The organism is Staphylococcus sp. OJ82, assembly GCF_000294465.1.
GTDB lineage: Bacteria > Bacillota > Bacilli > Staphylococcales > Staphylococcaceae > Staphylococcus > Staphylococcus equorum.
In genome coordinates this window covers 461,372-519,042 of sequence record NZ_ALPU01000003.1, presented here as the reverse complement: position 1 = coordinate 519,042, position 57,671 = coordinate 461,372, and the positions used below count along the sequence as shown (strand labels likewise).

The window sequence follows — 57,671 nt, the reverse complement described above, 5'->3', positions numbered from 1 at the left end:
CGGTATTGCTACAGGAATTACTACAACGGCAACAGGCACCATCGCTGCTTATGTCACGCCTAATGATAGAAAAAGTGAAGGCATTAGTTTATTTTCTTTAAGCCTTGTTATTGGTGCAGCTATTGGCCCTTTCCTTGGTTTACTATTAATTAATACTTTTCCAATTAAGATGTTATTCTTAATTTGTCTTGTTTGTGGTGTAGTAAGCTTATTAATTTCTTTCTTTGTAAATCTACAATTTAAGCTCGATACAACTGATACAACTACTCAAAAAACAACAAGTAAAAAATTCAACATTAATAATTACATTGCAAAAGAAGCCATACCTGTAGCAATAATTATGTTGATTTCAGGTTTAACTTATTCTTCAATACTTACATTTTTGCAATTCTTTGCTCAAGAGATAAATTTAGTAACGATTTCTAGTTACTTCTTTATATTTTATGCCATTGCATCATTGATCACTCGACCAATTGCAGGTCGTCTCATGGATCAAAAAAATGAGAACGTCATTGCATATCCTGCCTTTGTATTCTTAATCCTTACATTCGTTACTTTAAGTATTACAAATAATGGTTGGTTACTCATTCTTGCTGGCTTGTTCTTAGGTGCAGGTTATGGAAATATTTCATCCTGTATGCAAGCTATTGCCATTAAAGTATCACCACCTGCTAAATATGGTATAGCAACTTCAACCTATTTTATCGGATTAGATTTAGGAGTTGGGTTTGGACCATATGTTTTAGGCTTTATGACATCCTCCGTATCTTATGCACAATTATATGCTATTATGGCCGTCATCGTACTTATAGCAGCTATTATTTATTTCTTCTTACATGGCAGAAAAGTTAAAACAACTTAACTCATTGTAATAAAAAGAGAACGGAAAGGAATCAAATTTTGATTTCTTAGTCCCGTTCTCTTTTTTATGTATGCTTTTATGTAGACTTGATTATTGTGCTACTTTAATCGTTTCTATTTCTTGTATAATATCATCAAAAATCTTAGTTTGAATATCATTGAAATAATAATAAACTTGTCTTTCATCTGTCTCAGAGCGAACTTTAGACATGAGTTCTTTTTTATAAATTTTTCGTATAATCACGTCAATCTTGCTCGTGTCCCATAACATTTCGAAATGAAGTGTATCTCTCAATTCCTTTCCGCTGATTTTTTTAGCTTCATACACTTTATACAACACAACAAATTCTTCAATTGATAAATGATGTACGGTCTTCAACCAATGTTTTAATTGACTTAACGCTCTTTCAGAAGTTATAAAATAAGATACTTTACTTTCCATAATAATGGCCTCCTCATCGTTTTTTCTTGTTGTTTTAATGGCTCTATAATGAATAAGCTTCGAAAATATTATATAACATTTTCTTCATTAAATCTATTATTTTAAAAGTAATAGATAAATATTTTTTACTATTGTCTTTCATTTATATAGCTTCTTATACATACCAAGCATTTTTTTGTTTTAATTAAATCCCTAAAGTAAATATAAACATTTTTTTTAATAGAATATCTTAAAAAATCTTTATTTTAAAATTTGAAAATGTCTATTATTAACCTTTATTTTGTTAAATAAATAGAATGATTTTTTATCTTGTGATTTAACACAAAAAACGCTGAGAGCATATTTATTTAAGCTGCTCCAGCGTTTTATGATTTTAGATATTATGTCAGCGTCAAAACTATAACAAGTCTAATAGATAGATTGACAACTATCTAGTGATACTAACCACCAATATAATTCATATTAATTTTTTTGCGCTTTCTATTTGCTACGGTTTGTTCCGTACGTTCATCTGAATATCTATCATCTCTAACGTTCCATAGTACTTTAAATTGTTCAAATAGCTCGTCATCAGTTGCTCCAGCACGCATAAATGATTTCACATTAAAGCCATCTACTGTACTAAATAGACAACTATAGAACTTACCGTCTGATGACAATCGACCGCGTGTACAAGTAGAGCAGAAAGATTGAGATACACTAGTGATAAGACCAAACTGCGCACCATTATCTTTATGACGATAATATTTAGCGACTTCGCCAAAATATTTTGGCTCAACAGATTCAATATCAAACTCTTTTTCTATCATATTTAACATTTCATCTTTTGTTACCACTTTACTAAAATCCCATCCATTATCGTTTCCAACATCCATAAATTCTATAAATCTAATCTCAATATCTTTCTCTTTGAAATACTGAATCATAGGTAGAATTTGGTTATCATTTACACCTTTTTGTATAACCACATTTACTTTCACATGGAATCCTATGGAAATTGCATAATCAATCTGTTGCAATATTGTAGAAGCTTTTATATTTCTATTATTAATCGCTTGAAACACTTTGTCTTCAATTGCATCTAAACTTACATTAATACGTCTTAAACCCGCATCATATAATTTTTGACCATGTTTTTTTAACAATAAGCCATTTGTCGTTAGACCAATATCTTCTACGCCATCAATCTGATTCAATTCATAAATCAATTTATATAAATCACGTCTGAGTAATGGTTCACCGCCTGTAATACGTATTTTTTTCACACCTAATTGTGTGTATACTTTCGAAATACGTACCATTTCATCAAATGTAAGAAGCTCGTCTTTAGGTAAGAAAACAAAATCATCGCCAAAGATTTCTTTAGGCATGCAATAATCACAACGGAAATTGCATCGATCTGTAACTGATAATCTTAAGTCACGTATCGGCCGCCCGAGTTTATCAGTGATTTGTTCTACCATATCGTTAGCCCCCCTTTATCTATTTATAATTTCATGTTGTAAAGCGTCCAAATCATACTGGAAATTAATATTTTTATACCAATAATCAGGTGATTCAATTGTATTAACATCTAACCAATCGCTTGCAACTTTAGTATAAACATTCTTTAAACTATAATCCTCTGAATTCAGTGCCTTATCAATGTAAGTTAAAGTATGTGGACTGTAAAAGGCAAGTGTAGGTATCGGTCTACCCGCTTCTTGAAAACCTGCAATATCTAACTGGTCTTCAATAAGGTGTTCCACCATAAATTGATATAATTTACTTATCGCTTTTTGAGTAATCATAGGTGTGTCAACGGAAATAACAAAGAAAAGTTCTTCCTCTAGGTGTTGGCTCATGACTGATCTAATACCTGCCAAAGGCCCTTTATCTTTATTCTGGTGTTCATCTATAATTATATTTGGGTAATCAAATTGTGTCGCAAGATTTTCATTGGTACTTATAATAATTTGATTAAACATGTTCGTTGCTTCTAACACATCTATAATTCGCTCATAAAATGTTTGCGATTCAATTTGTGCAAAAGCCTTAGGTTCACCGAATCTCTCTGACTGTCCTCCGGCAAGTATAATTGCTTTCATCTCTTCTTTACCCTCCGCTAACTGGTGGAATCAATGCGACAGTGTCATTAGGTTGGACAATGTCATCATTTTTCACAAATTCTTCATTTACTGCTATTTGAAATTTTTTATCACTAATACTAGGATAACGTTTAAATAAATCTGTAATAAATTCATCTACAGTAATATCATAACTTAAATCGATGTCTTCTGATTGTTTTGCTAATATTTCTTTTATCTCTGCAAAATAAAGTACTTTCATGATTGGCCTCCTTCAATCGCATCCTCATAGCTTCCATGTTGATGCCCTTGCCATTGTGCACCATCTTCCCATATTTCCTTTTTCCAAATAGGGACGATTTCTTTGATACGCTCAATTGCATATTCATTTGCTCTGTATGCATCTTTTCGATGTGGCGAAGATACACTAATGAGTACTGCAATATCTGAAATAGCTAACGGGCCAATTCTATGAACGATTGTCGTTTGTGTACCAGGCCATTGTTCTGAAATTTCATCACCTATTTGAGCTAACTTTTTTTCTGCCATAGGAATATAGGCTTCATACTCTAAATACTCTGTTTTAATTCCTTTTGTCCATTCCCTTACATGACCTGTAAAAACAACAACTGCACCTTGATGTTCATTCAGTACATAAGATCTATATTGCTCTGTCTGTATCGGCTCGCTTGTCACTTCAAATTGCTTCATTTAATTCATTCCTTTGATATTAAAAAAGATAATAACCATTGGTCATACTGACGTAAAGCCTCTGGTTTTGATATATTAATGGCATACTTAATATGTGTTAAATGATTTAGTGCATTTCGGTCGTTTTCATCACGATAAACTAACACTTTATCGTAACTTGCTTCTTTAAAACCCTCTACCAATATTACGTTACTGTCTATTGTAACAGATTCTTCTATGATTTCATCAAGCGTTTTGTTTTGTGTTCTGGTGACACTTTGTTGGTAAGCATTACCTTGAACAATACTTTGATCTGCACCTGCATAAAAGTGTTTCATATGGTCAACATGATTATTTTGTAATGTGATATCAGGGTGGTCCTCAGAGTTATGATGTCCATGATGTTTCACCGTTGCTACTGTGTGGTGATGTTCTTTTAATACCTGAATTGTATGTTCCATTAATGTGGTTTTCCCAGAGCTTTTCAATCCAACAATTTGTAAAATCATATAAAGCATTCCGTTTCATAAGCTTGTGATTCAGTTAATATTACATTTACCGTATAACCTTTTTTATATCCTCTTGTTCCACCTGGTAACATAATCATGGCATTACTATGTGCAATCGCTACAACTGCACCTGATTTGTTAAATCCTGAAGGAACTGCTGTCATTTCTTTGCCGTTAAAAGTGACCGTAGCACGAATAAATCTCGTAAATGGGTTTGCTTTTGTAAAATCTTCCATCAATGTAGCTTGCACGACTTGAGGATAAAGTGCATTTGCATGCATCATATGTTGAACTACTGGCTTAACGTATAACTCAAAGCCTGTAAAGCATGCTGATGGATTTCCAGATAAACCAAATAGATACTTACCTTCTGCTACTGCTACTGTCGTCACACTTCCTGGACGCATAGCAATTTTATTAAAAAGGACTTCAGCATTTAATGCTTCGTATATTTGTGGTAAATAATCAAAATCCCCAACTGATACACCGCCAGTAGTAATGACGATATCATGCTGTTGCATCGCTTCTGTAACCACTTGAATACTACTTTCTAAATCATCTTGTTGTATTTGATAACGTTTTACTTGTAAGTCTAATTTACTAGCCAATGCAGTAATCATTGGCCCATTAGAATTCCTTATTTTCCCAGGTTCTAAATCATCACTCACATCTAATAACTCACTTCCTGTAGCAATTACGGCTACGCTTGGTTTTTTAAAAACAGGAACTTGTGCATAGCCATATGTAGCTAATACTGCAATGGCACCAGGATTAATTTGTTGTCCTTTTTGTAAAATAACGTCACCTATTTGAGTTTCTTCACCTTTTAAAGAGACGTTCTCATTTGGTTTAAATGCTTTACGTAATGTGAAACTTTGTCCTTGTTCTACAGTTTGTTCTAACATGACGACTGCATCTGCACCTTCAGGCATCGCGGCACCTGTCATAATTCGAACTGCTTCAAACGCACCAACTTTTTTATCCGAAACAGCACCGGCACCAATATGGTCAATTACATTGAAAGTTAGACGGTGCGCACCACTTGCATTTGTTGTATCTTTACTTCTAATGGCAAAACCATCATAGGGTGATTTGTTAAAACGTGGAATTTCGTATGTAGCAATAATATCTTCAGCCAATATATGGTTTAAACTAGCATCTAGGGGCACTGTAGCCTCATCCATATAAATATTTTGACTCACAACGCGTTCAATGGCTTCACCTACTGGAATTGGATTTCTTTTCTCAACTGGCATCTAAATCTACTCCTTATATTAATTAATTTCGTGATATACTAGAAAACGATTAGGAGGGATATGTTTGTCTGAATTTACACATATTAATGAACAGGGCAATGCTAAAATGGTAGATGTTTCTGAAAAAAATATTACGAAACGTACTGCAATCGCACATTCAAGCATTACCGTAAACCCAGAAATCCATCAACAAATTGTTGATCATACAAATAAAAAAGGAAATGTTCTTAATACTGCACAAATTGCAGGTATTATGGCAGCTAAAAACACTGCTGATATTATTCCAATGTGTCATCCTTTACCACTAACAGGTATTGATGTTGAATTTCAGTGGCAGAAGAATACGCAATCTTTCACTTTGAATATCCAAGCAACTGTGTCTACTACTGGAAAAACAGGTGTCGAAATGGAAGCATTAACTGCTGCAACTGCTGTAGCACTTACTGTTTATGATATGACAAAAGCTTTAGACAAAGGTATGGTTATTGGCGAAACTTATTTACTATCTAAATCAGGTGGTAAATCTGGTGATTTTGAACGAAAAGCATAATTAATACTTACGCTCAACTCGAATAAAGTCTCTAAGACATAAATACGTGTCTCAGCCTCAATAATTATTTTGGCAGTAGCTATGTCATATATAAATACACGAGTGTGAAGCTCTTGTATTCTTTTTTCTAGTAAACCTTGTGAGAGGGCGGGAAAGATATCAAATTTCGTATTTTGATTCTTCTCACCCTCTTTATTTAGTTATTTCTTTAACCAAATGATTTAATTCTGGTTTTATTAACTTCTCCAATGCTAATTTAACAGCTCCAGTAGATCCTGGAATACTAAAGATTAACTTGTCATTTACTGTCCCCGCGATTGCTCGAGACAATAATGCTCTCGTACCTACATCCTCAGCATAACTAAGATATCTAAACAGCTCTCCAAATCCTTCAATTTCTTTAGTGAAAAATGAAGATACTGCTTCTATAGTTACATCTCTTTGTGCAATACCAGTGCCACCTGTAGTAACAATCACATCGATGTCTTCACTTAACCATTGCTCAACTTGCATTTGAATAGCTTCTTGTTCATCTTTTACTATTTTATAATGTGACTTATCGATTGAAACATTTAATTCCGATAACAGCTCTATTACTAATTTACCACCCTTGTCTGTCTTATAATCTCTTGTATCAGAAACTGTCAATACTGCACATTTTATATCTTGATTTAACTTAACATTTGTATGCATTGTTACACTCCTTTAGCCAAATAGTTGGTTTATTAAAGTAATCGCTTGTTGAGGATTCGTCATACCATGTATCAGTAATCTGCCACCTTTAAAGCTAACAATACGATAGCCATTATATTCAAAGTGAATCATATAAGGATTACGTCGATAGGCAATATTTTGCTGAGTTAAAAATGTTTCTAATATTTCCTGGGAAATATTAGGGTTTTCGTATTGCACTGTATCCCTACCACACAAACTAGCAAACTGTCGTTTCGTTTCATTTAAATGTGGATACGTAGGCGCGCAACCACAAGTCTTGCAATCGCTCCGTTGTAGTTTACTAAATCCAAATGTAAAGTGTGTGCCTTCCCATAAATCTCCATAAGTTACTTTAGTCGGAACGTGTTGTTCAGTTAAAATCTTTAGCGCATCCCTCATCTGCAAACTTGTAGTCATCGTCACTGCAGGTTGAATTACACCTACCGTATCACATGTCATATTTATAGCTGGTAACTGTGGCACTAAGCAATTAAAACATGGCGTGTGTCCTGGAATAAAAGCAGCTTCTACATAAGTACTTTGGACTACCCCACCATAAATCCACGGTATGCCTTTTTGAAAAGCAAAATCATTAATTAACTGTCTCGTTTCAAAGTTATCTGTTGCATCTAATATAAGTTGAGCTGAACCAGCATTGTCATCTAAAAACTGACGATTTACATGTGCAATATAACTATGAATCTTCAAATCTTGTCTAATATCCAATAATTTTTGTTTAGCAGCAACAACTTTTGGCAAACCTTCCAACGCATCCGATTCACTAAATAACGTTTGTCTTTGAAGATTACTATATTCGATATAATCTCTGTCTACAATAGTTAATGTACCAACCCCTGCTCTAACTAAACTTTCAGCAAGATGCGTACCAAGTGCCCCCACGCCTACAATGAGCACGTGTGATTGCATGATTTTATCTTGTCCTTTAGGACCTATATGTTTAAATAACGTTTGTCTTGAATAGCGGTCTTTTGTCACTACAATAACCCTCTCTATACATCATTGTATCCATTATAAATCTTGCATGCGAGAGTAACAACGGTTTGCCATTAATATTACAAAAAGTAGTGAATTCCCTATGTATTTTTGATTCTGAGCACTAGCAATGATTAGTATAACTAGAAATGTTAAAGGTTTTATTAATACACTTAATATGCTCTAAATCATGCCGCACGTTACTTATAAAGCATATCCTTTAATTATATGTTCGTGTTACAATAAGTTAACTATTATATGGAGGTGAATCAATGGCACGTTCAAAAGACTATGAACAACTATTGGAGCAAGCAAAAGATATCGTCATCAATTCAATTGGAGAAACGATGGATCTTTATGGAGTCAATCGTAGTGTAGGTAATCTATATGGCACGATGGTTTTTGAACAAAGTAATATGACACTAGATGAAATGCGTTATGAATTACAAATGAGTAAGCCCAGTATGAGTGCAGGTGTTAAAAGACTGCAAGAATTTGATGGCGTAAAACAAGAGTTTGTTCGAGGAAGTAGAAAACAACACTTTACTGCTGAAAAAGACTTTTTTACGTTTTTTGGAAACTTCTTTTCACAAAAATGGAAACGTGAAATCAAATTGAATTCAGAAGCAATATACAAAGCTGAATCTTTATTGAAGCCCATTATTCATTCTGAAACTGCTACGCCTGAAATCATAGAAGAAGCACAAGAAATTTTAGAGCAAATAGAACATTCTAAACTCTATTATGCTTGGCTATCTACTCTAACAGATGCGCTCAATTCAGGAGAAATATTTGACTATTTTCCAATTCCGGAAAATAAATTATAATCGACATGTCCAAATAATAAGACCCATCCATAAATACTAATAATGGATGGGTCTTATTTTTAATATCTTATAATTTCACAAGTACCTAATCACCTAGAATATATCTTGTGATTGTGGCATCTTATCGGCAATCACTCATTCAATATTAATCACTTCATGAGCCAGTGCTTCTGCTTCGTAATTAGAATGTGTTACAAAAATAATTGGTATTTGCCACTCTTCAAATATGCGCTTTACTAACTGAATACTTTCATCTTTAGTCGTATCATCCAAGCTTGAAAATGGTTCGTCCAATAATATGAGATCTGGTCTAGTACTTAATGTTCTTGCTAATGCCACACGCTGGGATTCTCCACCCGACAGTCTCATTGGAAACTGTGGCTTTAAATGCGCAATGTTTAATTGATGCATCAAAGTCTCTATATGTTCAGAAGGTTGCGCCATAAAAGTTATATTCTGATACACATCCATATTAGGAAACAATTGATAATCTTGAAATAAGTAGCCAATATTACGCTGTTGAATTTTCACATCTATATTGTTAGGCGTATCAGTTAAAATACGTTCATTAACTTCTATATGTGCCTTATTTGCACTTTTCAATCCTGCTATAATATTTAAAATTGTTGTTTTACCAATACCGGAAGGACCTTTAACTGCATAAATTTTAGGTTCAGTATCTTGTAGGTTCATATGCAATTGCGTGTTTTTGAGCGCATGCTCTAAATGTAATTTCAACAATTAATCTACCTCCCGATAACGGTCTTTATTCAACACATTGATTGTGCCAATTACTGTAATCGCAAATGCGACAAGGACAATCACCCACAACCACGCTTGATTTTCTTTACCTTGTTCTACTAAAAAGTATATTTCTAAAGGTAACGTATTCGTTTTATTAGGTATGTAACCAGCAACCATCAGTGTCGCACCAAATTCCCCTATTGCTCGGGCAAAGCTCATCATAATTCCTGATAATATCGGACGCTTGGACAATGGTAAAATTAATTTGAAAAATATCTTGTTTTCACTTGCACCCATCGTTCGTGCAGTATTGAGCATTTTATTATCTATACTACGAAACCCTTGAACAGTATGTTGATACATCAATGGAAAACTCACAATCACAGATGCAATAACTGCTCCAGTCAGCGTAAAAACTACTGGTAAATGTAATACATCCGTAAAAAACGCGCCAATAAAACTTCTAGGTGAAAACACAATTAATAAAATAAATCCCATAACAGTTGGTGGTAATACAATAGGTAAAATAATTATACTTTCTAAGATTCTAGCAATAAAACCATGTCGTTTATACAACCATCTTGAAACAACGATACCAATAAAAGTAACGATGATTGTACTAATAACAGCTACTTTGAGTGATATCCAAAATGGTGTAACATCTACCATTGCTAAAACCTCCTATGCTTCAAATTGATATTTTTCTAATATTTCTTTAGCTTGATCTGTCTTAAGAAAGTCAATCCATGCTTTAGCTAACTGCTTATCTGATGTTGTCGCTGCTTTATAAACAATGGGTTCCTTTAAATCAGCTGCATCGATTTCTTTAACATGACTCTCGCCATTTTGCTGGCTTTGATATAAGTCAGTTTTATACACATACCCTAATTGCGCATTACCTTTTTCAACATAGTTTAGTACTTGTCGCACATCTTTAGCAAATACTAAATTAGGTTTTATTTGTTCGTATAAATCGTTATCTTTTAAATATTGCTGAGCGTATTTTCCCGCTGGCACAGAATTAACCTCACCAATTGCTAATTTATCGCCTTCTTGTAGAGATTCAACCGATTTATAATTACTGTCCTTGGCACCAATAAGTACGAGTTTATTTTTAGCGTATTCATATGTATTTTGTGCTTTATCTTTATCTTGTAATGCATCAACGTCTTTCTTGTTTGCTGACATAAATACATCTACAGGTGCACCTTTTTCAATCTGTTGTCTTAATGAACCAGACCCACCATAATTAAATGTAACATTTGCATCTTTATGATCTGCTTCAAATGCTCGTTTCAATTCTTTAGTTGCGTCAGTCAGACTTGCTGCTGCTGAAATATGTAGTTCTTGTTTTTTTTCATTTCCATCAGAATTGCTATCGTTTTTGCTCTTACCGTTTCCATTTGAACACCCTGCTAATACTAGACATAGCGTCATAAACATTACGATTAAATATTTTATTTTCATATAAAACAACTCCTATCACTTATAATTATATTCTTATTCATAAAAAAACAAAAGACCTAAATGATAGTACTTAGGCCTTTTGTAAGCGTATATTTTTTATAATTGTGATGCGCTGTTTTATAGTTGTTCAATAAAGCGTTTAAACGCGTGATGACCTTGTTCTGTATTCTTAAATACGCCAGCATCTTCTAATACACGTTTGAATTTAAATCCTACTTCTTTATCTACAACTTCATCGACATTATTTACATTAACATCATATGATTGTTTCATTTCTTCAGCCCATTGTTGATGTATTCCTAAATCTATTTGAGTTTTATCTAATAAATAATCTTTAACTTGTTGTAATTCTTGTTTTAGTCGCCCTGGTAATATAGCAGTTCCCATTACTTCAATTAGACCTATATTTTCTTTCTTAATATGTTGCACGTCTTTATGTGGATGGAAGATGCCATCAGGGAATTGTTCTGAAGTTTGATTGTCTCTTAAGACAATGTCTAATTCATATTGTTGTTCCCTATATCTTGCGATTGGTGTAATCGTATGATGACGTTCACCATTAATGCTAAATGCTTTAATATCCATACTATCATCCGAATATTGATTCCATTGAGTCATGACATAAGTAGCTGCTTCAATCAGTTGCGCTCTATTGTCGCCTTTCAAACGAATAACACTCATTGGCCAATTTAAAGTGCTAGCTTGAACTGATGGATAATTAGCAATAGTAAATTGATTTATTTCAGCAGCGTTATCCATCGGAAATACATGTCTTCCAGTTTGATAATGATTGTGCGATAAAATTGATCCACCCACAAGAGGTATATCCGCGTTAGACCCAATAAAATAATGAGGAAATTGATCTATAAAATCTAACAAATTAATGAAAGTATTTTTATTGATTTCCATAGGGACATGTTGTTCAGATAAAACAATACTATGTTCAGCAAAATAGGCATATGGCGAAAATTGGAAGCCCCACTTTGCACCATTTAAATTTAAGCGAATGACGCGGTGATTTGTTCTTGCAGCTTGTAGCACTGAGCCTTTAAATCCTTCATTTTCTATGCATAATGCACATTTCGGATAAGCGGTAGCTGGTGCTTCTTTCGCTTTTGCAATTTGTTTTGCATCTTTTTCAGGTTTTGATAGATTAATCGTGACTTCAATATCTCCGTATTCAGTAGCAACATCATAATTAATATTATTCGCAATTGCATCTTCTTTGACATAGTGATTACGTTTAGCTATGTCATAAAAATAATCTGTAGCCGCTTCTGGTGACTCTTTATATGCTTCGTTAAACTTGCGATTAATTACCGATGGGCGTGGTGTAATTAAGTCTAGAATTTGAGCTTCAACAATTTCTTTACTATATAATGCATCTTCAATACAATTTTCACTAACAGCTTGGCGAATCCAATATTGTGTAATTTCATTTGCTGTCGCATCTTTATTTAATTCAGACACTGCTGAATCATCAATACCTTTTGCATTTAAATTACGCAATAGTTGGTTTTGAATATAAATGCTATCTTCTTCTTCATAATCACCATACGAAATTGCTTGTGATACAAATTGTTGTACTAATTGTTGATTTAATAACATGCATTAACCCTCCACATTTTCTTGATATCCATTTGGATGTTGATGATGCCATTGCCACGCTGAATTAATAATATCGTTAATGTTATCGTGCTGTGGTTTCCAGCCAAGCACTTGTTGCGCCTTATCACTTGATGCGATTAATTTACTTGGATCACCTGCTCTTCTTTCTCCTACTACTGCTTCAATAGGTTCATTTGTTACTGTTCTTGCAGCTTCTAGAATTTCAAATACCGAATAACCTTGACTGCTTCCTAAATTAAATGCACCAGATGCTCCGCCGTTTTGTAAATGTTGATACGCCAAAATATGCGCATCTATTAAATCAACGACGTGAAGATAATCACGAATACATGACCCATCTTCTGTATCATAATTATCACCGAATATTGTTAAGTGTTCTCTTTGTCCAAGTGCGACTTCTAATACAATTGGTATAAGATGTGTCTCTGGACGGTGGTCTTCACCAATAGCGCCATTTTCTTTAGCACCTGCAACATTAAAATAACGCAGTGCTGCATAATTAACCCCGTATGCTTCATGACTCCAGTGCATCATTTTCTCCATCATCAATTTACTTTCACCATATGGACTTGTAGGTGCTTTAGAATCTTCCTCAGTAATAGGTACTGAATCTGGCTCACCATAAACTGCAGCTGTCGAAGAAAAAATAATATGTCCTACCTGATGGTCATACATGACTTCTAATAACACTTGTAATCCGTGCACATTATTATTGAAATAGGCTAACGGTTTTTCTACAGATTCCCCAACTAATGAATAAGCACAAAAATGGAATACACCTTCGATGCTTTCGTTATTAAAGACATCATCTAAAAATGCTTTGTCTCGAATGTCTCCTTCATAAAACGTAGCTTCGTTATGCACAGCTGCTCTATGTCCTGTACCTAGATTATCTACTACAATAACGTTGTATCCTCTTGCAATTAACTGATCTACCGCATGACTTCCTATATAACCAGCGCCACCTAAAACTAAAACAGACATATACAAAATCCTTTCTCTATTCATTGATTAATAACTTATAATGATTTAACGCCATCACTTATACCCACATGATAAAATGACGGAGCGTAACCTATGCGATCTATATATTGTTTAGAAACTTCATTTTCCAATTGTTTTACACTATCTTTATACACTAAAGCAATTGCGCAACCTGCGAAGCCAGCCCCAGTCATTCTAGCTCCCAACACGCCATCAACTTGCTGAGCTGTTTCTGCTAATGTATCTAATTCTATCCCTGTAACTTCATAATCTTCTTTTAATGATGTGTGAGATTCATTTAATAACTTTCCAAATTGATTAAAGTTATTTTCTGCTAACGCTCGATGTGCTTTTTTCGTGCGTTCATTCTCCGAAACTGCGTGTCTTGCACGACCACGCTTCACTTCATCCTCAATAAGATCTTGATGCTGTTCAAATTGTTCTAATGACAGCTCCCCTAATGATGCAATATCAAGTGCTTGTTGCAACGAAGCTAATGCCGACTCACATTGTGCTCTACGTTCATTATATTTACTTTCTGTAAGAGAACGTCGCTTGTTCGTATTCATAATTGATATGACATAATCTCCAAATTTCGCAGGTACATAATCAAATTCTAAAGTTGCGGTATCTAGTAATATTGCTTGTTCAGCTTTACCCATACCAATAATAAATTGATCCATAATACCCGAATTGACACCAATAAATTTATTTTCAACACGCTGCCCTATTTTTATAAGTGCTAAGCGTTCTAAATCTAAAGTAAACAACTGCTTAATGAGCCAGCCAGTTAATAATTCAATAGACGCTGACGATGACAAACTTGCCCCATTTGGAATATTTCCTTCAACTAAAATATTGAAACCATGATCTATGTCAGAGAATTGTTCACTTAAATATTTAACTACACCTTTAGGATAATTTGCCCAATCATGTGCCGCTTCGAATTCTAATTCATCTAACGTAAATGTAATCATACCAACCTCTTCAAAATTATTTGAATAAAGTTGAATAAGTTTATCATTTCGCTTTGTAGCTAGGCCATATGTACCCAACTCAATCGCAGCTGGAAAAACATACCCACCGTTGTAATCCGTATGTTCGCCTATTAAATTAATGCGTCCCGGAGCAAAAGCACTGACTTCAGCCTTAACGCCAAACAAAGTTTCAAACTTATCATGCATGGTTTGTAACATAATAACCCACTCCTCCTATATAAATCATTTTATCTATAATGATATCCTTCTAGTAAACACAATTAAAGTTTACTTGTTTACTAAATGTTTTGTCAATTAAGATTGTCTTTTTGTTTTAAAAGTATTCCGCTCTTTAAGCTGTGCTTCTACTACGACATGTATGGCAACGTGTCTCGTTTTATTAATGCGCTCTTCTGCCATTCGCACTGCAGTTCTACCAAATTCATCTACTGGTATGTGCACACTACTTATAGAAGGCACAGCATATTGTATGACTTCTAAATCATTAAAACTTATCAATTTAACATCTTTTGGAATTGCTATTTTTTCATATTGAATTTGTTGTAATATACCTATAGCAATCATATCGTTCCCTGCTATAAAAACTTCAGGTAACCGATGCGCATTTAACAACGTTTTTACAGCTTCTTCACCATTTTCTTTTTTCCAGCCATTAATCATAGTTATTTCGTTAATTTGATGTTCAGAACACCATTCTCTATATGCTTTATATCTAACATCTGTATGATTAGAAAACGGTGTACCGGCTAAATCTCTAATCATATGACTACCACCGATATACGCAATTTGAGTCATTCCTAATGACTTGATTTCATCCAATAAGTTGGTCATAGAATAGTGTAAATCTGAATAGACAGCATCTATTGATTTCGGTGTATTAGGATTGTTAATGACAACTATATTTTCATTATATTCACGTAGTGTGTTCAATGCTTCTATAGAAAAATTACCTACTACGATAATTGCCCCTGCCTTGTCGACTTTATATAAATCTAGATTTTTATCGTTTCCATCGATTCTAATTGTGCGCTTCAAAGACAAATTCAAACGTTTAACTTCAGCTTCTATTGCTAAGCGTATCTCTCTATAATAAGGGTCTGACATTTCTTTAGCTCGAGATGCATAGGTAATGATTTGAATGCTTTTATTTTTTCTAGCTGATTTTTGATATTGTAGTTCGTTTGCAACACGATGAATCCTTTCTCTCGTATCTTTTGAAACTGACAATGTTGGATCATTATTTAATACGCGTGAAACAGTGCCAGGACTTACCTCTGCATCACGTGCAATATCTCGTATACTTGCCATATCGAAATTCACCTCTTTAATTGTTTACCATAAGTTTACTTGTATATATCCTTTTAATCAATCTTGACCATTTTAAAAATCATTATAAATATTACAATGTGTAAATTAAAAATCCTTTGTTATATTCATAAACTGAATCTTTTTTTTACATTGAAAAATGCGCTAAAATGGAAGAGTGAATATGAAACGGGGTGTACTCATGCATGAAGATATAATGACCAATCAACCCATAGTACGGTTTGAGAACGGTAAGTTAGTAGAAACAAAGGATCATTACGTTACTGAGTTTCCATTAACAATTATGGTAAATGGCGAAGAATTTGCGACTATAATTTGCAGCCCGAACCACTTAGAAGAGCTTGTCTTAGGTTTCCTAGCATCTGAAGGAGCTATTTTAAAAAATGATGACTTAAAATCTATCCAAATAGATGATAGCAAAGGGTTTGCTCATGTTGAATTGACCAAATCTCTCGGTGAACGTTTCGAATATTCAACAAAGCGCATGATTGCGTCTTGTTGTGGTAAAAGTCGAGAGTTTTATTTTCAAAATGACGCGGCAGTCGCAAAGACTTCTATGTCTAAAATTGTGTTAAATCCAACTCAAGTACTCAATATGATGACCCGTTTGCAAAGCGCCAGTAAAATTTTCAAACAAACTGGTGGCCTTCATAATGCTGCGATTAGTGATGGCGATACCTTCTTTGAGCATCGTCAAGATATTGGTCGTCATAATGCACTAGACAAATTATATGGTTATTGCATACAACGACATATACCTGTACGTAATAAAGTGTTGATATTTAGCGGTCGTATTTCATCAGAAATATTAATCAAAGCTGCGAAAATCGGTGTTGGCGTCATCTTATCGAAATCTGCTCCGACAACATTAGCAGTGACACTTGCACAAGATTTAAACATTACTGCCATAGGATTTATTAGAGATGGTAATTTCAACATTTACAGTCATCCGGAACGCATAACACCTGTTGAAACTTCCGAGTATTAATTTATAATCTAGACCTTTACAGAAATAAGATTTTAAATATAAAAAGGACGCATCCATTTGATACGAATGCGTCCTTTTTTTGAGCATGAGTATTTATGTCTCAGTCTCTATAATTATATTATTTAAATGTGTTTAGCATTTTCTTTTAAAATTTGATAACAGTAACTTATATATATGTAACCTTGTCGGATATACATTTCCTTAGCACTGTCTTCACCGTCAGCTATTAATATAATCGGTTTCGTATCAGCTACTTCCGCCACAAAAGTTTGCATCGTACTGCCAATGCCTTGTTTCTGATAACTTTCATCTACACCAAAACCATCAATTTCCACAGTACATTGTGAAATGATTAAATCCAAAATCCCTACTGGCACATCTGCTTTATATGCGATTACACGAGATTTACTATCTTTATTGAATTGATTGCGTATTACTTCAATACTTTCGTCTGCATACGCTTTGCCAAACGGTTCAGCAAATTGACGATAAATTGTAATATAATCTTCTAATGTTTGTTCAGTAACAAACATGACTTTAATTTGATCATTTTTATGTTTTTTTATATTCTGGGACTCAATTGCATAGAGTTCCATTAGTCCTAGTTCAAAATCATATGTTTGAATTTTATCTAACCATTGTTGATCTAAAAGTGTATTCTCAGGAAATGTAAATGCTAAATGATGAGATGCTTGCTCTTTATGCATATCTAATTGATTTTTCATATCTTGTTCCCAAGATATGATAGACGGCATTTGTTTATAATCCCATTTATTCACATCGTAGACTAAGGGTTCGTCAGGTGTCAGATAAATTGTCTTTAGTGTATCATCCACAAAAACATCACCTTGTTGAAATATATCTTTCATCGAAATCACCACGATTCAATCACCTGCCCTTATATATTTATTTTATTAATTGTTTAAAACGACTATGATTAAGCATAATATTACCTATCAAACTTGCAATAATTGCTTTGACTAAATCCGCAGGCATGAAGACAAGTGATAAAGTCACTGATTTTGAAATAGGTAAATTAGTCATAAGCCCCATAACAATTGTACCTACAATATCTAATAAAATAACACCAAAGATAATTGTTGTAACTAATAATACAGTAAAATTTATTTTTTTGAAATACAAATCTCTTACTAAACCAATTAGATATGCAATGACTGGATACATGATTAAAAAGCCAGTAGAGGGTCCTGCGAATACACCTATACCACCACGTCCACCAGATAATAATGGCAAGCCAGTTGCTACAAGTAATAATAATACAATTACACTAAGCGCCCCGTATTTACGTCCAAGTAAAATTCCCGCTAAGAAAATACCAATATTTTGTAATACGATAGGTACTGGCATAATTGGCAATGGAATAGCTGGTACAAATCCTAATACACCAATAATTGCTGTCATTAAAGCAGTGTATACTAAATATTTTGTCGTCATAGTCAATCCTCCTAATGAAAAAATTATACCACAAATGTTAACTATTAAAAATAAAAAGTTTACAATACTTTATATATAATAAAAAAACACAACTCAACGGTGTTAAGTCGTTGAATTGCGCTTTTTAAAGCTGATCATAGTATTAATCGTAATACTTATAAATTTAACTCGTATATTAGTTATTTAAAAATTTCTCTTTTAAATCTTTTCTCATAAATTCTAAAGTATATGGGTCATTATACCAATAAGTTTCAGCTTGCACTTCAAGCACATTGTCATTTTGAACTGCTGGTAAGTTATTCCATAGATTAGTTTTGGCATAAGCTGGTGTTGATTTCCCTTTACTTGTCGAAACAATATAATCGCCAGCATAGTCTGCTATTTTTTCTTGTTTCACTTCAGCCCAACCTTCTTTTTCAACTAAATCATTTAATTTATCAGGCATTTTAAGGCCAAATGCTTGGTACAATACTTCTCCGCCACGACCCCAGTTTGGTCCATAACTATATAGTTTTTTCTCGAATTCATCAAAAATTGAAACTGTTGCGTCTTCACCAATTTTATCTTTAATTTCTTTACCATCTTTTTTAGTTTGTGCTTTCCATTTGTCTTCCCATTCTTTTACTTCATCTTCTTTACCAAGTAACTTACCTAATTCCCTTTGTTGATCTAAATATTTATGTTTGCCGTAATCAAATACGACTGTTGGCGCAATCTTTTTATATTTTTTTATATTTTTGTCAGTAGAATATACAACGATTAGATCTGGTTTCGTTTTTGCTACTTTCTCAACATCATTCTCGCCAACTTTTTCAACATCTTTAAATTTATCTTTAAGGAGGCTACTACTATCGACTTGTTCATTTACCGCAACAATATTTCCACCAAGATATTTAATTCCACCAGCATATGTAGGAGCAACTACTGCTATACGTTTTGGATCTTTTGGTATATCTATCTTTTTCCCACTATCTAATTTATAAGACTTTGTTTCAGCTTTTGAGTCACTGTCCGAATTATTACCACATGCTGCTAAAATAAGCACTAAAGCAATTAACGGAAACAATAATTTTTTCATAAACTTTCCTCCATTGAAAATGATTATCACTACCAATCGATTATATAATGACTAAAGTAAATTTACAATAGTAATCATAAGTATCTTCAAATTTTTTTGGATAACAAAAAATACATGTAGACAATTTGTCTATATGTATTTTAACTGTTTGTTTATATATTTTTAAAAATGATCTAATACACTATGTGCAATATTCGTATACGCCATATCTTCCATCGGTGGATTGTGTAAACCTGCGCGCATATCTCTATAATAGCGTTGTAATGGTCTTTCCATTTGAAGACTTTTAGCACCAACAATTCGCATAGCTGTATCTATAACTTCTAACCCTTGGTTCATTACCAACACTTTACTTGCTGATGTTTCATTCCAAACCTTACTACCTGAAACCTCACGATTATATATCGCAGCAGTACTCCACAAGAAATGGCGTGCAGATAATAATTGAGCTTCCATCTTCCCAATATTTTGTTGCACAGTTGGTATATCACCAATTGTACCTTCAATACTATTTGGACTGTAATTTTTAGCAAAATCTACAGCATAGTCTCTTGCTGCTTGTGCAATACCAAGATACACACTTGGTATATGTAAAATCCAGCCATTCGGTTTCTTACCACCGGCGCCTCTTATTTCAACAAAGTTTTCTTGCGGGATGTGCACATCATTTAATAATAAATCATGACTTTCAGTTGCACGCATACCTATCATATTCCAATTATCTGCAATTTCTACACCAGGGGTATCTTTTTGTATTAAGAAAAAACCAACTTGATCGATGTCTTCATAATAAGCACTCACAACAAAATGTGTCAGCCCTTTACTCATTGAAGTAAACGTTTTTACTCCATTAACAACAAATCCATCATTTACTTTAACAGCGTTTGTCGCAGGTCTTCCGCCACGTGTTGGGCTACCAGTCTCAGCTTCACTAACTGCTCGATTTACTAACGCTCCATTTTTCACTGCTTCAGCAAAGCGATCTAACATAGTTGGTTCCCACATTTGTTGTTCATATAATTGGCCTACTACACTTAAATGCCATCCTATAGAAAGTGCAGTCGCACCATCAATAGATCCTAAATAACTTTGTAATATAACCATATCTTCAACAGTTGCCTCTTCACCACCGTATGCTTTAGGTAAAGTAAGCAGTGTATATCCTTCTCTCACTAGCCATTCAATATTTTCATAAGGAAAGCGCGAATGGATATCATTATATTCCGCTTTCTCTTTAAATTGCGTTTTAACTGTATCTAGTTTTGCAATCCATTTTTCTTGAATATCCGTATGTATTAATGCGGAATAATTCACTTTCATCACCTCATCATTAACTTTATTACTATTTAAACTTAGTTTAACACTCGCCATTATTGAAAGAAAGCTTTTCAGCACCAAATCCCTACTTTACCGATAAGAATTAATATGATATTTTGTATTTATTGACATACTGGGGGAAATTGAATGATTACAGTTAAAAATATCATACATAAATACAACGAGAACACGATACTTAACGACGTTGGCTTTGCACAAGAACAGGGCACGGTTACTGCAATTATAGGGCCAAGTGGCTCCGGGAAAACAACTTTACTTAGAACGTTAAACGCACTCGCGCTTACTAAATCTGGCACCATTGAAATCGGGGATGAAACATTTGATGCTGCACACCACACAAATAAAGATATTGCTAAATTACGTCAAAAATCAGCTATGGTGTTTCAAAATTACAATTTATTTAAAAACAAAACAATACTTGAAAATATCACTTTAGGTTTAATACATGGTCAAAATTACACTTCCAAACAAGCTAATGATATTGCTACATCTTATTTAGAGCGCGTGAATTTATTAAATCAAAAAGATAAATACCCTATTCAGCTATCTGGAGGTCAAAGCCAACGTGTAGGTATTGTTCGTGCACTTGCGCTCAATCCAAAAGTTCTTTTATTAGATGAACCTACTTCTGCTTTAGACCCTGAATCAATTCAAAGCGTCTTATCTCTGATTAGATCGATTGCTCAAGAAGGTATGACGATGGTACTCGTTACACATGAAATACAATTTGCAAAAGCAATTGCTGATCAAGTTATATTTATTGATGATGGGCAAATTATCCATCGTGGAACACCACAAGAAGTATTGGAAGATTCAAAATCTGAGAGAATCCATCGCTTTTTAAACAGAGTTGAAACGGAGCGTGACATTTAATGACATTAAAAAGAAGTTTCACATTTTTATTAATGTTAATGATGGTTTCCGTACTAACAGCATGTGGTAATAATGATGCTTCAAATAGTAATTCTCAGAAAAAAGAAGTTAAAGTAGCACTTTCTGCTGAAGTTAATCCACCTTATTTATATACAAATAAAGATAATGAGTTTGTCGGCTTAGATATGGATTATATGAAATTAATTGAAAAGAAATTACCTCAATATGATTTTAAATATGAAGTCGGTGAAGAGGAATCGAATTTAGTTGGGATTGGTTCAGGCAAGTTTGATATGGGGATAAATTGGTTTTTCAAAACACCAGAACGTGAAAAACAGTTTCTCTATCAAGATGTGCCTTACAGTTATGCGCTACCTTTATTAGTAGTAAACAAAGGCAACAATGACATACATAGTTTACAAGATTTACCGGGTAAAAAAATCACTCCTATGGCGCCAAGTGGTGGTTTATATTCTATACTCACGCAGTTTAATAAAGACCATAGTCCCAAAATTGACATCAATACAATACAAGAACCTTCAAATGGAGACAATTTAAAAATGGTCAGCCAAGGACGTCGTGATGCCATGTTTTTAAACTGGAACACATATAAAGCAATCCAAGAACAGATAAATGCCGACGTTAAAATAGGTGGTATTGTAAAGAAAGAACCATTGCATATTGTTTATAATAAAAAACACCAAAAACTTCACGATGACGTGGATCGCGCAACCCAAGAACTTAAAGATGAAGGCAAATTACAATCACTTTCAAAAAAATATTTTGATATAAATGTCTTTGATGATTTAAGTGAAATTAATGAGCAGAAAGATAAATTGGAGGTGACAAACTAATGGGATCAGTCAATTGGTTAGATTTGTTTGGACAAGTGTTACAACAATTACCTTTAACTTTATTGATGATAATTGTTTCTCTCTTTTTCGCAATCATACTTGGTTTTATTTTAGCAATGATTCGTATTAAAAAGACAAAAATACTCGCTCCTATTGTAAGAGTTTATCTTTCATTTATACGGAGTACACCATTATTATTACAACTCTTTTTAGTATATTTTGCATTACCTCAATTATTGTTACTTATTCATATAGATATTAACCATTTCAGTAGATTGTTTTTTGTTATCTTAGCATTCACTTTACATACAGGTGCATACCTTTCTGAAATTATCAGAGCAGGTTATCAATCCGTGGAATATAGTCAAATTGAAGCTGGATTAACAATTGGTTTATCTTATCCTAGAATTTTAAAAGATATTATTATACCTCAAGCTTTACGAAATAGCATACCAAATTTAACAACTCAAATCATAGAACTTGTCAAAGATACTTCATTAGCTTTCACCATTGGTATCATCGATATGATGGGACAAGTCAAACTAATCATTGGAAACAATTACGGACTCGGTATGCTAGAGGTTTATATCGTAATTTCAATCATATACTGGATTATTGCTCTAATTATTCAAGGTACCTTTACTTTAATTGATAAACGAACACAAAAACCATATAGCGTTTAAGGAGGAAAATCATTTTGTCATTCATTCTATATACTATAAGTGAAGTGCTTAAAGGCGTGCCAAATACAATTATTATTTCCATTGTAGCTATGTTCGTAGGTCTTATTATCGGGACGTTATTTGCGATTATTCGTATCAAACATGTACCTGTCTTATCTCAACTTATAATCGTGTATAATTCGTTTTTTAGAAGTACACCATTAATCGTTCAATTGTTCATACTATATTATGGAATACCTTCATTTATACTTTTTTTAAATGATCAGTTCACTTTGACAATCAATCCTGACATATTCTCACCTTTAGCGATTGCCTTTATCGTCTTTTCTTTTCATGCCGTAGCGTATCTTTCTGAATCAATTAAAGGCGGTCTTCAATCCGTAGATCAAAATCAAATTGAAGCTGCGCAAACTGTCGGACTATCAAAATTCAGCATTTATAAAGAAATTGTATTACCACAAGCTTTTGCTTATGCATTGCCTAACATAGAAAATCAATTCATTATGTTAATCAAAGGTACTTCCCTAGCATTCGCTGTTCAAGTAACTGAAATTATGGCAGTCAGTCGTGTTATTGCAAATGAAGGTTATCGTTTTATTCCTGTTTATACAGTAGCAGCTATATTTTACTGGTTGTTAGCAATAATATTAGAGTTCGTCTTTGCGAAAATGGAACGTAATACGACGCGTTACTTAAGAGCAAATGCTTCTTAGATAACGATATCAAACAAAAAACTGTTTCTGAAATGTTATTTCAGAAACAGTTTTTTTGTAATTTATTATATTTAAGCTAAACTTTCCATGCATTCTGCTTTAAGTTTATAATATTGTTTTACTTTTTTCGGCATTGTGCCATGTTGTAATTCATCTTTAGTAACTATAGGATAGTTTTTAAAAACAACTGAGCCTATATAACCACAAAGTGCACTTCCTGATGCGCACATTAGTGCCACAATTATTACAGTTAATGCATTATTAAATCCAAACATAACCATAAGCCCAGCAATTGGTGTAGCTGTACCTGTCGCATCATTTACTAAACCAAACATAGAGATAATTACACCTGAGAGCGCACCACCTACAAAGTTTGTTAAATATACTGGTACTGGATTTGCTGTCACAATGTCAGCTTGAGATAAAGGCTCTATTGCAACTGAAATCGTTGTTTTACGATCTCCAAACTTCATACGCTTAAATAATACAAAATTCATAAATGATGAACCAAATACTGCTAAAGCACCGATAGCCATTGGTGTACCAGTTAATCCTAATAATGCTGTTAATGCCATTGAGCTTAACGGTGCAGTAGCAACAACAGTAATAATACCACCAAGTACAATGCCCATTAGAATAGGACTTGAAGTCGTAGATTTTTTAATGATATTTCCAATTTGTAATAACGTCGCATCTACTAATGGTGTTGTACCAATAGCAATTAAACGTGTAATAGGCGCGATGACAATAATCGCTGCAATTAAATCAAGCCCATCTGGTAACTTTTGTTCCATCCATTTCATACCGAAACTCGCAATATAAGCTGCAACAAAGCCAGGTAAAAGATCCATGCTTCCACATGAAACAGCAATTACAAATGCATAAACTGGAGATACACCCATAGCTAATGCTACGAGTCCTGCAGCTGCAACACCGCCAAGTCCTCCAGCTGCATCACCTAAATCTCCTAAGAATGGAATACCAAACAAGTCTCCACCTACATATTTATGAAAAGCTTCTACTAGAAATGAAGCAATAGCTGCGTTAGCAAGGGCCCCCATGGCCTTGCCTCCATTTGGTGCTTTACTCGTGAACAATGTAAACAAAGCTAAAACAATCCCTAAAAATATGATCCCGATTAATAAATTCATAAAAACACCTTTCCAAACCGTTTTGTATGCGCTTTCATTAGACAAATATTAGTATAGCACATTTAATTTGGTTCTCAAATCATATTTTCGTACAATATATAACTATAATTATAAAATTACATTATTCAGAATATTCAAATCATTTAGACTTACGCACAACCTTATTATCATCAAGCTTTCACACATTAAAACTGTTCTTGTAAGTTCTCAATAAGTTCATTAATTTTATCACGTTGTGCTTGATTTATATATACTACTACAGTTCTTTCATCTATATTGCTTCTTTTTTATTTAAAAAATCCATTTTTATAAGCTTTTGTAAAGCCTTCGTTAAATAGTATGGTTTCAATTCTGAGTATTGAGCAATTTCTTTTGCAGTGACGTCATTTTCTTTACAATTATACAGATAATTTAATATCAGTACCTCTTCGTAATTTAGTTTATAGTTCTTTTTCGTTGTTTTAAAAAATTTCCTACCTTGTTGATAAGTTGCAATAAGTTCATTTAGTGACTTGAAATTTTGTTCATTCACAAAACCACTCCTTTTGTTATATCTTGATGTTAGTAATTTAATTTTATCCTATTTAACGCCTTTAATTCAATATGCTTAACTATGAAAAATATGAACAATTCCTACTCTTTTTTTAATCTTTTATTTTTATTTTTAAATTTTAGTGGTTCATTCACCCTTTTTATTACTAAAAAAAGACATAGGTATAAAAATTTCAATTATCAAATATCTCTATTTAAAATAATGCATTTTGATATTTTAAATGAGCTATATAAATTCATACAAAAATGCACAGCAAGTGTTAGACTATTATCCAACATTTGCTGTGCATTTAAACGATTGCTATTTTAAATGATTGAGTTCTATCATTATTATTTTTTCTTAAGATCAACTGTATCTATGAAGCTTAACGCTGCTAAACTTGTTAAATCTAATGCATGTTTAGCACCTGCTTTACCATGTCCTGCTTCAAAGTGTTTAAATGCTGCTACACCTAAAACTGAAATTGTTATAAGTGATGCAATACGTGATAATCTTTTACTTGCAAAGCTTAAAACGAAAAATACAGCACTTAATGCTTCAAGTGCTCCTGCCAATGGCATTGCATTCGATGGCAAATTAAACACTTCAACAAAAGATTCTTTCATTGATTGATCACCTTTAAGTTTAGGTTTTGATGCATCATATAATTCCTTAGCTAATTTTAAATTTGTTAAATAACGTAATATCATTATAAACGCTCCTTTTATTTGTTTTCAAAATATTTATCTACAATAGGCTTTACTCGCTCTGCTAACAATTTAATTGTATTGATTGTTTTATCATGTGGCATAGAACCTACAGGTGTATGCAGCATAAAACGAGTAAGGCCTAGTGCTTCAATTGTTTCAATTATCTTTTGTGCAACGGTTTCCGGACTTCCAACATACAAAGCGCCATGTGGACCTGCTTCACGATCAAAGCTGTTTTCATCATATGGTGGCCAACCCCGTTCTTTGGCTAATATATCATGACTCGCTTTTACCGATGGGAAAAACTCACGTTTTGCCAACTCATCTGTTTCAGCAATGTAACCCCACGAATGCGTTGCTATAGGCAATTCATTTATATTATGTCCGTAAGATCTAGCAATAGATTTGTACATATCTATGTTTCTTCTAAATCTTTTTGGATCACCGCCAATTATAGCATAAGTTATAGGTAATCCTAATGCTCCTGCTTTCAATGAAGATTCTGGCGTTCCTCCAGTTGCAATCGTAATTGGTAAAGGCCCATGCTCCGCCTTAGGATAAACACTTAAGTTTTCAATAGAAGGTCTTAACTCCCCTTCCCAATTTACAATTTTCTCTTTATTAATGGTCATTAATAAATCTATTTTTTCATTAAAGAGTTGTTCATAGTCTTTTAAATCATAGCCAAATAATGGAAATGATTCAATAAATGAACCTCTTCCTACCATTATTTCTGCACGTCCATTAGAAACTGCATTTAATGTAGAGAAACGTTCATAAACTCGAACAGGATCATCAGAAGATAATACTGTTACTGCACTACTTAACTTTATATGCGTTGTATTACGAGCTGCAGCTGCTAACACTGTAACGGGATCAGATACTGCATAATCTGCTCGATGATGTTCTCCCAAACCATATACATCTAAACCATATTGGTCAGCTGTTTCTATTTCTTCTATTATATTTCTAATTCTTTGTCCATTACTTATAGCTGCTTGTCGTCCATTTTCCATATGAATATCAATATTATCTGCAAATGATGTCAAACCAAGTTCTATTTTCAAATAATCACCTCACAAACTAAGTATAATTTTTATACTTCTATATTAAATACTTCATTAGAACATGTCAATTTCAATGCTCTAATTCTTTTCTTTCCTATTAGAACAGCATTTAATTTACATTAACCTTAATTCAATACTTTTTATATAGTCTTTATTTAAAGTGTTTTTTCAAATATTTAAATAACTAAATTCTCTCATATTTTATTGTTTGTAATTTTCTGTTATTTTACAGCTTTGTAATAAACTGAAGTGCAATTATACACTGTAAATTTTGTAAAGGTTATATTAACGGCATTTAAAGCCTAAAATGCCTCTCTTCCTTTTGTTACATTACGCACTTCATTATTAGAACTAAATTACAAAACGATAACAAACCCCACAAACAGAGTTTTTTCTGATAAAGTAATTCTTGTCGTTAAAACAGCGAAAAAAATTATAAAAAATGTCTTTATGAGACTGGGATAAATGATTTACAATTATTAGGAGGAAATTTAACAATGAAAAAAATCGCTACAGCTACTATCGCTACTGCAGGAATCGCTACTTTTGCTTTTGCACAAAATGATGCAGACGCTTCAGAAAATAACAATGGTGGGTATAACCCAAATGATCCAACATCATACAGCTATTCTTATACAATAGATCAACAAGGTAACTATAATTACACTTGGCAAGGTAACTGGAACCCAAGCAATGCTGACCAAGGTCACAACAACAATGCTCAAAGCAATAACAGTGGTTATAGCTACAATCAAAATGCTTCTACAGCTACTAACAGTAACTCAAACCAATCATATACAACAAATAACCAAGGTACTGGTGGAAGCGGAGCTGTTTCAACTTCTACTTCAAATAGTAATGTTCAAGTAACAACTACTAGCGCACCATCAAGTTCATCAAACTCAATGGCTAACACTTCAGGTTCATCAAGCAACCTTTATACTTCAGGTCAATGTACATATTATGTATTTGATAAAGTTGGCGGTAAAATTGGTTCTACTTGGGGTAACGCAAACAACTGGGCAAGCGCTGCAGCTGCATCAGGTTACACTGTAAACAACTCACCTTCTCAAGGTTCAATCTTACAATCATCAACTGGCGCAATGGGTCACGTTGCTTATGTTGAAAATGTAAACAGCGACGGTTCAGTTAACGTTTCTGAAATGAACTACGGCCAAGGTGCTGGCGTTGTTACTTCACGTACAATCTCAGCTAGCCAAGCTTCATCTTACAACTATATTCACTAATAAATGTTTTAAATAAAAAAGACAATCCATGAGGATTGTCTTTTTTTGCTATTTTTTCTTAAAGTTCTTCACTTTAGTGATTATTCAGCTATAGTATTAAATGGAAAAAGGGGCCGAGATAGAATTCAAAATTTGATTTCTATCTTGGCCCCTTTTATGTTTCAGTCTTCTAAAGTCTTATACTTATTAAAACCAATACGCTATCGCTATCCAATATATAAAAGCCATCAAATAAAGTAATGGAAAACTTTCTGAAGCTTTACCTTTAATCCGTGTATATAACACACATACACCTATTATGAGTAAAATAACTGAAAAAATAAGTCTTACAATAAACATTGTTTGCAATGAAATTATTGACGTCGCTGCCAACGGTAAAATCGCTACTACGATTGTTAATATAATAATAATAATCGTGTAGTAAATTGTATCGCTACTCTTATTTCGATGAGAATTAATCCAAAATATAATGAGTCCAAATATCGTAGTTAGTAAAATTTCATGTATTATCGTTGAACTATTTAACAATTCGGTCCTATAAAGTAATATCGCTACAATATACAATACAAAACCGATTGAAAAATAGATTATAGAAGGAGTCTTTACTTTTTTATCTACATTGAAATATTGATGAATTCCTGATGCCAATAGTAATATCGCTACAATTATCACTAGATATAACATAGAATCACCTCATCCATAGTTATATATAACCGAATTATATATTTTTAAACTTATAATTCATTATTTATATTAAGAATTATAAGTTTTTTCTTTCAACGATATAGATTTAAATCATTTAGTTTATTGACTCTTTGCTTTTTTAATGCCAATACCTGAAAATCCATAAAAAATTGCAAATATGATACATAGATAACATGGTACTGCCCAAATAAAGAATTGATCCACTGATACACCTAACTGTTGTGTATAATAAATGCCTGATGTTCCCCATGGAATAAGTGGAATAATCATTGTACCTGAATCTTCTAGTGTTCTTGATAAATTAGAACGATCTAAATTCATATCATTATACATTTCCATCATTAACACACCGACCATGATAATCACTACAGATGCCACACCAGCAGCGAGTACCATTATTAAGCTACCTATTACGGTCGCTAGTATTAATTGTCCAACTGAATTAATGTTTTTGGAAATTGTTTTCAAAATAACATCTAAACAACCTGCTTTTTCAACAATACCTGCGAAGGCATAGCCACAAAAAATAGTAACAATGATTTCTGTCATACTCATCATGCCGCCTTGCTCAACCAAATTAATGGCTCTATCTGATAAATCTCCACTACTTGCCGCCACCATGCCTTTATTAAAACCATCGAAAGTGGACTTAAATCCATCTACAATATTAAATCCATGATTAAATGCGCCAACAATGATTGCACTCAAACTTGAAATAAGCATTGCAGGTACAGTCGATATTTTTAATAACAAACACGTAATAATAATCAATAAAGGAATCCATACAAAAATATTTATATTATAAATTTTAGATAATTCGCTAAGCATTTGATTCACTTGTGACGTATTAGTATTTCCACCAAATTGCATACCTGCAAAATACCAAACGATTAAGCCGATGATTGATGCTGGTACAGTCGTCCATATCATGGCTCTTATATGCGCAAAGATATTCACTTTTGTTACTAAAGCTGCTAAATTTGTCGTATCTGAAAGTGGTGACATTTTATCACCAAACACCGCCCCTGCAATTATGGCACCTGCTGCCATACCTGGCGTAATATGTAATTGTGTAGCTATAGCCATTAGCGCTATGCCGGCTGTAGACGCAGAGCCCCATGCTGTCCCTGTGGCAACTGAAGTAATTGCACATATAATAAATGCAGATACTAAAAATAAATTAGGATCTAAAAATTCTAACCCATAATAGATCAAAGCTGGGACAGTCCCTGAGTACATCCATGTACCTACGATAATTCCAACCGCTAAAATGATAAAGATAGCTGGCATTGCTGTAGCTAAGCGATGTGTGATACCTTCTTCCAAATCTTGCCATTTCAACCCAACACGTCTTGCTATAAATGCAGCATATGCTGATGCTAAAATTAATAAAGCTTGTATTGGAATTTCAAAAACAACAAATCCTGTAATTACTATTATAATCATTACTATAATAGTAGAAATTGATTCTAAAAATGTCGGTTGTCTTGTCATACACAGTCCCCCCTATTGTTAGTTTAAATTAATTAAGCCCCAATTTTTCTTTGCCTAATTCATTAATAGTGAGTCCTTCTTCAAAAAAGTCACGCTCTAAAATAGTAGATGCTAACACGATAATGGCATCAATGTTTGGCGTTTCAACCTCAATTTCACGACCAAGACTAGACCATAATACGAGTCCGTATGCAATATCTTCTGTTAAATAACGATTTTTCACATGGTTTGGTCCTTTGATTTGTGAAAACACTGGACTCGTGTTAAACAATCTATTTAAAGGTTCATCTTCATCTTTTCTTTCTAAATAACCACGTTCAATACGTGCTTCTTTAGCTGGAGACAATTCAAAGCCTAACTTACGTCCTAAAGTTAATCGTTCCAATTCTACTGCGTGTAATAAACGAACAGTATGTTTCGTTATACCTTCTTCATATAATGCAAAGTCATCTGCATAATCGATGCGTCCTACATTGAGTAATGTTGGACCTGGATGCACTTCTGGATTCCCATTCTCAAGATTTGTTTTCCAAAGACTTTCCTCTTTGACAACATATGGATATAGCGTTTCAATTTTGTCAAAGCTATCACTTAAATGTTCTTTATCATATGTTGAGAAATGAACCTTTCTTACATTTAATGATAAGTCCACGTGAGCTTCATCAAAATTCACTCTCGTCCCATAAGTTAATGTGTTCACTTCAGCAAATATCGGCATAACTTCTATGCGCATATCTTCTAAGACGTTCATAAATCGAATTGAAGCCATTGCCGCTGCGATATTAAAAAATATTAATTGCTTATCATTAATAAATGGTGCCATCGTATGTGCATAATGCTCAATAAATGTAGATGGTATAATAACTTGAATGATTTCTGCATCACTAACAACATATTCCATGTCATCACTGATATCAGTAAATTCAATGAACGTTTCTTCTCCTTCATTATTAAACGTAAACCCGCCTTGTGCTATCGCCTTGTCAAACTTATCAATAGATTGATTTCGACAATATAACTTCACCTCATGTCCTTTATGTTTCATATCTAATGCTGCTGTAACAGCACCATTTCCTGATCCTACGATTGCTATCTTCATAAATACCCTTCTTTCTCTAATGATTTGTATATATGAGTGTTTTAAACATTACTATAATGTATATCCAATTTAGATTTCTGATAAACACTGGTATTCAACCTATCCCTAGTTGCATTATATTCATTTGTTTCATCCCATTAAATGCACTATATTTTAAAAAGTTCGCTTTGCTAATTTTTAAATTGTAGCCTTTCAAATTAAATATCATTTAAGAATAAAATTTGTTATAGTTATGCTAATAAGGGAGGCGTGATTCATATGGATGAACAATATAATACAAACCAATCTTCTACAGTTATAAATCAAGAACCAAGTAGCGATGATAGATTAATGGGTACTTTAATCTATGTGTTAAGTTTTTTCACTTCATTAATAGCACCACTAATTATTTGGCTCATTAAACGTGAAGATTCACCATTCATTGACAAGACTGGTAAAAATTATTTCAACTTTTTACTTTCTTATATGATTTGGCTAATCGTTGCTTCAATAGCGATGTTTATCATAATAGGTTTTATCTTATTCCCTATCATAGCTATTTTGAATTTTATATTTACTATCGTAGCTGCTGTAAAAGCATATAATGGAGAAGACTATTTACCACCACTTTCAATTAGATTTTTCAAATAAAATGAATCTAAATTTTGTGACTTATTACAACTGTTGTAATACAAATTAGTTATTTTGAATGTTAAGTTATTGTAAAACCTTATACCATAGATCTTTACAAACCATTACAAGCCGATACCTTTCTGTAACCTCACATGTCGTTTATTACAACGATATGTGAGGTTTTTTTAATTGTTTTACAAAAGCGTAACAAACCACACAAACCTAAATTCATCTGTTAGAGTATTACTTGTCGTTGAAAGCAAAGCGAAAAATAAAACATTAACTTTAAAGACTATCGAACGAATAACATAAATAATAAATATTAAGAACGTACAAATTTGGGAGGATTTTTTAATTATGAATAAATTAGTAACAGCAACAACTATCACAGCAGGTATCGGCGCAGCAATCGTAGGATTAGACCAAGGAAATGAAGCAAGTGCAGCAGAGCAAACTCAACAAACACAAACTACTACACAAGAAACTTCAAGCTCAAGTGCTAACTTATACACTTCAGGTCAATGTACTTGGTACGTATTTGATAAAGTAGGCGGAGGTATCGGTTCTACATGGGGTAATGCAAATAACTGGGCTTCAGCAGCTTCATCTGCAGGTTACACAGTTAACAACTCTCCAGAAGCTGGATCAATCTTACAATCATCTGAAGGACCAATGGGCCACGTTGCATATGTTGAAAATGTAAACAATGACGGTTCAGTAACGGTTTCAGAAATGAATTATAGCGGCGGACCTTACTCTGTAAGTGAACGTACTATCTCTGCTGGTGAAGCAGGTTCATATAACTATATCCACGTTAACTAATATTCGCTAGTACAATATAAATTAGAATATTTCAGAGTGCCAACAAAGTCTAGAACTTTGTTGGCATTTTTTTGTGCGTGTTTTTCGTGGGCACTTCCTCATCCTATAGTCTTCGAATTATGCTTGATTAACTAGTGAATCATCGGAACAAAATACTGTCCTTTTTAAAATAATATACTCAATCATTCATCAATATCCGTTTATAGAGATAACCACATCAAAATAAATATGAGGACATCACGCGTTATAATTAAAAACAGCATTTACACTAAATTTATTATATGATTTTTAATATTGCAGTATAACAGAATATTTGAGAAAATAAGAGCGTTTGATGAAAAAAGGAGGCACAACGATGCAATGGTTTAAAGTTATACTTGCTGGACTTATAGAAATATTATGGGTCACTGGCTTAAACACTGCTGATTCGTTACTTAGTTGGATTGGTACGATCATCATTATTATTATAAGCTTCTTTCTTGTTATTGCTGCGTGTAAATCATTACCCGTCGGCACTGTTTACGCCGTATTCGTAGGTATTGGCGCAGTCGGTACTGTTTTAGTGGATATGTTATTTTTCGGTGATCCTTTTAACTCTATGAAAATTATCTTAATTACACTATTGGTAGTAGGTATTATCGGTCTAAAATTAACTACAGAGGAGGCTGAAAACTAATGGCTTGGTTTATTTTACTCATTGCAGGTCTATTAGAAGTAATCGGTGTAGTCATATTAAATGAAATTACACGCACTAAAAGGAAATCATTAGTCGTCTTATTAGCAATTGCTTTTATCTGTAGTTTTAGCACGCTCAAAGTAGCAATGAATGACATTCCTATGGGAACTGCTTATGCAATTTGGAGTGGCATCGGTACTGGCGGTGGCACACTTGTAGGTATGTTGATATACAATGAATCTAAAAACGCAAAACGTATATTCTTTATTGGCTTGATCATTTTTTCCATAGTGGGCTTAAAGCTCATAAGTTAGAAAAGCAAATAATAAAATATACTTTCTAAATCATGATATATAAAGAAGCAACAAAGAAATCGTTTTCTATAGCTTTTTCGTCATTATATAAAAAGAACACACAAGTATTTCTTTAATAAATATAATAATTTGTTTAGTGCTTTGAAGTTTACTATACTAAATATATAATGGAGGGATTATACATGGTAAAAGTTTATATCGCAGGTCCAGTACCTGAAGTAGGTTTTGACTTGTTAAAAGATCAAGGGTATGAGGTTGAAATGTATGAAGGCGAAGGTATCATTGATAAAGATACTTTAAAGCAAGGGGTTAAAGATGCTGACGCTTTAATTAGTCTGTTGTCTACCAACGTAGATAAAGAAGTAATTGATGCAGGTAGCAATTTAAAAATCGTCGCAAACTATGGTGCAGGTTTTAATAACGTAGATGTAGCCTATGCTCGTCAAAAAGACATTGACGTTACAAACACACCAAAGGCTTCAACAAATTCTACAGCTGAATTAACTTTTGCACTCGTACTTGCAGTTGCAAGACGTATCGCTGAAGGTGATAAATTATGCCGTACAACTGGCTTTGACGGATGGGCACCATTGTTCTTCCGTGGCAGAGAAGTTTCTGGTAAAACGATTGGTATTATTGGCTTAGGTGAAATTGGTGCTGCTGTAGCAAGACGTGCCAAAGCGTTTGATATGAATGTGCTTTATACTGGCCCTAACCAAAAAGTCGATAAAGAACGTGAAATCGGCGCCAAGTATGTAGACTTAGAAACTTTATTAAAAAATGCAGATTTTGTAACAATTAACGCTGCATATAATCCAGATTTACATCATCAAATTGACACTGAACAATTTAAAATGATGAAGTCAACGAGTTATTTAATTAATGCTTCGAGAGGCCCTATCGTTCATGAACAAGCTTTAGTACAAGCATTAAAAGATAAAGAAATTGAAGGCGCTGCTTTAGATGTTTTCGAATTCGAACCAGAAATAAACGACGAATTAAAATCACTAGACAATGTAGTACTCACACCACATATTGGTAATGCGACATATGAATCTCGTGATATGATGTCTAAAATTGTTGCGAATGACACAATTAGTAAGCTAAATGATAAAAAACCTAAGTTTTTAGTAAATTAATGAATTAGTTGCTAAAAGCTTAGTTCTAAATACTTAGTACAAATTAAAGCACCCATCCATTAAAAATATGGATGGGTGCTTTAATTTGAAATATTCCAAGTTTATTTACTTTTGGATTTATATAAAAACTTAGTTTGGTTCGTAACTAACTTATTTGGCAAAGCCTTTGCAATGCCATTTCTTACAGCTACAATCAGTTTATTACTACGTTGTGCGAGTTTACCTATTTTTCTAGAACGTGTAATTACTTTTTTAGTGTGTTTTACACGTAATTTATCATAGCGTTGTAACGCCTCATCAAACGAATATGACTGAAGACAATTTGCTAAGACAATCGCGTCTTCCATTGCTTGTCCAGCGCCTTGTCCCATGTTTGGCGTCGTTGCATGCGCTGCATCACCAAGTAAAATAGCACGTTGATAAACAAATGTTTTCAGCGGTTTTAAATCATAAATATCATTTAATAAAATATCTGTTTCGCTTTCTTTATCTAATACGGTTCTTATTTCATTTGGAAAACGATTAAACCTGGCTTGTAAATGAGGTTTACCATAGGTTTTCATTTTACTATCTTTTTCTTTCGCATTAATAGAAATAAACCAATAGGCTTGATTGTTTAATAAAGGTACAACCCCTACTCTCCCTTTCGGAGACCAATACTCTTTAGCAATTTGAGCATCTTTAATATCCACATCTTCTACCAATCCTCTAAACACTGTATAACCTTGATATTCAGGCTTACTATTAGGTTCAACCGTATTTCTTATCTTAGAATGTACACCATCTGCACCAATACATAAATCAAATGCTTCTTGCTGTTGTGTATTAAAATGTAAAGTCACTTTTAAATCGCCATTATCAATATGAGTTACAAAATGATCTGTATAGATTGCTTCTTCCGGTACATAAGATTGAATCACATCTATTAAATCTTGACGAGACATTGTTAAGTTCACCGTATTCTTTTTTAACTTCACTTTGGATAGCACGTTATTTTTATCATCTCGCACTTCCATTGTATCAATGATTTGACCAACATTTTTAATGCCTTTTGCTAAATCATGCTTTCCTAATTTTTCAATAACGTTACCACCAATGCCGATACCTGCACCTATTTCAGCTACTTCATTGTTTTTTTCAAATACTTTGACATCATGTCCTTGTTCAATTAATAATGCTGCAGTTGTTAATCCACCAATACCCGCGCCAACTATAGCTATTTTCATTTTCAATTCACTCCAAATTTTCCTAGTCTATTCGATATTAACACTTTTATAAAACTTTATATTAATAAGCTCTTTGATATTAGCCTAAGTATTGTCAATAAGTCATCACACAAAAAAGATAACAAACGTATCATGAAAACACCCTGTTATCTTTCGTCATAAATATATTATAACTCAATTTTTACAAATAATAATCCTTATTAATATGATCTTTCTTTATACCCAGTTTATCATAATAAACCTTCATAAATGTGGCGATGTTTTCGTCCCATTCTACATCACTTGCATATTGGTGTTCTCCAGGTGATTTAGGATTCCAACGCATTTGATACAATGATAATTGTTCATTTTCAAAGTAATTACCTCTTATAAATTTAGCTCCACCCATAATTGCGCGTTCTGGTGAAGTCCAAGATTGCTTTTTAGCAAAACTGCTACCTGTGTGTACTGCATTTTCATCAAATGCACCTATACCGTAAAAATTATAGTAATGCTTACCATCATCTTCTATACCTTTAGCCAATTCAGATTTACCATTACCTGTTTCAACAAGCGCATGGCTCACAAGGTACAACACATTAACTTCATATTTGTCTTGTGCTTTTAAAAATGCATCACCTTTATTTTTCAATATCCCTTTATCTTTTAAAATATCATTTACTTCTTTTTCTGACATTGACACTTTTTCAGAAATATCCATATGATTCAAGTTATCTTTGTCATCATTTACATCCATAGCTTTTTTAACATCAGCTTTTGAAGCCTCAACAAATCGACCGTTTTTTTCTGTCATATTTAGAGTGCCTTCACCAAGTTGCTTATCTACCGCTTCATCAAAAGAATGTGACTTTTTATCGTCAAATAGGTGTGTTTCGTTTATAATTAATAAAATCGTAAATACAATGATGATAATGAGCATAATAAATAATGTTAATCTTTTCTTTATAATTTCATTCATTATATAATAACTCCCTAGCTTACACTTATTTAGTTAATGTAACATAAGCAATAATAATAGCAATTAAGACAACTACAAAAGAAATGTTAAGCGCTATCCTCATAGCTTTCTTATCTCTAAACAACATATTGAATATCATTAAACTGATGACTAATGAAACAGCGAACATTGTAATAGCCATTACCATATTCATCATTATTAAAAAAACAACTCCCAAAACTAGAAATACATTTGAGATAACCGCCATGATTTTAATCATTTTCGCGTTGATAAGCCTTCCACTCCTCGCCCTTAAAAATATATAAAATTTAATTCTAATAATAGAAATTGTATCATATTTACCATTGTTTCAATATGTCATTTTTAAAACAATAGGCTGAAGCGCTTGTATAAAAACTGCTTATCTTCATAAATGAAGTAGAAGTTCTTTAAAAGCTTGATATAAGTGCATTTTCAATTCTGTCAACTACTGTCAACATAAAAAATGAGACTGAGACATGTGCTATGTCCCAGCCTCTAACTTTTATTTTAACTATTTATTTATTTATTTATTAGGGAAATCTTATCTTGACATACCTCTAAGCATATTCATCATATATGTCAGACTACGATTCATTTCTTCATCTTTCAACATGCCCATCAAGCCAGTAATCGATGTTTTTTGATTCGGATTGGCCCGATTTGCGACATGTAAGCCTTTGTTCACTTTATTTAGCATCTCAGATAAGTCATTTACATCTAAGTCACCTAATAAAAATACAAGTGAAGCCATATTTGAAATCAAACCTGAATATTGTTCTTTATTTAATTCAACAGAGAACTTATTGGCTATAACGCCTCTACTTTTAATTGCACCAGACATAGCATCTAGCAATTTAGCATCATCTAAAGTGCTAATGATGTTGATTGCTTTTAAAATGCTATCTTTGTTTGCAACAATTGCATCTGTCACTTCAGCTAAATTTTCCTCTTTAATCTCTGCTTCAGTTTTTTGCATGCGTTTAATATTCGTTATTCTTTCAGCCATTATTTATCCACCTGACTTCCTGGGAAAGTATAATCTTTACGTTTCCATTTGTCTTCAACTCGAACGCTGTATTGTGGTTGACGTTGTTTATTTACACGGAAGTTCGTAGGGTTAAGTGGTGATTTTCCTCTTCTTGTCTTCACTTCCATGCGACAGCTTGTACGTTTATAAGATGGAGTATCTGTATCTTTGTCTACATCACTATTTGTTAGTAAGTTAATCGCTCCATGGTCACCATTTTCCATAGCATTATTATTTAATGGGATATAGATTTCTTTACCTTTAACTCTATCCGTCACATGTGCCACAAGTTCTAATTCACCAGTTTCAGAAATTAATTTAATTTCTGCTCCCTCATGAATACCTCTATCCTCAGCTAGTTCAGGAGATACTTCAACAAATGCATTTGGCATTTTGTATTGAAGTCCTGGTACTTTATAAGTCATATTGCCTTCATGGAAATGCTCTAATATACGACCGTTATTTACATGTAAATCATATTCTTCATTTACTTTAAAGAAATTATCAAATGTTAATGGATAGAACTTCGCTTTTCCATCATCAAAATTAAAGCCTTCTAAGAACAGTGTCGGTTGATCTGTACCATCTTCTGCAACTGGCCATTGTAAACTGTTATAACCTTCTAAACGATCATAGTTCACACCTGAATATGATGGCGTTAATCTTGCGATTTCATCCATGATTTGACTTGGATGTGTATAGTTCCAATCATAACCTAACGTTTTGGCTACAGCTTGGATAATCTCCCAGTCTGGTTTAGAGTCACCTTTAGGTTCTAAAGCTTGGTATAAACGTTGGATACGACGCTCTGTATTTGTAAATGTGCCTGTTTTTTCTAATGATGGACTTGCTGGTAACACAACATCTGCGTATGAAGCAGTAAATGTAAAGAACTCATCTTGTACTACTAAGAAGCCAACTTTTTCCAATGCAGCTTGTACATAGTTGATGTTAGAGTCAACGATACCTGTATCTTCACCATATAAATAAAGTGCATCAATTTCTCCTTCATGTATGCCTTCCATCATTTGATGGTTATCTTTACCTACTTTTCTAGGTAATGTTTGACCATATTCGCGTTCGAATTTTGCTCTTATTTCATCGTCAGTAACACTTTGATATCCTGGGAATTTGTCAGGCATACTCCCCATATCACTACAACCTTGTACGTTATTATGACCACGTAAAGGATAAGCGCCTGTGCCTGGTCTTCTATAGTTACCTGTTGCTAATAATAAATTAGATATCGCTGTTGAAGTGTCACTACCAATGTCTTGTTGTGTCACACCCATTGCCCATGCGATTGATACTGATTCAGCATCTACAAGTTGATGTGCAAAGTCTATTAAAGCTTCTTTAGAGATGCCCGTTGTTTCTTCCGCAAAATCCATTGTAAATGGCGCTAATGATTTATGATACGCTTCAAAGCTGTTCACCCATTCGTCGATAAATACTTTATCATGAAGATCGTTATCGATAATGTATTTAGTCACTGCTGACAACCAAACTAAATCAGTACCAGGTTTAGGCTGATAGAAATTATCTGCGCGTTCAGCCATTTCATGTTTACGTATATCAAACACATTTAAAGTATTGTTATATAGCTTATGACCACGTTTAATACGTGAAGCAATAACTGGATGAGCTTCTGCTGTGTTTGTACCAATTAAGACAACCATATCTGCAATTTCAAGATCATCTATTGAACCAGAGTCACCACCATGACCTACCGTTCTAAATAGCCCTTTTGTTGCTGGTGCTTGGCAATAACGTGAACAATTATCTACATTATTTGTGCCAATGACTTGTCTTGCAAGCTTTTGCATAAGATAAGACTCTTCATTTGTTGCTTTTGAAGATGATATAAATGCTAAGCCATCTGAACCATGAGAGGCTTTAACTTTATTAAAGTTATCAGACACAACTTTTAGTGCTTCATCCCATTCAACTTCTTCAAATTGACCATCTTTACGTACTAATGGTTTTGTGAGACGTTCTTCTGAATCAATATAATCCCAACCGAATTTACCTTTAACACACGTTGCAATTTTATTAGCTGGTGATTCTTGTTGAGGTTGAACTTTTATAACTTCTCTATCTTTTGTCCATACATCGAAAGAACAACCAACACCACAGTATGTACATACTGTCTTAGTTTTTTCGATACGCTCTTCACGCATTGCTGCCTCTGAGTCAGAAACTGCAAACAACGGACCATAACCTGGTTCCGCTTTTTTCGTTAAATCAATCATAGCTGCTAATGATCCAGGCTCTAAATCAGTCATATAGCCGGCACTGCCTTCCATATTGACTTCCATCATTGCATTACATGGACAGACTGTTGCACATTGACCACAACCTACACATGATGAATCGTTGATTGAAGTATCATTATCCCAAATCACTCGTGGTTGTTGGCGTTCCCAATCAATTGTAAGTGTTTCATTTACTTGAACGTCTTGACATACTTCTACACAACGACCACATAAAATACATTGATTTGGATCGTAACGATAGAAAGGACCGTAATCTTTTTCGTATGGCTTTTCTTTATATTCATAAGTTTGATGCTCTAAACCCCATTGGTCCATTGTATTATGTATTTCACAGTCGCCATTGTTATAATCACAAACTGTGCAATACAACATATGATTTTCTAAGATCCTGTCTAAAGCTTCTTTTTGACTTGTTTGTACGTTATCATTTTGCGTATTAACAATCATCGGTCTATCAATTGTGGTACCACACGCACGTGCCATTTTACCGTCTATTTCAACAGTACACGTGTCACAAGTTTGTATTGGACCTAGCGATTCGTTATAGCATATTGATGGAATAAATGTATCTTGAGATTTGATGAACTCAAGTAAATTCGTCCCTGGTTCTACAAGATAATCTTTGCCATCTAATGAGACAATCAAATGTTCTTGCATTCTCTTCACCCCTATTATTATTTATGATGCCCGCGTTATATATCTATTAGGTGCTGAATAACATTCCATCTAAAAAGCCCACACTTTTTTAAGATAATGTTATCTATATTGTATATCTATTTCATTTAAATGTTAAGGATTTCCACCTTATTTCACATTTTATTATATTAGATGTACTTTATGGCTCAAAACTTAATATTTATAGAAAGTTATTTTATAATTCTTCTTGACTAATAATCTTTATGTTATTTCATAAATACTGGCATAATAAAAAAACTATAGATTTTAGCATTCGCCAAAATCTATAGTTCATTTAAATTACATTCCTAAGTTATCTTTAATGCTTGCTTCAATTTCACTAAGTGAACTCTCACTTGGTATAAAATAGTACAAGCCATCATCTTGTATGCCACCCTGTCCATCTAACTGGTGTCTATTGACCTGTTCATTCGCATCATTATAATTACTTCTTATTTTGTTTAATTCTCCAACTGTAAGGTCCGTTTTCACATTATCTTCAACATGATTCATTAATGAATTAAAATGTGTAACTGAACTGATACTTGTAAGTTTATTAGCTAAGCCTTGGATAACAAGTTGTTGACGTTCTTGACGACCAAAGTCTCCGCCAGCGCCCTCTTCTTTACGACTTCTAATAAATGCCATCGCTTCTTCTCCATCCATATGGGATTGAACGCCTTCACTAAACTGATAACCATCATATGAGAATGACGCGTTACTCGTTACATTGATACCACCGACAGTATCTATCATATCTTGCATACCGTCCATATCTATTGTTGCGTAGTGATCAATAGGTACATTTAATAAATTCTCTACTGATTTCACTGCCATATCAGGTCCACCATAAGCATATGCATGGTTGATTTTTTCAGTAGTACCTTTACCTACGATTTCCGCTTGTGTATCTCGTGGAATGCTGACAATTTCTGTCGTTTTTTTCTGTGGATTAATCGATAATACCATTACTGTATCACTACGTTGACCGCCACCTTCAGCATCTCTTTTGGCATCAGAATCCACACCAAACAAAGCAACCGTAAATGGATCACCATCATCTAAATTGACGTCTTTATCTCTTAATGAAGATTTATCTCTGTCTAAAGGATTATGAATTGATCCTCCAACAGAAAATATTTTAAATCCTAAATAAATAACTGCTAGTAACGCTAATAAAACTAATATACCAAAGAACCACAATATTAATTTTGTTGGTAAGCCCATTTTTTTATTTTTTTTAGAACGATTCACTCTTATCATTCTCCGTTTCTGTATTCAATTTTCTCTCATTTAGTAATACATTATATATTAATAACTTGGATTTGACATAGTGCTTTAGACCTATCATTTATATAATAAATATTTAATACAGTGATTTCTTATTGTATTTTGTATCCATCTCCAGAATTTAGTATACCTAATACTTCTTCATGACAAGCATTGTTACTAATAATAAATGGACCTGCTTTAGAAAAGTCTAGTTCCATATTATCTAATGTCGTCATTTTAAGTCCCAGTTCACTGGCAAACAAGAATTGCGCTGCGATATCCCAAGGTTTTGGATTTGTGTTAACATGCGCTCCAAATTGTCCTTTGATTACACGGATTGAATCTAAACCACAAGAACCGATAAAACGATGACTAAATGAAGCATCATTTAGTCCATGAATGGTCTCATCATTCATAACTAATGTATTAAATGAAATAATCGCATCTTGTAAATCAATACTTTCGGGTTTTTCTAGTCGCTTACCATTCACATATGCACCATACCCTTTAGCTGCTTTGTACAGTTGGCCATGTGGATAATCATAAATATATGACAGCATTGGTTCACCATCAATAAAATAGCCTAGAATAATACAGTAATCTTCTTGTTGTTTAACTAAATTTGTCGTTCCATCAATGGGATCCATAACCCATACATGTCCTTCTTTAGGATGCACTTCTTCATTCGACTTTTCTTCAGCGAACAACTGATGTTCTGGAAAATTTTGCTTTAAAAATTGTTCGAAGTTATGTTGTATTGATTTATCAACATTTGTCACTAAATCAAACCTATTTTGTTTCGTACTTGTAACCATATCCTCGATTAACTTCGGGATGATTTTATCCAATGTTTCAAGCCAAGACCTCACGGCATCATCGATATAAATTAATTGTTCTTTTTCCATGTATAGGCACCTCTTTAAATTTATAAATTATTATGTTCCTTATTAAGTATGAACTATCTTTAATTTATTATATTTTATCATAGAAATATTAATGAAATATATGATATATCATAACCACTAAAACATTTTGGCACACATATTGTTGCTATGACATAAAAATAAAACCGACCAGCGTAGCTAGTCGGTTAAATAGAAAGGAAAGTAAGTAATAAATATTGAAGATGTTTGATTAGTAACGTGAACGAATTAGATGTTAACAAAACTATATGTAATAGCCTACCCCTTTGTCATCTACTCGCTACCCCCTTGTTACTAATTACATATTAACATAAGTTTTTAACTAATGTAAGCGTTTTCTTTATTTTTTTAAAAAAAAGTTTTTCTAAATGTCGTCATTGTCACTTTTATGATATAATAAATGTAATATGTAATCATTTGGGAGGTGACTTTCTAATGAATAAACGCGAGAGACAAAATAAACTTGTTCTAGCTATTCAAGAGAATAGACAAATTACCGCTTCAGAGTTAGCAAAAAACTTAGACGTGTCAAAACGAACGATTTTAAGAGATATTCAAGATTTAGAAGATCAAGGTGTGAAAATTTTAGCAAAGCACGGTAAACTAGGTGGCTACCAACTTCAAGAAACACCAAATAGTTATGAGATTGAGCTGACTGAGAATCAACTATCCGCTTTGTTCTTAGTGCTTAATGAAAGTCAGTCTTACACTACGTTACCTTATAAAGAAGAAGTTAATGCAATTATTAAAAAATGTTTGAATTTACCTTATACAAAAATGCGACGCGCTTTGAAAAAGCTAGACCGTTATATTAAATTTGATCACCGACAACATACAAATTTACCACCTATATTTTCTGAAGTCCTCATTTATTGTACTGAAAGAAATGTTATGGCAATGGAATACAATAACGGTACAAATATAGGCACTGAAAATGTTATTTTTATTGGATTATTATGTGAAAAAGGTTTGTGGAAAGCAGTCGTCTTTGAAATTGGTTTGGGTAAAACAAATGAGATTCCTATTATTGATATACACGATATCTCATATTCATTTGAAAAGACAATCAAGACTCAAGACATTACTATAAATAATTATCAACAATTTTTAAATCCAACTGAGTCCTAATTGTCTCAGTTGGATTTTTAATTACTTATATTTTTTCGATAAGCAAATAGTTTATTAATTCCTAAAGTCGTTTCTCAAAATTTCTCTCTCCTTTTCACAAGTTTATAATTACCTTCCTATTCTATTCAATATTGTATGTTGATTATTTAAATTCACCCTAAGCACAATGAAATATTTTCAATTTAAATTAAACAGCCTCATCACATTTATGAAAGGAAGTCTTTATGTATAACTTAGAATTCCATCATTTAGAACAACACATCAGTAAATTATTGAACTTACTAGAAATATATAAATTTGCAATCGTCACCAATCATAAAAAGAAAAACGACTACAAACAAAACATTCATGATTATATCGATAAAGAATACGCCGCTCTAAAAAGCGTCTCAAAGCATCATACTTCTCTTATTCACTACAATTACTTTCAATTTCTTTCTGAACAAATTGAACAGCCTATAGATGAACTAACTATAGGTAATACAACGAAATATATAAGTGATATTCAGCAACGTTTATTTCGTATCCACCAATTATTAACCCCTCTTTTGTAACAATATTACACTCTGAAGATTTTTATAAATTAAAATTGTAATAGTTTTTCATGTGTTGTACAATGAAAACGATTACAGCAATATAAGGAGTGATAGCAATGCATGGATTTTCTATATATCTTGGACAGCCCATCGACAAACCATATATCAAACGGATGATTACTTCAGGCTACAGCACCATTTTTACGTCTGTACAAATTCCTGAAGAAAACGAAAGTACTAAATATCGCTATTTGGGAGAACTTTTAGATTATTTATCTAATGATCAGCTTACATATATGATTGATATCAATCCTTTGTTGCTGGATCACAATTTCTATCAATTCTTACATCAATATGAGACAGCAGAATTTATGATTCGTATCGATCATAGTACTTCTTTAAATGTCGTCAACGATATTATCAGTAACGGATTCAAATGTTGTATCAATGCTAGCATCATCTCAGAGCAATTATTGCAACAGCTTTATCATGAACTTAAAGATTTTACTTATCTTTGTTATTGCCACAATTATTATCCAAGACCTGATACCGGTTTGGAGCCGCAATTCGTAGCGTCACAAAACAATTTGATTTTAAAATATAACGCACAAGCAGATATATTTGGTTTCATCACTGGTTCAACATTGCGTGGTCCTCTATATAAAGGTTTGCCAACAATTGAATCCACAAGATATCAGCACCCTATTCAAAGTGCACAGTTACTTAAAGATAACTTAGTAGAACATGTAATGATTGGAGATCCACTCATTGATTCACATGCTGCACAACAACTCATTACTTTTTTACACCACAGACATTTCAACCTAAATATTATGCTTTTAGATGACCAAGTATCATCAATATTATTTAAACCTCATACGGTACGTGCTGATAATCCAGCTCACGTTATTAGATCACAAGAAGCTCGTCTTTATTGTGATACAGAGATTCAACCATTTTCAACAAATGGTCGAAATTTCGGTGCCATAACCGTGGATAATAAACTAAACGGACGTTATCAAGGTGAATTACAAATTATTAAAAATGATTTACCACCGCATAATAACATCAATGTTGTAGGTGAAGTTAAAAAGACCGATTTACCATTAATTCAATGCATGCGCCCTAATGACACATTTGAATTTACGTACAAGAATAAGGAGCTGTAAAAATGAGTAATTTAATAACTGAATCAAGAAATGAAGCTACAATGCACTTAGACGAAATGTCTATTCAACAAGCTTTAGAGACTATGAATGAAGAAGATCAAAAAGTACCTCAACAGATAAAACAAATATTGCCTGACTTAGCTAAAGTCATTGAAGTTACAACGAAGCAATTTAAAAAAGGTGGCCGCATTATCTATATGGGCGCAGGCACGAGTGGAAGACTCGGCGTACTCGATGCAGCAGAATGTGTGCCTACATTTAATACAACACCTGATGAATTCATCGGATTAATAGCCGGTGGACAACCTGCCATGACAGTCGCAGTCGAAGGTGCTGAAGATAGTGAATCACTAGCACATGATGATTTAAAACACATTGATTTAACAGACAACGATGTAGTTATTGGCATTGCGGCCAGTGGAACTACGCCCTACGTCAAAGGTGGTTTAAAATACGCTACAGAGTTAGGTGCCCATACAGTTGCCATTTCTTGCAATGTCGATACAGAAATTAGCAAACTAGCAGAATTCCCTGTAGAAGTTAATGTCGGTCCCGAAGTATTAGCTGGATCTACGAGATTAAAATCAGGAACAGCACAGAAACTAATCCTTAATATGATTTCCACAATCACAATGGTTGGTGTGGGAAAAGTTTATGGCAATCTTATGGTAGATGTAAAAGCCACAAACCATAAATTAGTTGACCGTTCAGTGCGTATTATTCAAGATATTTGTGATATTCCATATAAAGAAGCTCAAAAGCTTTATAATGACGCAGACCAAAACCTTAAACAAGCAGTCGTTATGTACCTATGTGATATTTCAAAAGCTGAAGCAGAAACAAAATTACGTCAAAATGACAATATTATTAAACAAGCAATAAAAAATTAATTTATCCTGATTTAAATAGCAATGTCACGTTGCCACATGAACCATATAACTATGATGCAATAAGGAGGTATATAGGATGACTAAAGAACAAAAACTCGCTGAACATATTATAGACGCTGTTGGTGGCCTTGATAATATGGATAATGTTATTAATTGTATGACCCGTGTCAGAATTAAAGTGATCGATGAAAACAAAGTAGATTATGATAAATTAAAAGCAACTCAAGGTGTTATGGGCGTCGTAAAAGACGAACGCGTGCAAGTGGTAGTTGGTCCAGGTACTGTTAATAAAGTAGCGGATCATATATCTCAATTAAGCGGTGTACGCCTAGGGGAAACAATCCCTCATAACTCAACGAATTATAAAGCTGATGCTGAAGCAAAAGCACAAGAAAATAAAACAGCAATTCAAAGCAAACAAAAGCGTGGCGCCTTTAATAAATTATTAAAAACAATTGCCAATATCTTTATTCCGTTAATCCCAGCCTTTATTGGTGCCGGATTAATTGGTGGTATTGCTGCAGTATTAAGTAACCTTTTAGCTGCTGGCCAAATTTCAGGTGACTGGGTTACACAACTTGTCACAGTGTTCAATGTAATTAAAGATGGTATGTTAGCTTATCTAGCTATCTTCACAGGTATTAATGCAGCCAAAGAATTCGGCGCAACGCCGGGGTTAGGTGGTGTTATTGGTGGTACCACATTACTCACAGGATTAACTGATGAAAATGCGATTACTAATATATTTACAGGCGAACCACTGCAACCTGGTCAAGGTGGTATTATTGGCGTTATTTTTGCAGTATGGCTTCTTAGTATCGTTGAAAAACGATTACATAAAATTGTCCCTAATGTAGTAGATATTATTGTCACACCAACTATTACGTTATTTATCATCGGTTTATTAACTATATTTATCTTTATGCCATTAGCTGGCTTTGTTTCTGACGGTTTAGTATCTGTCATCAATGCTACAATCAGTATCGGTGGCGTTTTTAGTGGCTTTATCATCGGTGCTTTTTTCCTACCGCTAGTTATGTTAGGATTACATCATATATTTACGCCTATTCATATTGAAATGATTAATCAAACGGGTGCAACTTATTTACTTCCTATTGCTGCAATGGCAGGCGCTGGTCAAGTTGGTGCTGCTTTAGCTTTATGGGTAAGATGTAGGAAAAATACAACATTAAGAAATACACTCAAAGGTGCACTACCTGTAGGATTTTTAGGCATCGGAGAACCTTTAATTTATGGTGTCACTTTACCGTTAGGCAAACCATTCTTCACTGCATGTATTGGTGGAGGTATTGGTGGCGCTGTTGTTGGAGGTATTGGTCACATTGGGGCAACTGCAATTGGACCTAGTGGAATCTCATTGTTACCTTTGATTTCAGATCATATGTATTTAGGATATATTGCAGGACTACTCGCTGCGTACGCAGGTGGTTTCGTCTTCACCTATTTCTTAGGTACGACGAAGACTATGAGAGAATCTGATAGCTTAGGTGATTAATTATGACCAACGTACTTTACAAAATTGACAGCAATTATGCTCAGTTAACTAAAAGTGAGAAAAAGATTGCAGATTTTATTTTGAATTCACCACATAAAATCATCAATATGTCAGTACAAGATTTATCTAACGAGATCCATACTAGCACAGCATCCATCGTTAGATTTAGTAAAAAAATTACAGATAAAGGTTTCCAAGAATTAAAAATTGCCATTTCTCGTTATTTACCTGATGATGCAATCCATAATAATCACCTTGAATTGGCGGATAATGAGTCAGTCGATACGCTAAAAACAAAAATGCTATCTCGTGCAACAGACACGATGAACTATGTATCAACGTACATAGATGAATATAGTATTGACAGTATTTGTGAAACAATGAAGCGTTCAAATACAATATTCCTATTTGGTTATGGTGCTTCACTCGTAATCGTTACTGATTTATTTCAAAAATTATCACGCATTGGACTCAATGTCCGTTTGTTACAAGAAACACATTTATTTATGTCAACATTAGCAACACACGATGAAAATGACTGTATTATCTTTGTAACAAATCAAGGTAATCATAGTGAAATGCAATCCATGGCTAAAGTCGCAACAAACTATAACATTCCAATTATTACAATTTCTAGTTCTAATGATAATCCTGTTGCAAAAGTTTCAGACCATACTTTAATATATGGTCAAACGGATGAAAACGAACTACGTATGGCTGCAACAACATCATTATTTGCTCAACTTTTTACAGTAGATATACTTTACTATCGCTATATCGCATTGAATTATCAAAGTGCATTAGACTCTATTACACAGTCTAAAATGGCTTTAGATAATTATCGTAAGCATTTATCTAAAATTCAATTCAAACATTAATCTATATGTTAAGTTGAACTATAAAAAAGCACCTATCGTCAGCAAAATACGCTGTCTTGATAGGTGCTTTTTTGTGAATTAAAATAAGAGACTAGTAAATCGTATAGTAGTTTTTAGTGCCTTATTTTAAGTTATCCTAAGTATTGATATTTTATTTATTTAGCTTCACTTTTTAAGAATTCAAAAATGTTTTTAGCATTATCTGTATTATCTATATTTCCTTGGAATTTATCACTACCAGGGCCATAAGCATATGTGTTCACGTCTTCACCTGTGTGTCCTGTTGTAGTCCAACCTGTATTCGATTTATCATTGATTGGTTTTTGAATTGCGTTTTGTAATTCTTGTAATTGCCCTTCATATGCATCATCATCTTCATTTAATTTTTTCAACTTCTCAGCTTCATCTTTAATTTTATCAATTTGAGATGCCTCTACATCAAATCCATAACCTTCATTAATTACTTTTTCAGCATCTTCGCCTTTGGCAATTTGTTCAGTCATATATGTTCCTGAATGTTTCATATCGTGGATTACTTGAGGGTTCCAAAGGTAATCTTCACCTTTGGCAATTGATAAACCACCTGTTGAGTGATCTGCAGTTGCCACTACAAGTGTATCTTTATGTTCTTTAGCATAGTTCATAGCATAATCAAATGATTTTTCAAAACCTTCCATTTCTGACATTACACCAGTAACATCATTTGGGTGACCTGCTTTATCAATCGAAGCACCTTCCACCATTAAGAAGAACCCTTTATCATTTTGCTGTAATTTATTAACTGCAGTTTCTGTCATATCTAATAATTTAGGATTTTTATCAGGGGCGTCTATTTGTAATGGCATATTTCCATCAGCGAACAAACCTAATACTTGTTTACTTGTTGATTTTTGTAAATCTGTTTTATTATCTACAACGTCATAGCCATCTTTTTTAAATTTATCTGCTAAGTTGCCATTTTCTTCACCGAAATATTTTGCACCACCGCCAAGTAAGACATCTACTGTATGTTCGCCGTTAATTTTATCAATGTAAAATTGTTGTGCAATTTCATCTTTTTTATCGCGTGAGTCTACGTGTGATGCATAGGCTGCAGGTGTTGCATCTGTAATCTCAGCAGTGGAAACTAAGCCTGTAGATTTACCATTTTCTTTTGCTTGTTCTAATACTGTTTTAACATTTTCTTTATTTTCATCTACACCAATTGCCCCATTATATGTTTTATGACCAGAACTAAACGCAGTAGCTGATGCTGCTGAGTCAGTTACATTCTCTTTCGGGTCAGCTGGATTTGTACGTTGATTGCCGACAAGATGTTGATCGAACGCAGTTTTTTCCATTTCTTTTGTTTCAGGATTATCTGCAAAATAACGATACGCTGAATTATAAGATGGTCCCATGCCATCGCCTACTAAAAATATTACATTTTTAGGATTTTCAGTATTTCCCATATACGATACATCAGGTGTGTCATTTGATGCTTTTCCATCACCAGAAGCATATGTTGATTGTACATTTCCTAATGCAGATCCAACAACAATTGCACTAGCTACAGTTACAGTTGCTAACTTATTTAATAGTTTCATAAATTAATAACTCCTTTGATATGTATTATTGTGCTTACATGTTAAGTGTAATACTCTAATTTTGTCTCAATATTTTAATAATGTAAATTTTCTGTAAAACACTAGTTGTGTAAATGCTTTTATACCTATGATTTTGATAGACCCTTTTATAATAAAAAGGTTAGCTATTTTATAACTTTGTAATTTCAGTCATAAAGTAGCCAACCTATATTTAATTCAACCTATATTAAATTTGTTTATCTTTATCTAACTTATGATAGCCTTTTAAGAAATAGAAAATCGCCATAAACGATAAGAATACAATACCAATTACTACAGAAACAACTGTCTCTTTATTGAATAACATTCCAATTAATACTGTAATAAAGAATGCCATTGTAATGTAGTTTGTAAATGCTCCGCCTGGCATTTTAAAGGGATGATCTTTTACTAATTCAGGAGAACGTTTCCTAAATTTCAAATGACTAATTAAAATCATAAACCACGGTACCATACCTGGTAAAATAGATGCACTATATACATAAACAAAGACGCTCTCAGCACCTTCAATAAATAAAGGTAAGATAACATTTAGTAATGCTCCAATTAAAATACCAATAGAAATTGCTATTACTGTCCACACAGGAACACCATTTTTCATAACTTTTGAAAAGAATTTAGGCATTTGTCCTCTTTGAGATAATGTAAATGTCATACGACTCGCACTGAATATTCCAGAGTTACATCCAGACATAGCAGCAGTTAATACTACAAAGTTAATAAAGCCAGCTGCAAACGTAATACCAACTTTTGCAAATGTTCCAACAAATGGACTACCAATGTTACCTAATTGATCCCAAGGGTAAACTGTTACAATTACAAAGATCGCACCAATATAGAAAATCAATATACGCCAAATGACGCCATTAACGGCACTTTTAATATTTTTCTGAGGGTCTTTTGTCTCTCCGGCTGTAATACCGATTAATTCTACACCTTGGTAAGAGCCTATAACAATAGACAGTGCAAAGAAGAATCCAATCCAACCGTTAGGCATGAATCCACCATGTGCCCATAAATTAGATAAACCAAGTGCTTCTCCTCCATTACCTAATCCGAAGAAGATTAATCCAAATCCTGCAATAATCATTAAGATAATTGTTACTACTTTAATCATTGCAAACCAGAATTCAAATTCACCAAAAGCTTTAACTGACACTAGATTAGCACTGGCTAATAATATTACTACCAGTACACCTGGAATCCACTGTGGTAAATCCGGAAACCAATAATTCATATATTCTCCGACGGCTATCACTTCACTCATACCGACGACAATCCACTGGAATATATTACTCCAAGCAGTTAAATAGCCTGCCACTGGATGTATGTAATCACTTGCAAAGTTAGCATAAGAACCTGTGGTAGGATATAAATAAACCATCTCCCCCATAGCTCTCATTACTAGAAATAAAAAGATACCTGCTATTAAATATGCAAATATAACAGAAGGACCTGTCCACTTTATAGTGCTTGTTGCGCCCATAAATAGTCCTACTCCAATTGTCCCGCCAAGTGCAATCATACGCATTTGACGTGCACCTAGCCCCCTATGTAATTCTTTGTTCTCGTTCATAATTCAAACCCCATCTCTTTCGATTGTAAGTACAGATGAAACACTTATTATGTCGCCATTATACTATAAATTCTAAAAATTGGAATAATTATTTTCGATTTATGTAAGGGCTTACATTTCCGTTATTAATTGTATTTTATTTCGTCAAAAATTGCAAAGTAATTTTACAAATTCCAATTTTTTATTTTTCAACTATCATCATGAAATTTATTATGTAGATATTGTGAATTTATTCACAAATATTAATTAGCATAGTATACTTGTCCTAACCTATCGAAAGTGAGGATAAGTAATTGAATGAGAAAAATATTAAATGGGATAAAGTCTTCTATGGTAAGGCGTGGATTAAGCATGTAGTTGAAACGATTAGAACCAAGGACGTACTTCAAAGTTTTTACTTAAAGCGTTATCTATTACGTGCCACGATGGCTGGGTTTATCTTAGGTATCATTACTGTATTCGTGTTGTTAATTAAAGCTAGCCTCGGAGGCGATATGGCCCCTGGTGTGACAAATTTAGTTTCATCCATCGCCTTTAGTTTCGCACTAGTACTAATACTATTCACCAATTCAGAATTATTAACAAGTAATTTTATGTATTTCACTGTTGGATTGTATTATCGTGTTATTAGTCCTATGCGTGTCTTAAAAATTTTCATCTTATGCTTCATTGGGAATATGGCTGGAGGCTTAATATTTTTCACACTCACGCGACTTTCAGATATTATGTCTCCAGAGATGTTCATTCAACTTGAAGTTGCAATTGAACATAAGCTATATGCTGCAGGATTTTTAGCAATTTTAATCAAAGGTATATTCGCTAATTTTTTTATCAATATTTCATTAGTTATCGCCATGCAAATTGATGACATTCTAGCTAAAATGTTTGTCATGATGTTTGGCGTATCCATATTCGCCTTTATGGGTTATGAACATGTCGTTTATAATTCTATATTATTTGCTGGTGGACTCGTTTATCAAAGTGATTTAATGTCAGTGATCCCTACGTTAATTAATTTACTTGGTGCTGCTTTTGGAAACTATATTGGCGGGGGGTTGATTATCGGATTGTTTTACGCCTATTTAAATGATCATCATCAATATGATGGTGAAAGGTTACATTAATTTTGCGACATTCTATATTTCAAACTTTCTATGGTATAATTTTCATTAGATTTTATTACAAAGGAGTTCAACATGAATAAAATTTTACTAAAAAAAACAATTACAGTTTCTCTTATCTTTGGGGTGTTATTTTTCTTATTAAATTATGTTTCTGGTTCAGATAGTTCAATTGGACAATTAATTTTAAAAAGTCTACTTGTAATTGTAGTATTTGCTATATTATATTATGTCTTATTTTCTATTGTTGATTCACCAGAGCGAAAATATAAATTTGGTATCACGATTCCAATCGCATTGTTAATAGCTATTATCATATGTGCTTTAATATCTACTATAAAAGTTGGTATTATTGTCGGTTTAATTCTTGGTATCATCGCTGGTTATGTTTGGGAATATATAGAAAAAAATAAAAATGGTGGTGACAGATCATGAGTATGATTATAGGCGTTATTGTAATCATTTTACTGATTGTAAGTTTGATTCCTAATTTAAAAGCAGTAAAAGCTTCTAAAGAAACTGGTGAAAAAAATACGCGTTTTGCAATCATGGTAGGTATAGATTCAATACTACTCGTCCTCGTTGTAGCAACATTGATTTTCCAACTTTTATAATTAACAATACTTATATTAAATATAAGCTCACATATATAATACAGTTGACTTCGCAACAGTGCTTTATTTGCGTGCTAAAAGGGGCCTCCATATGGAAGCCCCTTTTTTAAATTTAATATCAGGTACAAATTTACAATTTATCTTGAAGTACAAAATAATATATTAAACTAGCCCCTAACAAATAAACCACTGTGCCTACCATAAATGATCTAAAGTGTATTTTAAATGGTATTTTTTTATTGAAAATTGGGCCTAATAGTAAATTACTTATCGCCAATACAATCGGTCCACCCAAGAAAAATAAAATTAAATATCCACTCATTTAATTAATCTCTATTTTTCTCAAAGTATGTCGTAATGATTTCTTCACCGGTTAAATCTTTTCCAGTAAATGCCACTTCGCTAAAATCTTGTTTTTCTGTCATTGTATTTGTATTGACGATAACATCTAAACCAGCTACAACTGCAGCAGTTGCACCATTAACTGAGTCTTCAATCGCTAAACAATTTCCTGGATTGTAATTAAGTTTTTGAACAGCAGTGAGGTATGGTTCAGGGCTTGGTTTAACCGCTTCAACATCTTCTCGACCTACAACGATATCGATATAATTGCTTAATCCTAGACTTTCAAATGCTGGTTTGATATCAGCTCTATAGCTACTCGTCGCAATCGCCATTGGTATATGACATTTTTTGCAATAATCCATTAACTGTTTCATTGCATCAATGATTGGCAAATCAACGCTCGTGTTATTGTGTTCAACATAAATTTCATGCTTATTTTCTTTGCCTAATTGACCTTCTAAATAATGATGTAAATCCGTTGCGGCTCCCCCAATAGATTGACGATAAAAATCCAATGTTATTTCAGTTAAATTATGTTTTTTTAAGTGTTTATTAATGATTTCAAATAGATGTCTTTCTGTATCAATAATCGTGCCATCAAAATCGAATACGACTGCTCTATACATCATATATCCTCCTCTGTCCACTTGTTTTGTTAAATTATATTAATGCTAGCTTATCATATTTTAATTTTGAAATATGTATTTTCGGTTTTAAAATGGTAATATCCCAATTAAAAGCTCACTCCAAATTTGAAGTGAGCTTATTATATATACTTCTAGTGTATTATCGTTTATTCCAATATTTTGCTAAAATCGGTCCGGTAATATTGTGTACCAAACTAAATACTGCTCCTGGTACTGCCGATAAAGGACTAAAATGTACGGTAGCCAATGTTACTGCTAACCCTGAATTCTGCATTCCAACTTCAATCGAAACAGCTTTTTTATCAGCGCGTTCCAGTTTAAATATATTTGCTAATGTATATCCAACTACATAACCAACAATGTTATGTAATATGACTACTGCAAAAATGAGCAATCCTGTTTCTAGTATTTGTGATTTACTCCCACCTACTACTGAAGCGAGTATGAGGGAAATAGCAATTACAGAAACGATTGGCAATGCAGTTGCAGACTTATCAGCGAATTTTTTAAATACTTTTTGTAATATAAAACCAATCGCAATAGGGATAAGTATCACTTGCACAACTGACCAAAACATACTGATAAATGAGACTTGTAACCATTCATGTGCGAATAAATAAATTAATGCTGGCGTTAAGAACGGTGCAAGTAACGTAGAGACACTTGTAATAGCTACAGACAACGCAACATTTGCATTTGCTAAATAACTCATAACGTTACTTGATGTTCCCCCTGGACAACACCCAACTAATATCACACCAATTGCAATTTCTGGTGGTAATTGAAATAATTTAGCAATTAAATAGGCTGCTAAAGGCATAATTGTATATTGTAAAACCACACCAATTATTACGCACTTAGGCGATTGAAATACAATTTTAAAATCTTTAGGGTCAATGGTTAACCCCATACCCAACATTACGATACCAAGTAAATATGGTACCCAACCACTTAACGTAGCTAACTGAGTTGGAAAAATAAATCCAATTATTGCAGCGATTAACATCCATATCAAGAATGTGTTTGTTGCAAATCGACTCACTTTTGATAACATCTCTCAACACTTCCTCTATGTATTAATAAAGAAAAATGTATCACACTTTAAACGCCTATACAACTGAATTTTCAAAATATTCTAACTTTTGTAAATACAATAATATCAAACTCAAAAATAATTTCTAACTTCGTTCTAAAGACCTAGTGCCAACATTTTAAAAGAGTGGTACAATTTAATAGAAATAAAAACTTGTATAATTTTAAGTGTAAAGAATATTATGATTAATATCCATATGACACTTTATATAGATATGGAGGTATAATATGTTTTTAGATAGAACGGAAACTTTTGTGTTAAATATAGGTGGACTTAACAAACGCGCCACACGAAAAAATTTAACTAAATTATGTAAGCAAATTAATTTTTGCAACTCATTCAAGTTTTCAATTTTCAAAGAAAATAGCTTGTATGCATTAAAGGTCAACTTACCAAAATACCAGTTACCATATATTATTAGTTTTCTTAGCTTTCATAATTATTTAATTTATCAAATTATAGAAAGTAATCATTCTGAAAAGTTATTAGATCTTGATCATTTATTGTTATCTTCTAAACGTTTTGAACTGACTATCGATGGGCTTTACG

62 protein-coding genes and 1 pseudogene (2 of these 63 running past the window's edge) are annotated in these 57,671 nt (G+C 33.2%); 24 read left to right on the top strand and 39 right to left on the bottom strand.

Annotation, left to right across the window (positions count from 1 at the left end; genetic code table 11):
• Positions 1–862, top strand: partial view of an MFS transporter gene (locus tag SOJ_RS04695; protein ID WP_002506950.1) — the 3' portion only. The gene continues 338 nt to the left of window position 1, outside the view; 862 of the gene's 1,200 nt are visible here — the last part of the coding sequence; its start codon lies off the left edge, out of view; it ends in the stop codon at positions 860–862.
• A gap of 90 nt (positions 863–952) precedes the next feature.
• Here SOJ_RS04695 and SOJ_RS04690 read toward each other — a convergent pair whose 3' ends face one another.
• From SOJ_RS04690 to SOJ_RS04660, 7 genes are all read right to left on the bottom strand, one after another.
• Positions 953–1,303, bottom strand: a complete 351-nt coding sequence (locus SOJ_RS04690) for a SarA family transcriptional regulator (RefSeq protein ID WP_002506949.1) — start codon at positions 1,301–1,303, stop codon at positions 953–955.
• 440 nt (positions 1,304–1,743) lie between these two features.
• The gene (moaA, locus tag SOJ_RS04685) at positions 1,744–2,766 is read right to left on the bottom strand and encodes a GTP 3',8-cyclase MoaA (RefSeq protein WP_002506948.1); all 1,023 of its coding nucleotides are present in this window, start codon (positions 2,764–2,766) and stop codon (positions 1,744–1,746) included.
• A gap of 15 nt (positions 2,767–2,781) precedes the next feature.
• Positions 2,782–3,390 (bottom strand): molybdenum cofactor guanylyltransferase MobA, encoded by a 609-nt coding sequence (mobA, locus tag SOJ_RS04680; protein WP_002506947.1) that lies wholly within the window; start codon positions 3,388–3,390, stop codon positions 2,782–2,784.
• Between the two features lie 7 nt (positions 3,391–3,397).
• Complete coding sequence (gene moaD / locus SOJ_RS04675; RefSeq protein WP_002506946.1) at positions 3,398–3,631, bottom strand: molybdopterin converting factor subunit 1; 234 nt, start codon at positions 3,629–3,631, stop codon at positions 3,398–3,400.
• Positions 3,628–4,080 carry a molybdenum cofactor biosynthesis protein MoaE gene (locus SOJ_RS04670; RefSeq protein WP_002506945.1) on the bottom strand — a complete coding sequence of 151 codons (453 nt, stop codon included), beginning with the start codon at positions 4,078–4,080 and terminating at the stop codon, positions 3,628–3,630. Before SOJ_RS04670 ends, moaD begins: the two co-directional genes overlap by 4 nt.
• Before the next feature lie 5 nt (positions 4,081–4,085).
• A complete protein-coding gene (gene mobB / locus SOJ_RS04665) occupies positions 4,086–4,568 on the bottom strand; it encodes a molybdopterin-guanine dinucleotide biosynthesis protein B (protein WP_002506944.1) in 483 nt (160 codons plus the stop codon).
• Positions 4,565–5,824 carry a molybdopterin molybdotransferase MoeA gene (locus SOJ_RS04660; RefSeq protein ID WP_002506943.1) on the bottom strand — a complete coding sequence of 420 codons (1,260 nt, stop codon included), beginning with the start codon at positions 5,822–5,824 and terminating at the stop codon, positions 4,565–4,567. The genes mobB and SOJ_RS04660 overlap by 4 nt, the downstream gene beginning before the upstream one ends.
• 64 nt (positions 5,825–5,888) lie before the next feature.
• On the opposite strand from SOJ_RS04660, the gene moaC reads away from it, so the two are divergent.
• The gene (moaC, locus tag SOJ_RS04655) at positions 5,889–6,374 is read left to right on the top strand and encodes a cyclic pyranopterin monophosphate synthase MoaC (RefSeq protein ID WP_002506942.1); all 486 of its coding nucleotides are present in this window, start codon (positions 5,889–5,891) and stop codon (positions 6,372–6,374) included.
• Positions 6,375–6,566: 192 nt separating this feature from the next.
• Here the strand turns inward: moaC and SOJ_RS04650 are convergent, their stop codons facing one another.
• Positions 6,567–7,067: a MogA/MoaB family molybdenum cofactor biosynthesis protein gene (locus SOJ_RS04650; protein ID WP_002506941.1), complete on the bottom strand. Its 501-nt coding sequence runs from the start codon at positions 7,065–7,067 to the stop codon at positions 6,567–6,569.
• A gap of 12 nt (positions 7,068–7,079) precedes the next feature.
• A complete protein-coding gene (locus tag SOJ_RS04645) occupies positions 7,080–8,084 on the bottom strand; it encodes a ThiF family adenylyltransferase (protein ID WP_002506940.1) in 1,005 nt (334 codons plus the stop codon).
• A gap of 269 nt (positions 8,085–8,353) precedes the next feature.
• Here SOJ_RS04645 and cudC point away from each other — a divergent pair, with 269 nt between their 5' ends.
• Positions 8,354–8,908, top strand: coding sequence for a choline uptake/conversion transcriptional regulator CudC (cudC, locus tag SOJ_RS04640; RefSeq protein ID WP_002506939.1), 555 nt, complete (start codon positions 8,354–8,356; stop codon positions 8,906–8,908).
• Between the two features lie 135 nt (positions 8,909–9,043).
• Here cudC and SOJ_RS04635 read toward each other — a convergent pair whose 3' ends face one another.
• From SOJ_RS04635 to SOJ_RS04605, 7 genes are all read right to left on the bottom strand, one after another.
• Positions 9,044–9,601: an ATP-binding cassette domain-containing protein gene (locus SOJ_RS04635; protein WP_391538247.1), complete on the bottom strand. Its 558-nt coding sequence runs from the start codon at positions 9,599–9,601 to the stop codon at positions 9,044–9,046.
• A gap of 48 nt (positions 9,602–9,649) precedes the next feature.
• Complete coding sequence (gene modB / locus SOJ_RS04630) at positions 9,650–10,321, bottom strand: molybdate ABC transporter permease subunit (RefSeq protein WP_002506937.1); 672 nt, start codon at positions 10,319–10,321, stop codon at positions 9,650–9,652.
• Between the two features lie 12 nt (positions 10,322–10,333).
• Entirely contained in the window at positions 10,334–11,119 is a 786-nt protein-coding gene (modA, locus tag SOJ_RS04625) for a molybdate ABC transporter substrate-binding protein (RefSeq protein ID WP_002506936.1), read from the bottom strand.
• Positions 11,120–11,236: 117 nt separating this feature from the next.
• Positions 11,237–12,727: a UDP-glucose--hexose-1-phosphate uridylyltransferase gene (gene galT / locus SOJ_RS04620; protein WP_002506935.1), complete on the bottom strand. Its 1,491-nt coding sequence runs from the start codon at positions 12,725–12,727 to the stop codon at positions 11,237–11,239.
• A 3-nt stretch (positions 12,728–12,730) separates the two neighbouring features.
• Positions 12,731–13,732, bottom strand: a complete 1,002-nt coding sequence (gene galE / locus SOJ_RS04615; RefSeq protein WP_002506934.1) for a UDP-glucose 4-epimerase GalE — start codon at positions 13,730–13,732, stop codon at positions 12,731–12,733.
• Between the two features lie 35 nt (positions 13,733–13,767).
• Complete coding sequence (locus tag SOJ_RS04610; protein ID WP_002506933.1) at positions 13,768–14,928, bottom strand: galactokinase; 1,161 nt, start codon at positions 14,926–14,928, stop codon at positions 13,768–13,770.
• A 96-nt stretch (positions 14,929–15,024) separates the two neighbouring features.
• Entirely contained in the window at positions 15,025–16,038 is a 1,014-nt protein-coding gene (locus tag SOJ_RS04605; RefSeq protein WP_002506932.1) for a LacI family DNA-binding transcriptional regulator, read from the bottom strand.
• Between the two features lie 199 nt (positions 16,039–16,237).
• Here SOJ_RS04605 and fdhD point away from each other — a divergent pair, with 199 nt between their 5' ends.
• The gene (gene fdhD / locus SOJ_RS04600; protein WP_002506931.1) at positions 16,238–17,044 is read left to right on the top strand and encodes a formate dehydrogenase accessory sulfurtransferase FdhD; all 807 of its coding nucleotides are present in this window, start codon (positions 16,238–16,240) and stop codon (positions 17,042–17,044) included.
• Positions 17,045–17,166: 122 nt separating this feature from the next.
• Here fdhD and SOJ_RS04595 read toward each other — a convergent pair whose 3' ends face one another.
• From SOJ_RS04595 to SOJ_RS04580, 4 genes are all read right to left on the bottom strand, one after another.
• Entirely contained in the window at positions 17,167–17,913 is a 747-nt protein-coding gene (locus SOJ_RS04595; RefSeq protein ID WP_002506930.1) for a GNAT family N-acetyltransferase, read from the bottom strand.
• 37 nt (positions 17,914–17,950) lie between these two features.
• Positions 17,951–18,499 carry a biotin transporter BioY gene (locus SOJ_RS04590; RefSeq protein WP_002506929.1) on the bottom strand — a complete coding sequence of 183 codons (549 nt, stop codon included), beginning with the start codon at positions 18,497–18,499 and terminating at the stop codon, positions 17,951–17,953.
• 175 nt (positions 18,500–18,674) lie between these two features.
• Complete coding sequence (locus SOJ_RS04585) at positions 18,675–19,577, bottom strand: ABC transporter substrate-binding protein (protein ID WP_002506928.1); 903 nt, start codon at positions 19,575–19,577, stop codon at positions 18,675–18,677.
• A gap of 162 nt (positions 19,578–19,739) precedes the next feature.
• Positions 19,740–20,897: an acyl-CoA dehydrogenase family protein gene (locus SOJ_RS04580; protein ID WP_037539454.1), complete on the bottom strand. Its 1,158-nt coding sequence runs from the start codon at positions 20,895–20,897 to the stop codon at positions 19,740–19,742.
• A 144-nt stretch (positions 20,898–21,041) separates the two neighbouring features.
• Here SOJ_RS04580 and SOJ_RS04575 point away from each other — a divergent pair, with 144 nt between their 5' ends.
• From SOJ_RS04575 to SOJ_RS04560, 4 genes are read left to right on the top strand one after another with little or no spacing between them, the layout of a single operon-like run.
• On the top strand, positions 21,042–21,788 hold the full coding sequence (locus SOJ_RS04575; RefSeq protein WP_002506926.1) for an amino acid ABC transporter ATP-binding protein: 747 nt from the start codon (positions 21,042–21,044) through the stop codon (positions 21,786–21,788).
• A complete protein-coding gene (locus tag SOJ_RS04570) occupies positions 21,788–22,642 on the top strand; it encodes an amino acid ABC transporter substrate-binding protein (protein ID WP_002506925.1) in 855 nt (284 codons plus the stop codon). The genes SOJ_RS04575 and SOJ_RS04570 overlap by 1 nt, the downstream gene beginning before the upstream one ends.
• Positions 22,642–23,325, top strand: coding sequence for an amino acid ABC transporter permease (locus SOJ_RS04565; protein WP_002506924.1), 684 nt, complete (start codon positions 22,642–22,644; stop codon positions 23,323–23,325). The genes SOJ_RS04570 and SOJ_RS04565 overlap by 1 nt, the downstream gene beginning before the upstream one ends.
• Before the next feature lie 14 nt (positions 23,326–23,339).
• Positions 23,340–24,038: an amino acid ABC transporter permease gene (locus SOJ_RS04560; RefSeq protein ID WP_002506923.1), complete on the top strand. Its 699-nt coding sequence runs from the start codon at positions 23,340–23,342 to the stop codon at positions 24,036–24,038.
• A 71-nt stretch (positions 24,039–24,109) separates the two neighbouring features.
• Here the strand turns inward: SOJ_RS04560 and SOJ_RS04555 are convergent, their stop codons facing one another.
• From SOJ_RS04555 to SOJ_RS04540, 4 genes and pseudogenes are all read right to left on the bottom strand, one after another.
• Positions 24,110–25,189 carry a PTS sugar transporter subunit IIC gene (locus tag SOJ_RS04555; RefSeq protein ID WP_037539438.1) on the bottom strand — a complete coding sequence of 360 codons (1,080 nt, stop codon included), beginning with the start codon at positions 25,187–25,189 and terminating at the stop codon, positions 24,110–24,112.
• Positions 25,190–25,374: 185 nt separating this feature from the next.
• Positions 25,375–25,721, bottom strand: a pseudogene (locus tag SOJ_RS04550) (transcriptional regulator, SarA/Rot family).
• Between the two features lie 350 nt (positions 25,722–26,071).
• The gene (locus SOJ_RS04545) at positions 26,072–26,431 is read right to left on the bottom strand and encodes a hypothetical protein (RefSeq protein ID WP_002506919.1); all 360 of its coding nucleotides are present in this window, start codon (positions 26,429–26,431) and stop codon (positions 26,072–26,074) included.
• A gap of 14 nt (positions 26,432–26,445) precedes the next feature.
• Positions 26,446–27,498, bottom strand: a complete 1,053-nt coding sequence (locus tag SOJ_RS04540; protein ID WP_002506918.1) for an LLM class flavin-dependent oxidoreductase — start codon at positions 27,496–27,498, stop codon at positions 26,446–26,448.
• A gap of 497 nt (positions 27,499–27,995) precedes the next feature.
• On the opposite strand from SOJ_RS04540, the gene SOJ_RS04535 reads away from it, so the two are divergent.
• Complete coding sequence (locus tag SOJ_RS04535; protein ID WP_002506917.1) at positions 27,996–28,745, top strand: CHAP domain-containing protein; 750 nt, start codon at positions 27,996–27,998, stop codon at positions 28,743–28,745.
• A 186-nt stretch (positions 28,746–28,931) separates the two neighbouring features.
• On the opposite strand, the gene SOJ_RS04530 is transcribed toward SOJ_RS04535, so the two are convergent.
• From SOJ_RS04530 to SOJ_RS04520, 3 genes are all read right to left on the bottom strand, one after another.
• The gene (locus SOJ_RS04530; protein ID WP_002506916.1) at positions 28,932–29,429 is read right to left on the bottom strand and encodes a hypothetical protein; all 498 of its coding nucleotides are present in this window, start codon (positions 29,427–29,429) and stop codon (positions 28,932–28,934) included.
• A gap of 120 nt (positions 29,430–29,549) precedes the next feature.
• Complete coding sequence (gene nhaC / locus SOJ_RS04525) at positions 29,550–30,944, bottom strand: Na+/H+ antiporter NhaC (protein ID WP_002506915.1); 1,395 nt, start codon at positions 30,942–30,944, stop codon at positions 29,550–29,552.
• A gap of 28 nt (positions 30,945–30,972) precedes the next feature.
• On the bottom strand, positions 30,973–32,043 hold the full coding sequence (locus SOJ_RS04520; RefSeq protein ID WP_002506914.1) for an NAD/NADP-dependent octopine/nopaline dehydrogenase family protein: 1,071 nt from the start codon (positions 32,041–32,043) through the stop codon (positions 30,973–30,975).
• A gap of 258 nt (positions 32,044–32,301) precedes the next feature.
• Between SOJ_RS04520 and SOJ_RS04515 the strand changes: the two genes are divergently transcribed.
• The 5 genes from SOJ_RS04515 (at position 32,302) to SOJ_RS04495 (ending at position 35,606) form a co-directional block, all read left to right on the top strand.
• Positions 32,302–32,673: a DUF4870 domain-containing protein gene (locus tag SOJ_RS04515; protein WP_002506912.1), complete on the top strand. Its 372-nt coding sequence runs from the start codon at positions 32,302–32,304 to the stop codon at positions 32,671–32,673.
• A 339-nt stretch (positions 32,674–33,012) separates the two neighbouring features.
• A complete protein-coding gene (locus SOJ_RS04510) occupies positions 33,013–33,477 on the top strand; it encodes a CHAP domain-containing protein (protein ID WP_002506910.1) in 465 nt (154 codons plus the stop codon).
• A gap of 355 nt (positions 33,478–33,832) precedes the next feature.
• Positions 33,833–34,153: a DMT family transporter gene (locus SOJ_RS04505; protein WP_002506909.1), complete on the top strand. Its 321-nt coding sequence runs from the start codon at positions 33,833–33,835 to the stop codon at positions 34,151–34,153.
• A complete protein-coding gene (locus SOJ_RS04500; RefSeq protein WP_002506908.1) occupies positions 34,153–34,467 on the top strand; it encodes a DMT family transporter in 315 nt (104 codons plus the stop codon). The genes SOJ_RS04505 and SOJ_RS04500 overlap by 1 nt, the downstream gene beginning before the upstream one ends.
• A 182-nt stretch (positions 34,468–34,649) precedes the next feature.
• The gene (locus SOJ_RS04495) at positions 34,650–35,606 is read left to right on the top strand and encodes a 2-hydroxyacid dehydrogenase family protein (RefSeq protein ID WP_002506907.1); all 957 of its coding nucleotides are present in this window, start codon (positions 34,650–34,652) and stop codon (positions 35,604–35,606) included.
• Between the two features lie 101 nt (positions 35,607–35,707).
• Here the strand turns inward: SOJ_RS04495 and SOJ_RS04490 are convergent, their stop codons facing one another.
• From SOJ_RS04490 to SOJ_RS04460, 7 genes are all read right to left on the bottom strand, one after another.
• Positions 35,708–36,832 (bottom strand): FAD-dependent monooxygenase, encoded by a 1,125-nt coding sequence (locus SOJ_RS04490; RefSeq protein WP_002506906.1) that lies wholly within the window; start codon positions 36,830–36,832, stop codon positions 35,708–35,710.
• Positions 36,833–37,013: 181 nt separating this feature from the next.
• Positions 37,014–37,790 carry an N-acetylglucosaminidase gene (locus tag SOJ_RS04485; protein WP_002506905.1) on the bottom strand — a complete coding sequence of 259 codons (777 nt, stop codon included), beginning with the start codon at positions 37,788–37,790 and terminating at the stop codon, positions 37,014–37,016.
• Between the two features lie 25 nt (positions 37,791–37,815).
• On the bottom strand, positions 37,816–38,049 hold the full coding sequence (locus tag SOJ_RS04480; protein ID WP_002511467.1) for a hypothetical protein: 234 nt from the start codon (positions 38,047–38,049) through the stop codon (positions 37,816–37,818).
• A gap of 303 nt (positions 38,050–38,352) precedes the next feature.
• Positions 38,353–38,817, bottom strand: a complete 465-nt coding sequence (locus tag SOJ_RS04475; RefSeq protein ID WP_002506903.1) for a DUF1641 domain-containing protein — start codon at positions 38,815–38,817, stop codon at positions 38,353–38,355.
• Positions 38,817–41,771 carry a formate dehydrogenase subunit alpha gene (gene fdhF / locus SOJ_RS04470; protein WP_002506902.1) on the bottom strand — a complete coding sequence of 985 codons (2,955 nt, stop codon included), beginning with the start codon at positions 41,769–41,771 and terminating at the stop codon, positions 38,817–38,819. The genes SOJ_RS04475 and fdhF overlap by 1 nt, the downstream gene beginning before the upstream one ends.
• A 318-nt stretch (positions 41,772–42,089) precedes the next feature.
• Positions 42,090–43,043 carry an LCP family glycopolymer transferase gene (locus tag SOJ_RS04465; RefSeq protein WP_002506901.1) on the bottom strand — a complete coding sequence of 318 codons (954 nt, stop codon included), beginning with the start codon at positions 43,041–43,043 and terminating at the stop codon, positions 42,090–42,092.
• 128 nt (positions 43,044–43,171) lie between these two features.
• The gene (locus SOJ_RS04460) at positions 43,172–43,966 is read right to left on the bottom strand and encodes an inositol monophosphatase family protein (protein WP_002506900.1); all 795 of its coding nucleotides are present in this window, start codon (positions 43,964–43,966) and stop codon (positions 43,172–43,174) included.
• A gap of 453 nt (positions 43,967–44,419) precedes the next feature.
• Between SOJ_RS04460 and SOJ_RS04455 the strand changes: the two genes are divergently transcribed.
• The 6 genes from SOJ_RS04455 (at position 44,420) to SOJ_RS04430 (ending at position 50,101) form a co-directional block, all read left to right on the top strand.
• Positions 44,420–45,112 (top strand): helix-turn-helix transcriptional regulator, encoded by a 693-nt coding sequence (locus SOJ_RS04455; protein ID WP_002506899.1) that lies wholly within the window; start codon positions 44,420–44,422, stop codon positions 45,110–45,112.
• A 224-nt stretch (positions 45,113–45,336) separates the two neighbouring features.
• On the top strand, positions 45,337–45,666 hold the full coding sequence (locus SOJ_RS04450) for a hypothetical protein (RefSeq protein ID WP_002506898.1): 330 nt from the start codon (positions 45,337–45,339) through the stop codon (positions 45,664–45,666).
• A 98-nt stretch (positions 45,667–45,764) separates the two neighbouring features.
• Entirely contained in the window at positions 45,765–46,817 is a 1,053-nt protein-coding gene (locus SOJ_RS04445; RefSeq protein ID WP_002506897.1) for a MupG family TIM beta-alpha barrel fold protein, read from the top strand.
• 2 nt (positions 46,818–46,819) lie between these two features.
• The gene (murQ, locus tag SOJ_RS04440) at positions 46,820–47,707 is read left to right on the top strand and encodes an N-acetylmuramic acid 6-phosphate etherase (RefSeq protein WP_002506896.1); all 888 of its coding nucleotides are present in this window, start codon (positions 46,820–46,822) and stop codon (positions 47,705–47,707) included.
• A gap of 76 nt (positions 47,708–47,783) precedes the next feature.
• Positions 47,784–49,223, top strand: coding sequence for a PTS transporter subunit EIIC (locus tag SOJ_RS04435; RefSeq protein WP_002506895.1), 1,440 nt, complete (start codon positions 47,784–47,786; stop codon positions 49,221–49,223).
• Positions 49,224–49,225: 2 nt separating this feature from the next.
• Positions 49,226–50,101, top strand: coding sequence for a MurR/RpiR family transcriptional regulator (locus SOJ_RS04430; protein WP_002506894.1), 876 nt, complete (start codon positions 49,226–49,228; stop codon positions 50,099–50,101).
• A gap of 155 nt (positions 50,102–50,256) precedes the next feature.
• Here SOJ_RS04430 and SOJ_RS04425 read toward each other — a convergent pair whose 3' ends face one another.
• Both SOJ_RS04425 and SOJ_RS04420 read right to left on the bottom strand, forming a co-directional pair.
• Entirely contained in the window at positions 50,257–51,687 is a 1,431-nt protein-coding gene (locus SOJ_RS04425) for an alkaline phosphatase (RefSeq protein ID WP_002506893.1), read from the bottom strand.
• Between the two features lie 226 nt (positions 51,688–51,913).
• Entirely contained in the window at positions 51,914–53,302 is a 1,389-nt protein-coding gene (locus SOJ_RS04420) for an amino acid permease (protein WP_002506892.1), read from the bottom strand.
• Between the two features lie 293 nt (positions 53,303–53,595).
• Between SOJ_RS04420 and SOJ_RS04415 the strand changes: the two genes are divergently transcribed.
• From SOJ_RS04415 to SOJ_RS04405, 3 genes are all read left to right on the top strand, one after another.
• Positions 53,596–54,426: a formate/nitrite transporter family protein gene (locus SOJ_RS04415; RefSeq protein ID WP_002506891.1), complete on the top strand. Its 831-nt coding sequence runs from the start codon at positions 53,596–53,598 to the stop codon at positions 54,424–54,426.
• 72 nt (positions 54,427–54,498) lie between these two features.
• Positions 54,499–54,858, top strand: coding sequence for a hypothetical protein (locus SOJ_RS04410; protein WP_002506890.1), 360 nt, complete (start codon positions 54,499–54,501; stop codon positions 54,856–54,858).
• Positions 54,855–55,037, top strand: a complete 183-nt coding sequence (locus SOJ_RS04405; protein ID WP_002506889.1) for a hypothetical protein — start codon at positions 54,855–54,857, stop codon at positions 55,035–55,037. Before SOJ_RS04410 ends, SOJ_RS04405 begins: the two co-directional genes overlap by 4 nt.
• A gap of 130 nt (positions 55,038–55,167) precedes the next feature.
• Here SOJ_RS04405 and SOJ_RS04400 read toward each other — a convergent pair whose 3' ends face one another.
• The 3 genes from SOJ_RS04400 to SOJ_RS04390 all read right to left on the bottom strand — a co-directional run bounded on the left by SOJ_RS04400 (position 55,168) and on the right by SOJ_RS04390 (position 57,083).
• Positions 55,168–55,359 carry a hypothetical protein gene (locus tag SOJ_RS04400; RefSeq protein WP_002506888.1) on the bottom strand — a complete coding sequence of 64 codons (192 nt, stop codon included), beginning with the start codon at positions 55,357–55,359 and terminating at the stop codon, positions 55,168–55,170.
• Between the two features lie 4 nt (positions 55,360–55,363).
• Positions 55,364–56,008, bottom strand: coding sequence for an HAD family hydrolase (locus tag SOJ_RS04395; protein ID WP_002506887.1), 645 nt, complete (start codon positions 56,006–56,008; stop codon positions 55,364–55,366).
• 160 nt (positions 56,009–56,168) lie between these two features.
• Positions 56,169–57,083: a bile acid:sodium symporter family protein gene (locus SOJ_RS04390; protein ID WP_002506886.1), complete on the bottom strand. Its 915-nt coding sequence runs from the start codon at positions 57,081–57,083 to the stop codon at positions 56,169–56,171.
• A gap of 266 nt (positions 57,084–57,349) precedes the next feature.
• Here SOJ_RS04390 and SOJ_RS04385 point away from each other — a divergent pair, with 266 nt between their 5' ends.
• On the top strand, positions 57,350–57,671 hold the 5' portion of the coding sequence (locus SOJ_RS04385; RefSeq protein WP_002506885.1) for a hypothetical protein. 209 nt of this gene lie beyond the right edge of the window; the window shows 322 of its 531 coding nt (coding positions 1–322); its start codon is at positions 57,350–57,352; its stop codon lies off the right edge, out of view.

Coding starts and splice junctions, on each gene's coding strand:
- SOJ_RS04690 (WP_002506949.1), bottom strand. CDS start 1,303: ATGGAAAGTAAAGTATCTTATTTTATAACTTCTGAAAGAGCGTTAAGT.
- moaA (WP_002506948.1), bottom strand. CDS start 2,766: ATGGTAGAACAAATCACTGATAAACTCGGGCGGCCGATACGTGACTTA.
- mobA (WP_002506947.1), bottom strand. CDS start 3,390: ATGAAAGCAATTATACTTGCCGGAGGACAGTCAGAGAGATTCGGTGAA.
- moaD (WP_002506946.1), bottom strand. CDS start 3,631: ATGAAAGTACTTTATTTTGCAGAGATAAAAGAAATATTAGCAAAACAA.
- SOJ_RS04670 (WP_002506945.1), bottom strand. CDS start 4,080: ATGAAGCAATTTGAAGTGACAAGCGAGCCGATACAGACAGAGCAATAT.
- mobB (WP_002506944.1), bottom strand. CDS start 4,568: ATGATTTTACAAATTGTTGGATTGAAAAGCTCTGGGAAAACCACATTA.
- SOJ_RS04660 (WP_002506943.1), bottom strand. CDS start 5,824: ATGCCAGTTGAGAAAAGAAATCCAATTCCAGTAGGTGAAGCCATTGAA.
- SOJ_RS04650 (WP_002506941.1), bottom strand. CDS start 7,067: ATGCATACAAATGTTAAGTTAAATCAAGATATAAAATGTGCAGTATTG.
- cudC (WP_002506939.1), top strand. CDS start 8,354: ATGGCACGTTCAAAAGACTATGAACAACTATTGGAGCAAGCAAAAGAT.
- SOJ_RS04635 (WP_391538247.1), bottom strand. CDS start 9,601: ATGAACCTACAAGATACTGAACCTAAAATTTATGCAGTTAAAGGTCCT.
- modB (WP_002506937.1), bottom strand. CDS start 10,321: ATGGTAGATGTTACACCATTTTGGATATCACTCAAAGTAGCTGTTATT.
- modA (WP_002506936.1), bottom strand. CDS start 11,119: ATGAAAATAAAATATTTAATCGTAATGTTTATGACGCTATGTCTAGTA.
- galT (WP_002506935.1), bottom strand. CDS start 12,727: ATGTTATTAAATCAACAATTAGTACAACAATTTGTATCACAAGCAATT.
- galE (WP_002506934.1), bottom strand. CDS start 13,732: ATGTCTGTTTTAGTTTTAGGTGGCGCTGGTTATATAGGAAGTCATGCG.
- SOJ_RS04610 (WP_002506933.1), bottom strand. CDS start 14,928: ATGTTACAAACCATGCATGATAAGTTTGAAACTTTGTTTGGCGTTAAG.
- SOJ_RS04605 (WP_002506932.1), bottom strand. CDS start 16,038: ATGGCAAGTATACGAGATATTGCACGTGATGCAGAGGTAAGTCCTGGC.
- fdhD (WP_002506931.1), top strand. CDS start 16,238: ATGCATGAAGATATAATGACCAATCAACCCATAGTACGGTTTGAGAAC.
- SOJ_RS04595 (WP_002506930.1), bottom strand. CDS start 17,913: ATGAAAGATATATTTCAACAAGGTGATGTTTTTGTGGATGATACACTA.
- SOJ_RS04590 (WP_002506929.1), bottom strand. CDS start 18,499: ATGACGACAAAATATTTAGTATACACTGCTTTAATGACAGCAATTATT.
- SOJ_RS04585 (WP_002506928.1), bottom strand. CDS start 19,577: ATGAAAAAATTATTGTTTCCGTTAATTGCTTTAGTGCTTATTTTAGCA.
- SOJ_RS04580 (WP_037539454.1), bottom strand. CDS start 20,897: ATGAAAGTGAATTATTCCGCATTAATACATACGGATATTCAAGAAAAA.
- SOJ_RS04575 (WP_002506926.1), top strand. CDS start 21,042: ATGATTACAGTTAAAAATATCATACATAAATACAACGAGAACACGATA.
- SOJ_RS04570 (WP_002506925.1), top strand. CDS start 21,788: ATGACATTAAAAAGAAGTTTCACATTTTTATTAATGTTAATGATGGTT.
- SOJ_RS04565 (WP_002506924.1), top strand. CDS start 22,642: ATGGGATCAGTCAATTGGTTAGATTTGTTTGGACAAGTGTTACAACAA.
- SOJ_RS04555 (WP_037539438.1), bottom strand. CDS start 25,189: ATGAATTTATTAATCGGGATCATATTTTTAGGGATTGTTTTAGCTTTG.
- SOJ_RS04545 (WP_002506919.1), bottom strand. CDS start 26,431: ATGATATTACGTTATTTAACAAATTTAAAATTAGCTAAGGAATTATAT.
- SOJ_RS04535 (WP_002506917.1), top strand. CDS start 27,996: ATGAAAAAAATCGCTACAGCTACTATCGCTACTGCAGGAATCGCTACT.
- SOJ_RS04530 (WP_002506916.1), bottom strand. CDS start 29,429: ATGTTATATCTAGTGATAATTGTAGCGATATTACTATTGGCATCAGGA.
- nhaC (WP_002506915.1), bottom strand. CDS start 30,944: ATGACAAGACAACCGACATTTTTAGAATCAATTTCTACTATTATAGTA.
- SOJ_RS04520 (WP_002506914.1), bottom strand. CDS start 32,043: ATGAAGATAGCAATCGTAGGATCAGGAAATGGTGCTGTTACAGCAGCA.
- SOJ_RS04515 (WP_002506912.1), top strand. CDS start 32,302: ATGGATGAACAATATAATACAAACCAATCTTCTACAGTTATAAATCAA.
- SOJ_RS04510 (WP_002506910.1), top strand. CDS start 33,013: ATGAATAAATTAGTAACAGCAACAACTATCACAGCAGGTATCGGCGCA.
- SOJ_RS04505 (WP_002506909.1), top strand. CDS start 33,833: ATGCAATGGTTTAAAGTTATACTTGCTGGACTTATAGAAATATTATGG.
- SOJ_RS04500 (WP_002506908.1), top strand. CDS start 34,153: ATGGCTTGGTTTATTTTACTCATTGCAGGTCTATTAGAAGTAATCGGT.
- SOJ_RS04495 (WP_002506907.1), top strand. CDS start 34,650: ATGGTAAAAGTTTATATCGCAGGTCCAGTACCTGAAGTAGGTTTTGAC.
- SOJ_RS04490 (WP_002506906.1), bottom strand. CDS start 36,832: ATGAAAATAGCTATAGTTGGCGCGGGTATTGGTGGATTAACAACTGCA.
- SOJ_RS04485 (WP_002506905.1), bottom strand. CDS start 37,790: ATGAATGAAATTATAAAGAAAAGATTAACATTATTTATTATGCTCATT.
- SOJ_RS04480 (WP_002511467.1), bottom strand. CDS start 38,049: ATGATTAAAATCATGGCGGTTATCTCAAATGTATTTCTAGTTTTGGGA.
- SOJ_RS04475 (WP_002506903.1), bottom strand. CDS start 38,817: ATGGCTGAAAGAATAACGAATATTAAACGCATGCAAAAAACTGAAGCA.
- fdhF (WP_002506902.1), bottom strand. CDS start 41,771: ATGCAAGAACATTTGATTGTCTCATTAGATGGCAAAGATTATCTTGTA.
- SOJ_RS04460 (WP_002506900.1), bottom strand. CDS start 43,966: ATGGAAAAAGAACAATTAATTTATATCGATGATGCCGTGAGGTCTTGG.
- SOJ_RS04455 (WP_002506899.1), top strand. CDS start 44,420: ATGAATAAACGCGAGAGACAAAATAAACTTGTTCTAGCTATTCAAGAG.
- SOJ_RS04450 (WP_002506898.1), top strand. CDS start 45,337: ATGTATAACTTAGAATTCCATCATTTAGAACAACACATCAGTAAATTA.
- SOJ_RS04445 (WP_002506897.1), top strand. CDS start 45,765: ATGCATGGATTTTCTATATATCTTGGACAGCCCATCGACAAACCATAT.
- murQ (WP_002506896.1), top strand. CDS start 46,820: ATGAGTAATTTAATAACTGAATCAAGAAATGAAGCTACAATGCACTTA.
- SOJ_RS04435 (WP_002506895.1), top strand. CDS start 47,784: ATGACTAAAGAACAAAAACTCGCTGAACATATTATAGACGCTGTTGGT.
- SOJ_RS04430 (WP_002506894.1), top strand. CDS start 49,226: ATGACCAACGTACTTTACAAAATTGACAGCAATTATGCTCAGTTAACT.
- SOJ_RS04425 (WP_002506893.1), bottom strand. CDS start 51,687: ATGAAACTATTAAATAAGTTAGCAACTGTAACTGTAGCTAGTGCAATT.
- SOJ_RS04420 (WP_002506892.1), bottom strand. CDS start 53,302: ATGAACGAGAACAAAGAATTACATAGGGGGCTAGGTGCACGTCAAATG.
- SOJ_RS04410 (WP_002506890.1), top strand. CDS start 54,499: ATGAATAAAATTTTACTAAAAAAAACAATTACAGTTTCTCTTATCTTT.
- SOJ_RS04405 (WP_002506889.1), top strand. CDS start 54,855: ATGAGTATGATTATAGGCGTTATTGTAATCATTTTACTGATTGTAAGT.
- SOJ_RS04400 (WP_002506888.1), bottom strand. CDS start 55,359: ATGAGTGGATATTTAATTTTATTTTTCTTGGGTGGACCGATTGTATTG.
- SOJ_RS04395 (WP_002506887.1), bottom strand. CDS start 56,008: ATGTATAGAGCAGTCGTATTCGATTTTGATGGCACGATTATTGATACA.
- SOJ_RS04390 (WP_002506886.1), bottom strand. CDS start 57,083: ATGTTATCAAAAGTGAGTCGATTTGCAACAAACACATTCTTGATATGG.